This window comes from Limimaricola sp. G21655-S1 (assembly GCF_027213785.1).
In the GTDB taxonomy this organism is placed as follows: Bacteria; Pseudomonadota; Alphaproteobacteria; order Rhodobacterales; family Rhodobacteraceae; genus Limimaricola.
In genome coordinates this window covers 1-54,989 of sequence record NZ_JAPWGO010000001.1, presented here as the reverse complement: position 1 = coordinate 54,989, position 54,989 = coordinate 1, and the positions used below count along the sequence as shown (strand labels likewise).

Annotated in this window: 57 protein-coding genes and 1 tRNA gene (1 of these 58 running past the window's edge); 33 read left to right on the top strand and 25 right to left on the bottom strand. The window is 68.0% G+C overall.

Annotated features, from left to right (window positions below; all coding sequences use genetic code 11):
- Positions 1-1,165: the 5' portion of a DNA helicase RecQ gene (recQ, locus tag O4G76_RS00290; protein WP_269395468.1), read on the bottom strand. The gene continues 884 nt to the left of window position 1, outside the view; the window shows 1,165 of its 2,049 coding nt (coding positions 1-1,165); the start codon lies at positions 1,163-1,165; its stop codon lies off the left edge, out of view.
- Positions 1,166-1,272: 107 nt separating this feature from the next.
- Positions 1,273-1,560: a YggT family protein gene (locus O4G76_RS00285; RefSeq protein WP_269395467.1), complete on the bottom strand. Its 288-nt coding sequence runs from the start codon at positions 1,558-1,560 to the stop codon at positions 1,273-1,275.
- A gap of 166 nt (positions 1,561-1,726) precedes the next feature.
- Here O4G76_RS00285 and O4G76_RS00280 point away from each other — a divergent pair, with 166 nt between their 5' ends.
- The 5 genes from O4G76_RS00280 to arfB all read left to right on the top strand — a co-directional run bounded on the left by O4G76_RS00280 (position 1,727) and on the right by arfB (position 6,672).
- Entirely contained in the window at positions 1,727-2,299 is a 573-nt protein-coding gene (locus O4G76_RS00280; protein ID WP_269395466.1) for an acyl-CoA thioesterase, read from the top strand.
- A gap of 490 nt (positions 2,300-2,789) precedes the next feature.
- Complete coding sequence (locus O4G76_RS00275; protein WP_269395465.1) at positions 2,790-4,151, top strand: MFS transporter; 1,362 nt, start codon at positions 2,790-2,792, stop codon at positions 4,149-4,151.
- Positions 4,148-5,065, top strand: coding sequence for a penicillin-insensitive murein endopeptidase (gene mepA / locus O4G76_RS00270; RefSeq protein WP_269395464.1), 918 nt, complete (start codon positions 4,148-4,150; stop codon positions 5,063-5,065). The genes O4G76_RS00275 and mepA overlap by 4 nt, the downstream gene beginning before the upstream one ends.
- A 4-nt stretch (positions 5,066-5,069) precedes the next feature.
- Positions 5,070-5,918: an esterase-like activity of phytase family protein gene (locus O4G76_RS00265; RefSeq protein ID WP_269395463.1), complete on the top strand. Its 849-nt coding sequence runs from the start codon at positions 5,070-5,072 to the stop codon at positions 5,916-5,918.
- Between the two features lie 343 nt (positions 5,919-6,261).
- Positions 6,262-6,672: an alternative ribosome rescue aminoacyl-tRNA hydrolase ArfB gene (gene arfB / locus O4G76_RS00260; protein ID WP_269395462.1), complete on the top strand. Its 411-nt coding sequence runs from the start codon at positions 6,262-6,264 to the stop codon at positions 6,670-6,672.
- A 12-nt stretch (positions 6,673-6,684) separates the two neighbouring features.
- On the opposite strand, the gene O4G76_RS00255 is transcribed toward arfB, so the two are convergent.
- From O4G76_RS00255 to O4G76_RS00230, 6 genes are all read right to left on the bottom strand, one after another.
- Entirely contained in the window at positions 6,685-6,924 is a 240-nt protein-coding gene (locus O4G76_RS00255) for an Lrp/AsnC ligand binding domain-containing protein (protein ID WP_085895107.1), read from the bottom strand.
- An 8-nt stretch (positions 6,925-6,932) separates the two neighbouring features.
- Positions 6,933-8,222, bottom strand: coding sequence for a nicotinate phosphoribosyltransferase (gene pncB / locus O4G76_RS00250; protein ID WP_269395815.1), 1,290 nt, complete (start codon positions 8,220-8,222; stop codon positions 6,933-6,935).
- Positions 8,219-8,821 (bottom strand): bifunctional nicotinamidase/pyrazinamidase, encoded by a 603-nt coding sequence (pncA, locus tag O4G76_RS00245; RefSeq protein ID WP_269395461.1) that lies wholly within the window; start codon positions 8,819-8,821, stop codon positions 8,219-8,221. Before pncA ends, pncB begins: the two co-directional genes overlap by 4 nt.
- A gap of 50 nt (positions 8,822-8,871) precedes the next feature.
- Positions 8,872-9,924: a tRNA 2-selenouridine(34) synthase MnmH gene (gene mnmH, locus O4G76_RS00240; protein WP_269395460.1), complete on the bottom strand. Its 1,053-nt coding sequence runs from the start codon at positions 9,922-9,924 to the stop codon at positions 8,872-8,874.
- Between the two features lie 211 nt (positions 9,925-10,135).
- Complete coding sequence (gene serA / locus O4G76_RS00235; RefSeq protein ID WP_085895111.1) at positions 10,136-11,731, bottom strand: phosphoglycerate dehydrogenase; 1,596 nt, start codon at positions 11,729-11,731, stop codon at positions 10,136-10,138.
- 81 nt (positions 11,732-11,812) lie between these two features.
- Positions 11,813-12,967, bottom strand: coding sequence for a phosphoserine transaminase (locus O4G76_RS00230; RefSeq protein WP_269395459.1), 1,155 nt, complete (start codon positions 12,965-12,967; stop codon positions 11,813-11,815).
- A 159-nt stretch (positions 12,968-13,126) separates the two neighbouring features.
- Between O4G76_RS00230 and serB the strand changes: the two genes are divergently transcribed.
- The gene (gene serB, locus O4G76_RS00225) at positions 13,127-13,999 is read left to right on the top strand and encodes a phosphoserine phosphatase SerB (protein WP_269395458.1); all 873 of its coding nucleotides are present in this window, start codon (positions 13,127-13,129) and stop codon (positions 13,997-13,999) included.
- Positions 14,000-14,143: 144 nt separating this feature from the next.
- Complete coding sequence (locus O4G76_RS00220) at positions 14,144-14,470, top strand: YciI family protein (RefSeq protein ID WP_269395457.1); 327 nt, start codon at positions 14,144-14,146, stop codon at positions 14,468-14,470.
- A 122-nt stretch (positions 14,471-14,592) separates the two neighbouring features.
- On the opposite strand, the gene O4G76_RS00215 is transcribed toward O4G76_RS00220, so the two are convergent.
- Positions 14,593-15,630, bottom strand: a complete 1,038-nt coding sequence (locus O4G76_RS00215; protein ID WP_269395456.1) for an asparaginase — start codon at positions 15,628-15,630, stop codon at positions 14,593-14,595.
- A 224-nt stretch (positions 15,631-15,854) separates the two neighbouring features.
- On the opposite strand from O4G76_RS00215, the gene O4G76_RS00210 reads away from it, so the two are divergent.
- From O4G76_RS00210 to O4G76_RS00195, 4 genes are all read left to right on the top strand, one after another.
- Complete coding sequence (locus O4G76_RS00210; protein ID WP_269395455.1) at positions 15,855-16,394, top strand: invasion associated locus B family protein; 540 nt, start codon at positions 15,855-15,857, stop codon at positions 16,392-16,394.
- Between the two features lie 111 nt (positions 16,395-16,505).
- Positions 16,506-17,681, top strand: a complete 1,176-nt coding sequence (rlmN, locus tag O4G76_RS00205; protein WP_269395454.1) for a 23S rRNA (adenine(2503)-C(2))-methyltransferase RlmN — start codon at positions 16,506-16,508, stop codon at positions 17,679-17,681.
- A 36-nt stretch (positions 17,682-17,717) separates the two neighbouring features.
- Positions 17,718-18,518 carry a hypothetical protein gene (locus O4G76_RS00200; RefSeq protein WP_269395453.1) on the top strand — a complete coding sequence of 267 codons (801 nt, stop codon included), beginning with the start codon at positions 17,718-17,720 and terminating at the stop codon, positions 18,516-18,518.
- 59 nt (positions 18,519-18,577) lie between these two features.
- On the top strand, positions 18,578-18,790 hold the full coding sequence (locus tag O4G76_RS00195; RefSeq protein ID WP_269395452.1) for a DUF2945 domain-containing protein: 213 nt from the start codon (positions 18,578-18,580) through the stop codon (positions 18,788-18,790).
- Between the two features lie 128 nt (positions 18,791-18,918).
- Here the strand turns inward: O4G76_RS00195 and O4G76_RS00190 are convergent, their stop codons facing one another.
- A complete protein-coding gene (locus O4G76_RS00190; RefSeq protein ID WP_085895119.1) occupies positions 18,919-19,770 on the bottom strand; it encodes a TIGR00730 family Rossman fold protein in 852 nt (283 codons plus the stop codon).
- A gap of 90 nt (positions 19,771-19,860) precedes the next feature.
- Here O4G76_RS00190 and dapD point away from each other — a divergent pair, with 90 nt between their 5' ends.
- The 9 genes from dapD to O4G76_RS00145 all read left to right on the top strand — a co-directional run bounded on the left by dapD (position 19,861) and on the right by O4G76_RS00145 (position 29,496).
- Positions 19,861-20,694, top strand: a complete 834-nt coding sequence (gene dapD, locus O4G76_RS00185) for a 2,3,4,5-tetrahydropyridine-2,6-dicarboxylate N-succinyltransferase (protein WP_269395451.1) — start codon at positions 19,861-19,863, stop codon at positions 20,692-20,694.
- Positions 20,695-20,751: 57 nt separating this feature from the next.
- Positions 20,752-21,780, top strand: a complete 1,029-nt coding sequence (locus O4G76_RS00180) for a sodium:calcium antiporter (RefSeq protein ID WP_269395814.1) — start codon at positions 20,752-20,754, stop codon at positions 21,778-21,780.
- Positions 21,781-21,870: 90 nt separating this feature from the next.
- Positions 21,871-22,128, top strand: a complete 258-nt coding sequence (locus tag O4G76_RS00175) for a GlsB/YeaQ/YmgE family stress response membrane protein (protein WP_269395450.1) — start codon at positions 21,871-21,873, stop codon at positions 22,126-22,128.
- Between the two features lie 104 nt (positions 22,129-22,232).
- A complete protein-coding gene (locus O4G76_RS00170; protein ID WP_269395449.1) occupies positions 22,233-22,598 on the top strand; it encodes a hypothetical protein in 366 nt (121 codons plus the stop codon).
- A gap of 59 nt (positions 22,599-22,657) precedes the next feature.
- Positions 22,658-23,806 carry a succinyl-diaminopimelate desuccinylase gene (dapE, locus tag O4G76_RS00165; protein WP_269395448.1) on the top strand — a complete coding sequence of 383 codons (1,149 nt, stop codon included), beginning with the start codon at positions 22,658-22,660 and terminating at the stop codon, positions 23,804-23,806.
- Positions 23,803-24,231, top strand: coding sequence for a GNAT family N-acetyltransferase (locus O4G76_RS00160; protein ID WP_269395447.1), 429 nt, complete (start codon positions 23,803-23,805; stop codon positions 24,229-24,231). Before dapE ends, O4G76_RS00160 begins: the two co-directional genes overlap by 4 nt.
- Positions 24,232-24,284: 53 nt before the next feature.
- Positions 24,285-26,549, top strand: a complete 2,265-nt coding sequence (gene rnr / locus O4G76_RS00155; RefSeq protein WP_269395446.1) for a ribonuclease R — start codon at positions 24,285-24,287, stop codon at positions 26,547-26,549.
- A gap of 68 nt (positions 26,550-26,617) precedes the next feature.
- Positions 26,618-28,132 carry an FAD-dependent oxidoreductase gene (locus O4G76_RS00150; RefSeq protein ID WP_269395445.1) on the top strand — a complete coding sequence of 505 codons (1,515 nt, stop codon included), beginning with the start codon at positions 26,618-26,620 and terminating at the stop codon, positions 28,130-28,132.
- A 107-nt stretch (positions 28,133-28,239) separates the two neighbouring features.
- The gene (locus O4G76_RS00145; RefSeq protein WP_373568003.1) at positions 28,240-29,496 is read left to right on the top strand and encodes a lytic murein transglycosylase; all 1,257 of its coding nucleotides are present in this window, start codon (positions 28,240-28,242) and stop codon (positions 29,494-29,496) included.
- A gap of 13 nt (positions 29,497-29,509) precedes the next feature.
- On the opposite strand, the gene O4G76_RS00140 is transcribed toward O4G76_RS00145, so the two are convergent.
- The 9 genes from O4G76_RS00140 to O4G76_RS00100 form a co-directional block, all read right to left on the bottom strand.
- On the bottom strand, positions 29,510-30,022 hold the full coding sequence (locus O4G76_RS00140) for a GNAT family N-acetyltransferase (RefSeq protein WP_269395443.1): 513 nt from the start codon (positions 30,020-30,022) through the stop codon (positions 29,510-29,512).
- An 11-nt stretch (positions 30,023-30,033) separates the two neighbouring features.
- Positions 30,034-30,438, bottom strand: coding sequence for a hypothetical protein (locus tag O4G76_RS00135; RefSeq protein WP_269395442.1), 405 nt, complete (start codon positions 30,436-30,438; stop codon positions 30,034-30,036).
- A gap of 68 nt (positions 30,439-30,506) precedes the next feature.
- A complete protein-coding gene (locus O4G76_RS00130; protein WP_269395441.1) occupies positions 30,507-30,989 on the bottom strand; it encodes an RNA pyrophosphohydrolase in 483 nt (160 codons plus the stop codon).
- On the bottom strand, positions 30,986-32,371 hold the full coding sequence (locus O4G76_RS00125; RefSeq protein ID WP_269395440.1) for a S41 family peptidase: 1,386 nt from the start codon (positions 32,369-32,371) through the stop codon (positions 30,986-30,988). Before O4G76_RS00125 ends, O4G76_RS00130 begins: the two co-directional genes overlap by 4 nt.
- A 52-nt stretch (positions 32,372-32,423) precedes the next feature.
- Positions 32,424-33,542 (bottom strand): murein hydrolase activator EnvC, encoded by a 1,119-nt coding sequence (locus O4G76_RS00120; protein ID WP_269395439.1) that lies wholly within the window; start codon positions 33,540-33,542, stop codon positions 32,424-32,426.
- Positions 33,539-35,053 carry a 2,3-bisphosphoglycerate-independent phosphoglycerate mutase gene (gpmI, locus tag O4G76_RS00115; RefSeq protein ID WP_269395438.1) on the bottom strand — a complete coding sequence of 505 codons (1,515 nt, stop codon included), beginning with the start codon at positions 35,051-35,053 and terminating at the stop codon, positions 33,539-33,541. The genes O4G76_RS00120 and gpmI overlap by 4 nt, the downstream gene beginning before the upstream one ends.
- A gap of 97 nt (positions 35,054-35,150) precedes the next feature.
- Positions 35,151-35,621, bottom strand: a complete 471-nt coding sequence (gene rlmH, locus O4G76_RS00110; RefSeq protein WP_269395437.1) for a 23S rRNA (pseudouridine(1915)-N(3))-methyltransferase RlmH — start codon at positions 35,619-35,621, stop codon at positions 35,151-35,153.
- The gene (rsfS, locus tag O4G76_RS00105; RefSeq protein ID WP_085895134.1) at positions 35,621-35,986 is read right to left on the bottom strand and encodes a ribosome silencing factor; all 366 of its coding nucleotides are present in this window, start codon (positions 35,984-35,986) and stop codon (positions 35,621-35,623) included. Before rsfS ends, rlmH begins: the two co-directional genes overlap by 1 nt.
- Positions 35,987-36,144: 158 nt before the next feature.
- A complete protein-coding gene (locus O4G76_RS00100) occupies positions 36,145-37,569 on the bottom strand; it encodes a mechanosensitive ion channel family protein (protein ID WP_269395436.1) in 1,425 nt (474 codons plus the stop codon).
- Positions 37,570-37,852: 283 nt separating this feature from the next.
- On the opposite strand from O4G76_RS00100, the gene leuC reads away from it, so the two are divergent.
- From leuC to O4G76_RS00060, 8 genes are all read left to right on the top strand, one after another.
- Complete coding sequence (gene leuC, locus O4G76_RS00095) at positions 37,853-39,256, top strand: 3-isopropylmalate dehydratase large subunit (protein WP_269395435.1); 1,404 nt, start codon at positions 37,853-37,855, stop codon at positions 39,254-39,256.
- Positions 39,256-39,861 (top strand): 3-isopropylmalate dehydratase small subunit, encoded by a 606-nt coding sequence (leuD, locus tag O4G76_RS00090; protein ID WP_269395434.1) that lies wholly within the window; start codon positions 39,256-39,258, stop codon positions 39,859-39,861. Before leuC ends, leuD begins: the two co-directional genes overlap by 1 nt.
- Before the next feature lie 419 nt (positions 39,862-40,280).
- On the top strand, positions 40,281-41,072 hold the full coding sequence (locus O4G76_RS00085) for a hypothetical protein (RefSeq protein WP_269395433.1): 792 nt from the start codon (positions 40,281-40,283) through the stop codon (positions 41,070-41,072).
- Positions 41,069-42,181 (top strand): endonuclease/exonuclease/phosphatase family protein, encoded by a 1,113-nt coding sequence (locus O4G76_RS00080; RefSeq protein WP_269395432.1) that lies wholly within the window; start codon positions 41,069-41,071, stop codon positions 42,179-42,181. The genes O4G76_RS00085 and O4G76_RS00080 overlap by 4 nt, the downstream gene beginning before the upstream one ends.
- Before the next feature lie 204 nt (positions 42,182-42,385).
- On the top strand, positions 42,386-43,492 hold the full coding sequence (gene leuB / locus O4G76_RS00075) for a 3-isopropylmalate dehydrogenase (protein ID WP_269395431.1): 1,107 nt from the start codon (positions 42,386-42,388) through the stop codon (positions 43,490-43,492).
- Positions 43,493-43,603: 111 nt separating this feature from the next.
- Positions 43,604-44,569: a DMT family transporter gene (locus tag O4G76_RS00070; RefSeq protein WP_269395430.1), complete on the top strand. Its 966-nt coding sequence runs from the start codon at positions 43,604-43,606 to the stop codon at positions 44,567-44,569.
- Between the two features lie 52 nt (positions 44,570-44,621).
- Positions 44,622-44,698: transfer RNA gene (locus tag O4G76_RS00065), tRNA-Pro, on the top strand.
- Positions 44,699-44,796: 98 nt separating this feature from the next.
- Positions 44,797-45,819, top strand: coding sequence for an aspartate-semialdehyde dehydrogenase (locus O4G76_RS00060; RefSeq protein ID WP_269395429.1), 1,023 nt, complete (start codon positions 44,797-44,799; stop codon positions 45,817-45,819).
- Positions 45,820-45,872: 53 nt separating this feature from the next.
- Here O4G76_RS00060 and O4G76_RS00055 read toward each other — a convergent pair whose 3' ends face one another.
- The 5 genes from O4G76_RS00055 to O4G76_RS00035 all read right to left on the bottom strand — a co-directional run bounded on the left by O4G76_RS00055 (position 45,873) and on the right by O4G76_RS00035 (position 49,306).
- On the bottom strand, positions 45,873-46,133 hold the full coding sequence (locus O4G76_RS00055; RefSeq protein WP_269395428.1) for a hypothetical protein: 261 nt from the start codon (positions 46,131-46,133) through the stop codon (positions 45,873-45,875).
- 29 nt (positions 46,134-46,162) lie between these two features.
- Positions 46,163-46,438 (bottom strand): hypothetical protein, encoded by a 276-nt coding sequence (locus O4G76_RS00050; protein WP_269395427.1) that lies wholly within the window; start codon positions 46,436-46,438, stop codon positions 46,163-46,165.
- A gap of 387 nt (positions 46,439-46,825) precedes the next feature.
- Positions 46,826-47,215, bottom strand: coding sequence for a response regulator (locus O4G76_RS00045; RefSeq protein ID WP_269395426.1), 390 nt, complete (start codon positions 47,213-47,215; stop codon positions 46,826-46,828).
- A 16-nt stretch (positions 47,216-47,231) separates the two neighbouring features.
- Positions 47,232-48,317, bottom strand: a complete 1,086-nt coding sequence (locus O4G76_RS00040) for a PAS domain-containing protein (protein ID WP_269395425.1) — start codon at positions 48,315-48,317, stop codon at positions 47,232-47,234.
- A gap of 503 nt (positions 48,318-48,820) precedes the next feature.
- Positions 48,821-49,306 (bottom strand): DUF421 domain-containing protein, encoded by a 486-nt coding sequence (locus tag O4G76_RS00035; protein ID WP_269395424.1) that lies wholly within the window; start codon positions 49,304-49,306, stop codon positions 48,821-48,823.
- Positions 49,307-49,966: 660 nt separating this feature from the next.
- On the opposite strand from O4G76_RS00035, the gene O4G76_RS00030 reads away from it, so the two are divergent.
- The 5 genes from O4G76_RS00030 (at position 49,967) to O4G76_RS00010 (ending at position 54,579) form a co-directional block, all read left to right on the top strand.
- Positions 49,967-50,854, top strand: coding sequence for an acyl-CoA dehydrogenase (locus O4G76_RS00030; RefSeq protein ID WP_269395423.1), 888 nt, complete (start codon positions 49,967-49,969; stop codon positions 50,852-50,854).
- Between the two features lie 28 nt (positions 50,855-50,882).
- Positions 50,883-51,557: a PIG-L deacetylase family protein gene (locus O4G76_RS00025; protein WP_269395422.1), complete on the top strand. Its 675-nt coding sequence runs from the start codon at positions 50,883-50,885 to the stop codon at positions 51,555-51,557.
- Positions 51,554-52,111, top strand: coding sequence for a trans-aconitate 2-methyltransferase (locus tag O4G76_RS00020; protein WP_269395421.1), 558 nt, complete (start codon positions 51,554-51,556; stop codon positions 52,109-52,111). The genes O4G76_RS00025 and O4G76_RS00020 overlap by 4 nt, the downstream gene beginning before the upstream one ends.
- Positions 52,108-53,091 (top strand): glycosyltransferase family 2 protein, encoded by a 984-nt coding sequence (locus O4G76_RS00015; protein ID WP_269395420.1) that lies wholly within the window; start codon positions 52,108-52,110, stop codon positions 53,089-53,091. The genes O4G76_RS00020 and O4G76_RS00015 overlap by 4 nt, the downstream gene beginning before the upstream one ends.
- Before the next feature lie 402 nt (positions 53,092-53,493).
- The gene (locus O4G76_RS00010) at positions 53,494-54,579 is read left to right on the top strand and encodes a GAF domain-containing protein (protein WP_269395419.1); all 1,086 of its coding nucleotides are present in this window, start codon (positions 53,494-53,496) and stop codon (positions 54,577-54,579) included.
- A 17-nt stretch (positions 54,580-54,596) separates the two neighbouring features.
- Here the strand turns inward: O4G76_RS00010 and O4G76_RS00005 are convergent.
- The coding region (locus O4G76_RS00005; protein WP_269395418.1) for an integrase core domain-containing protein at positions 54,597-54,989 on the bottom strand (393 nt) is incomplete at its 5' end.

The following is a 54,989-nucleotide window of genomic DNA, read 5'->3' as shown; positions in this document are numbered from 1 at the left end:
CACAGGCCACCTCAGGCGCCTCGCCGAAATATCCCAAGAGCACGCGGCGCCGGCAATCGAGCGCCTCCGCCAGACCGAGAAGCGCGTTGAGCCGCCCGTGATCGGCGGCGCGGCGCTCCGGCGGGGCCAGCCCCTCGTCGATCTGCTGGCGCCGGTAGCGGATGTCGTCGGGGCCGTAGAGCGTCAGCGTCTCGGACGGCGCGCCGTCGCGCCCGGCGCGGCCGATCTCCTGATAATATGCCTCGATCGATTTCGGCAGGTCGGCATGCGCGACCCAGCGGATGTCGGGCTTGTCGATGCCCATGCCGAAGGCGACGGTGGCAGCGACGATCAGCCCGTCCTCGCGCTGGAACCGGGTCTCGGCCTCGCGCCGCGCCTCGGCCTCCATGCCGCCGTGATAGTGCAGCGCCGAATGCCCCGCCTCGCGCAGCGCCGCCGCCAGCGCCTCGGTCTTGGCCCGGGTGCCGCAATAGACAATGCCGGACTGTCCGCGCCTGCGATCGGCGAAATCGAGGATCTGCCGACGCGGGCTGTCCTTGACCGCAAAGGCGAGATGGATGTTGGGTCGGTCGAAGCCACGCAGGAAGGTCTCGGGCTGGCGTCCCTCGAACAGCTTGCGGACGATCTCCTCGCGAGTCTCGGCATCTGCCGTCGCGGTAAAGGCCGCGAGCGGCACGCCGAGCTGCCGCTTCAGATCGCCGATGCGCAGGTAGTCGGGGCGGAAATCATGGCCCCACTGGCTCACGCAATGCGCCTCGTCGACGGCGATGAGCGACGCCCCCGCCCGCTTCAGGAGCGGCACGGTGGCGCCGGAGGCCAGCCGCTCGGGCGCCATGTAGAGGAGCTTGAGCCGCCCCTCGCGCAGGCTCGCCAACACCGCGTCGGTCTCTTCGGGTGTATTGCCGGAGGTCAGCGCGCCCGCCTCGACACCGGCCTCGCGCAGACCGCGCACCTGATCGCGCATCAGTGCGATCAGCGGCGAGATCACCACCGTGACCCCCTCGCGCGCCAGCGCCGGCAGCTGGTAGCACAGCGATTTGCCGCCGCCCGTGGGCATGATCGCCAGCACGTCGTGCCCGGCGGCCACGGCGTCGACGATCTCTTCCTGGCCGGGACGAAAGGCGTCGAAGCCGAAGACCTCGCGCAGATGGGTCGCTGGGCTCATCGGGCATTACCTCGGCTCGGGCGAGACCACGCCTCCCATGAGGCGTGGCGTATGGTTACTTTGTTCTGAAAATACGCAATCTCGACGCTGAGGGCCGGGGCAGGCCTTCAATAGAACAGCGCCGCGTTGTTCCGCAGCACGATCTCGAGCGCGTAGATGCCGACCAGCACGACGAGCGGCGCGAGGTCGAGCCCGCCCATCTGCGGCAGCATCCGCCGGACCGGCGCGTAGAGCGGCTCCAGCAGGCGGGTCAGCCCGTCCCAGATCTGCGCCACCAGCGGCTGGCGCAGGTTCAGCACCTGGAAGCTGATCAGCCAGCTCATGATGAAATGCGCGAAGATGAAGAAGGTCGCGATGTCGAGAATCAACATCAGGATCTGGAAGAGCGAGGTCATGGGCGGTCCGTTCGGGCTGTCTCGGGTCGCCAAGACAGGTAAGGAGCGAAGCCCCCAAGAGCAATCCCGAAGGCCGTGGCTGCGTCGTCGTGACCCCCGCGTCACCCGTTGACCTTCGCGTCACCTCCAAGCAACCTGCGCGGCGATCCAGGTCCCGGAGTCCCGCATGTATCCCTTCGTCCGAATGTTCTGGCAGTTCTGGCGCCACCGCAACGACGCACCCCTGCCGATCACCGGCACTCATGAGAGCCGCCACGTCGTGATGCCGTGGGATCTCGACTTCTGGAACGAGCTGAACAACGGCCGCACGCTGTCGCTGTTCGATCTCGGCCGGATGCCGCTGTCGCAGCGGATCGGCGTGATCGGCGCGCTGAGACGGCAGGGCTGGGGCATGGCGGTGGCCGGCGTCTCGGTGCGCTACCGCCGCCGGGTCCAAGGCTTCGCGCGGCTCACGATGCGCTCGCGCGCCGTCTGCTGGGACGACCGCTACGTCTATACCGAGCAGGGCATGTTCCGCGGCGACGGCGAATGCACCAGCCACGCCTTGGTGCGCCTGGCGATCACCGACCGCAAGCGCGGCGGCGTGGTGAACCCGGCGCGGCTGATGGAGGCGCTGGGCCAGGATCCCGCCTCGCCGCCGATGCCCGACTGGATCGCCGACTGGGTGCGCGCAGAGGCAGAGCGGCCCTGGCCGCCGATGGCGGATGCCGATCCCGCGACCGAGGTCATGGCCGCCTGATCGGCCACGGGCGGGCGCGCCGCGCCCGCCCCGTCGGACCGCTCAGCGGCCCTTCTTCTCCCCGAGCGAAAGCGGCTTGACCGCGCCGGAATGCGCCGTGGCCGGCGCCTTCGGCTTGTCCTGCTTGGGTTTCTTCGCTTCGCGATTGCTGCGTCTGTGATCGCCTTTTCCCATGATGGTCTCGTAGGTTGAAAGGACCGTCCGGCGACAGGCCGGACGGATCGTCCCGATTCAAATCAAGGTTGCCTGACGAAACGGTCAGGGCGGTGATCCTGGCAGGGCGCGCGGGGGTCTTTCCGATCCTGTCGCGCGCGGTTCGAATCTACGCCCGCGCCTTGCCTCCGGCAAGCGGGCTCACGTGCATCCCCCCTGCCCCCGACGCGGCGTTCGGGCCGCGCTCGGACGGCGATGCGCCGCGTGGGGCCCGCCGCGCTTGCCCCCGCCCCCGCCGCCCTGTCAGATCCGCCGCGACAGGCGCAAGGGGACCGGCATGGCGACGAAGAAGCGGATCTGGGGCTGGATGATCTTCGACCTCGCGCAGCAGCCCTATGCGACGCTGGGCCTGACCTTCATCTTCGGTCCCTATTTCGCCGCCGTCGCCACCGCGCGCTTTGCCCGCGAGGGGATGGGCCCCGCCGAGGCCGATGCGGCGGCACAGTCGCTCTGGGGCATGGGCCAGACCCTTGCCGGCCTGTTCATCGCCTTCACCGCGCCGGTTCTGGGCGCCTTGGCCGATGCTTCGGGGCGGCGGATGCCATGGATCGCCGCCTTCTCGGTGATCACCGTGGCCTGCGCGGCGGGGCTTTGGGTGCTGACGCCGGACGGATCGATGCTGATCCCGGCTCTGGTGCTGTTCTTCGCGGGCTTCGTCGCCGCCGAATCGGCCACCAACGTCAACAACGCGCTGCTGCCTTCGCTCGCCACCGGGCCGACGATCGGCCGGATTTCGGGCTCGGGCGCGGCGCTGGGTTATTGGGGCGGGGTGGCATCGCTGATCCTGATGCTGCTGTTTCTGGCCGAGAACGACGCCGGCGTGACGCTCCTGGGCACGCCGCCCGTCTTCGGCCTCGACGCGGAGGCACGCGAGGGCACCCGCGCCGTCGGGCCGGTGATCGCGCTGTGGTACGCGGTGTTCATCATCCCCTTCTTCGCCTGGGTGCGCGACGCGGGCCCGGTGGCGCGCACCCGCGTGACCGCACGCAATGTCGCCGCGCGGCTGTGGGAGACGCTGCGCGACGTGGCCCGCAGACCCAGCCTCGCGGCGTTCCTCGGCGCCTCGATGCTCTACCGCGATGCGCTGGCCGCCGTGTACGCCTTCGGCGGGCTCTATGCGACGCTGGTGCTGGACTGGTCGGTGATCCAGATCGGCGTGTTCGGCATCATCGGCGCCATCTCGGCGGCGATCCTCACCTTCGCCGGCGGCCTGGCGGATGCCCGGCTCGGGCCCAAGCCGGTGATCCGGGCCGCGATCTGGATCCTGATCGCGGTTTCGGTGCTGGTCGTCTCGATGACCCGCGACAGCCTGTTCGGGCTTGCCCTGCCGCCCGGCTCGCGGCTTCCCGATATCCTGTTCTATGTCTGTGGCGCGCTGATCGGCGGTGCCGGCGGCGCGCTCTACTCGGCCTCGCGCAGCCTGATGGTGCGCCATGCCGACCCGGCGCGCGCCACCGAGGCCTTCGGGCTCTTCGCGCTGTCGGGCCGCGCCACCGCCTTTCTCGCGCCCATGGCGATCACCTTCGCCACCTGGATGAGCGGATCGGTGCGCGCCGGGCTTCTGCCGGTGATCGCCCTGTTCGCGCTGGGGCTGTTTCTGCTAGGATGGGTCAACAAGAACGGAGATCGAGCAGCATGATCCGCCCCCTCGCCGCCGCCCTGCTGGGTCTGGGCATTCTCGCCGCCTGCGAAAGCGAGCCCCCGGCACCCCGCGCCGTGGTGTCGTCGCAGAATTCCAACGACACCCGCGTCGCCAAGCAACTCTTCGGCCACGTCCCGACGGCCTCGGCGCAGCGGCCCGAATCGATCGGCTTCTATTCCAAGGGCTGTCAGGCCGGTGGCGCGCGGCTGGCCGAGACCGGCCCGACCTGGCAGGCGATGCGGCTGTCGCGCAACCGCAACTGGGCGCAGCCCGAAACCATCGATTTCGTGCAGGACCTGTCGCGCGCCGCCGCCGCCCTGCCGGGCTGGAAGGGCATCTATGTGGGCGACATGAGCCAGCCACGCGGCGGCCCGATGCTCACCGGCCATGCCAGCCACCAGACCGGGATCGACATCGACGTCTGGTTGCGCCGCGCCGACCGGTTGGACCTGTCGGTGGCCGAGCGCGAGGCGATCTCGTCCACCGACATGCAGGCGCGGGGCGGGGCCTATACCAACGCCAACTGGACGCCGCAGCACATGGCGCTCGTGAAGGCCGCGGCCTCGGACCCGCGCACCGCGCGGATCTTCATCTTTCCGGGTGCCAAGGTGGCGATGTGCGACGCCGAGACCGGCGACCGGGCCTGGCTCAACAAGGTCCGGCCCTGGTACGGGCACAACACTCATTTCCACATCCGGCTGGACTGTCTGCCCGGCGACACGGCCTGCGAAGCCCAAGACCCGCCGCCGCCGGGCGATGGCTGCGCCGAGGCGCGCGAATGGCAGGCCAACATCCTGAACCCCAAGCCGGCCCCGCCGGCAGATCCCGACGCGCCCGAGCCCGAGCCCAAGCGCGAGATCACCATGGCCGACCTGCCCGGCCAATGCGCCGCCGTGCTGGCGAGCGACTGAGCCGATGAAGGCGATGATCCTCGCGGCCCTGCTTTCCGGCGGGGCCCCGTCGCAGCAGCATGCCGACTACATCGGCAGCCATGTCTGGCCCGAGAGCGAGCACGAAGCCGGGGGCTTTTCCGCGATCGAGACCGACGGCACCGGCTTCGTCGCGATCAGCGACCGGGCCTGGATCGTCGACGGACGCTTCATCCGCGACGCGGAGGGCCGGATCACCGGCGTCGAGATCCTGCGCTCGGAGCCGCTGCGCTCGGGCCGCGAGGGGATCATGACCGGGCATCTGGCCGATAGCGAAGGGCTGGCGATCGGCGCCGACGGGCGGCGCTGGGTGTCGTTCGAGGCGCGGGCGCGGGTGCGCTCGGAAACCGGGCCCGACGGCCCCGAAGTGCTGCCGCGCCCCAAGGCGTTCCGCAAGATGCAGCTCAACAGCGCGCTCGAGGCGCTGGCGGTGGACGCCGCCGGCGCGCTCTACACGATCCCCGAACGCTCGGGCCGGCTCGACACGCCGTTCCCGGTCTATCGCTGGAAGAACGGGCGCTGGACGGTCCCCTTCACCCTGCCGCGCCGCGACAGTTTTCTGGTGACCGGCGCCGATTTCGGCCCGGACGGCAAGCTCTACGTTCTCGAACGCGATTTCGTCGGCATCGGCTTTCGCAGCCGGGTGAGCCGCTTCGAGGCCGACGGCACGGGCGAGGAGCTGCTGCTCGAGACCGCGGTCGGGGTGCATGACAATCTCGAGGGGATCTCGGTCTGGCGCGACGATCTGGGCCGGATCCGGCTCACCATGGTCTCCGATGACAATTTCCGCTTCTTCCAGACCACGGAGTTCGTGGAATACGCGCTGTCCGAATGACAATCGTCGCAGCTGTCGAAGATTGGCAACACACAAGCTTCCCCCGCGTAATGTCACATAAATTTCTGTTTGACGATCGCCGTTCCCATGCCAGCTTTGGATCAGGCGAAACCAACTGAAAGGAGGTGATCCAGTGTCGAGAAGGGTATTGGAGAAATGTGTCGGGACAGCTTGGGAGGCGCGCGGCTGAGGCAGCCCTCGGGCGCACACCCCCCAGGTGGATCACGGTCTAACCGACCCACCTCCTGATCTTCGAAGGGTCGTTCCCAGTTCGCCGGGGACGACCCTTTTTGTATGTCGCGCGGCCCCGCGCTATCTGGGGCGCAGGGCTTTGGAGGCAGGCATGCTGAGGATCGACGACCGCATCACGATCGAGGATTGGGAGCTGACCGAGCAGTTCACCCGTGCCTCCGGCCCCGGCGGCCAGAACGTCAACAAGGTCAGCACGGCCGTGGAGCTGCGCTTCGAGGCGGAACGCTCGCCCAACCTGCCCGACCCGGTCAAGCGGCGGCTGAAGCGGCTGGCGGGGCGGCGCTGGACCAATGACGGCGCGGTGGTGATTTTCGTGCAGGACACCCGCCACCAGCCCCGCAACCGCGAGATCGCCCGCGAGCGGCTGGCCGAGCTGATCGCCAAGGCGACCGAGGTCCCGAAGCGCCGGATACCAACCAAGCCGACCAAAGGCTCTGTGCGGCGGCGGCTGGAGGCAAAGAAGCAACGGGGGGAAGTGAAGGCGCTCAGGAAGGCCCCCTAGCTCGACCTTGGCCTAGAACACCCTGAACGTCTGCGTCGTCAGCGTCCGCTCGATGCCTTCGATGCCCATCAGGTGCTCGTTGAGATACATGCCGATATCCTCGCCCTCCGGCACGTAGATCTTCACCAGCAAATCGAACGCCCCCGAGGTCGAGTAGAGCTCGGAGTGGATCTCCTTGAGCGCGATGGCGTCGGCCACCTTGTAGGTGGTGCCGGGCTTGCAGCGGATCTGGACGAAAAGCGGGAGCGACATGGCGGACCTCAGACGGTGACGGGGATGGGGGATTGCGGGCCGACGCCGAAGACGCGCTTGTAGCGGGCGATCTCGTCCGCCGGGCCCATCGCCTTCTCGGGGTTGTCGGAGAGCTTCACGGTGGGCCGCCCCTCGGCGGCGACGGCCTTGCAGACGAGGGAGAAGGGCGCCAGCGCATCGCCGGCCAGCCCCTTGAAGTCGTTGGTCAGCATCGTGCCCCAGCCGAAGCTCACCTTCACGCGGCCCGAGAAGCGCGCGTGCAGTTCGAGGATCTTCTCGGCGTCGAGCCCGTCGGAGAAGATCACCAGCTTCTCGCGCGGGTCCTCGCCGCGCTCCTGCCACCAGCGGATCGCAGTCTCGGCGCCCGTGGCCGGGTCACCAGAGTCGATGCGGATGCCGGTCCAGCCGGCGAGCCAGTCGGGCGCGCGGCGCAGGAATCCTTCGGTGCCATAGGTGTCGGGCAGGATGATGCGCAGATTGCCCTCATGCTCCTCGTGCCAGTCGGCGAGCACCTTGTAGGGCGCCTCGGCCAGCTCGGCATCGCTGTCGGCCAGCGCGGCATAGACCATCGGCAACTCATGCGCGTTGGTGCCGATCGCCTCCAGATCGCGGTTCTTGGCGATCAGGCAGTTCGAGGTGCCGGCGAAACTGTCGCCCATGCCCTCGATCATCGCCTGCACGCACCAGTCCTGCCAGAGGAAGGAATGGCGGCGGCGGGTGCCGAAATCGGCGATCCTGAGGCCGGGCGTGCCGCGCAGACGCTCGACCTTTTCCCAGGTACGGGTCATGGCGCGGGCATAGAGCACCTGGAGCTCGAACCGGCCCATCCGCCCGAGCACTGCCCGCGAGCGCAGCTCCATGAGGACTGCGAGCGCCGGGATCTCCCACAGCATCACCTCGGGCCAGTCCCCCTCGAAGGTCAGCTCGTACTGCCCGTCGCGCTTCTCGAGATGGTAAGGCGGCAGGCGCAGCCCCTCGAACCACTCCATGAAGTCGGGCCGGAACATCTGCCGCTTGCCGTAGAAGGTGTTGCCGCGCAGCCAGGTGCTCTCGCCCCGGGTGAGCGAGAGCGAGCGGATGTGGTCGAGCTGCTCGCGCAGCTCCCCCTCGTCGATCAGCTCGGCGAGGCGGATCGACTTGGTGCGGTTGATCAGGGAGAAGGTGACCTGCGTGTCGCGGTGGTTGCGAAACACCGACTGGCACATCAGCAGCTTGTAGAAATCGGTGTCGATCAGTGAGCGGACGATCGGGTCGATCTTCCACTTGTGGTTCCAGACGCGGGTGGCGATATCCATCAGCCCAGCACCACGCCGGCGTCGCGCATCGCCTGCCGCGCCGCCCCGAGGCTGCCGTCGAGGTCGATGCCGCGCGAGAGGTGCTCGATCACCGTGACATCGTAGCCGAGCTTGGCGCCGTCGAGCGCCGAGTAGTTCACGCAGAAATCCGTGGCGAGGCCGGCCAGCGTGATCGCGGTGATGCCGCGCTCGGACAGGTAGCCGTGCAGGCCGGTCGGCGTGGCATGGTCGTTCTCGAAGAAGGCCGAGTAGCTGTCGATCTCGCGCCGGAACCCCTTGCGGATGATCAGGTCTGCGTCGGTCCGCAGGTCGGGGTGAAAGAGCGCGCCGGGGCTGCCCTGCACGCAGTGGTCGGGCCAGAGAACCTGTGGCCCGTAGGGCATCTCGGTCATCGACATCGGCGCCGCGCCCTCGTGCTGGCTCGCGAATGAGAGGTGATCGGCCGGGTGCCAGTCCTGCGTCAGCACCACGGCGCGGAATTCCTCCATCAGCGCGTTGATGCCGAGGACGATGGTGTCGCCCTCGGCCACGGCCAGCGCGCCGCCGGGGCAGAAGTCGTTCTGCATGTCGATGACGATCAATGCCTCGTTGGCGGGGCGCATGGGCTTTTCCTCCGGTCTTTCATCCGAGGTAAGCCCCCCGCCGCCCAGCGTCAAATGTCGCGCATCGCCGCCGCGATCGCGTCGGCCGCGCGTGTCAGCCCCTCGGCGTCGAGCGTCCCGGCCTCGACATGGGCGGCGAAGACCGGCGCATGCGCGGCGCGCGAGCGGGCATAGGCGGGGTCGTAATGCTCGACCATCAGCGCCGCCGACAGCTCGACCATGCGGCCCTCGGCCAGAAGCTTCTGCCAGCCATCGACCACCGCGTGACCGCGATGCGCGCGCAGCTGGTCGAGGAGATGCGACAGCCGCGCGGGATCGGCGCTGACATCCTCGTATTGCCGCGCGAGGAACTCGGCGCGTGCCCCGATCGGCGCGGTGATCTCGATGCGCGGCGCGCGGGTCATCAGCGCCCAGAGCGACGGCGGCAGGGTGATGCGGCCGATCTTGGAGCTTTCGGCCTCGACCAGCACCGGGCGTTCGGGGTCGAGCCGGGCCAGACGCGCCGCCAGCGCGCTCTCGAAACCCTTCTGCGCGGGCTGCTCGTCCGGATCGCCCCCGAGGAGCGAGCCGCGATGGTTGGCCAGCCCCTCGAGGTCGAGCACCTGCCCGCCCCGCGCCTCGACCAGCGGCAGCAACGCCGTCTTGGCGGTGCCGGTGAAGCCGTCGAGCAGCACGAGACGATGCGGCAACGCCGTCTCGTAGAGCGCATCATGCACCAGCCTGCGCCATGTCTGGTAGCCGCCCTCGACCACCTCGGCGCGCCAGCCGATCTGGGTCAGGATCGAGGCGAAGGAGTTCGACCGCTGCCCGCCGCGCCAGCAATAGACCAGGGGCTTCCAGCGATATTCCCGGTCCGCCAGCGGCCCCGCGATATGCGCGGCGGCGTTGCGCGCCACGATCGCCGCGCCGATCTTGCGCGCGTCGAAGGGCGAGACCTGCTTGTAGATCGTGCCGACCTCGGCGCGCTCGGCGTTGGACAGCACCGGCAGGCTGATCGCGCCGGGCACGTGGTCCTCGGCGAATTCGGCGGGGCTGCGCACGTCGATCACGTCGTCGAAGCCGTGATCGAGAAAGGCGGGGATGGTGTCGAAGCGGGTGCTCATGCGGGTCTCTCTACAGCCCTCGCGTTCAGGCGGGAAGCGGCGCGCCGACCGCGAGGGCGGGATCTGCGTATCTGGAGACAGATGAACCGAGAAGCGCGCCTCCCCTTTCATCTTTCTTCAAATACGCAATCCGGAACACAGGGGTCGGGAACGACGAAGGGGCCGCGGCGTGCAACCGCGGCCCCCCCTGCCCCCGTCCCTCGCGGGCGGATTATTCCTCGACGTCGAAGGTCAGCGCCTTTACCTGCTGGAACTTGCCGGTGTCGCGCAGCTTCTGCAGCACCTCCTCGGAGACCGCCTCGTCGGCGTAGAGGATGGCGATGGCCTCGCCCGCGCGCTGGTTCCGGCCGAGGGTGAAGTTGGCGATGTTGACGCCGTTCTCGCCCATCATGGTGCCCAGCACGCCGATGATGCCCGGCACGTCCTGATTGGTGGTGTAGACCATGTGGCGGCCGATCTCGGCGTCGATGTTGATGCCCTTGATCTGGATGAAGCGCGGCTTGCCGTCCGAGAACACCGTGCCCGCGACCGAGCGCTCGCGCTTTTCGGTGACGACCGTGACCTTGACGTAGCCTTCGAAGGTGCCGGACTGGTCCTGCTTGGTGGTCGAGATCTGGATGCCGCGTTCCTTGGCGATCACCGGGGCGGAGACCATGTTCACGTCCGGATTCACCTTGCGCATGATGCCCGCGACCAGCGCCGAGTTCAGCGCCGCGAGGTTCATCTCCGAGACGACGCCGTCATAGAGGATGTTGATCGCCTTGATCGGCTCATCGGTCATCTGGCCGATGAAGTTGCCCAGATGGCCCGACAGGCCGATCCACGGGCCCATGATCTTCGCTTCCTCGGCGGTGATCGAGGGCATGTTGATCGCGTTGGTGACGGCACCGGTCAGCAAATAGTCCGACATCTGCTCGGCCACTTGCAGCGCCACGTTCTCCTGCGCCTCGGTGGTGGCGGCACCCAGATGCGGGGTAACGACGACGTTGGGCAGGTTGAACAGCGGCGAGTTCGTCGCCGGCTCCTCGGCGAAGACGTCGAAGGCAGCGCCGGCGACGCGGCCTTCGGTGATCGCCTCGGCCAGAGCCGCCTCGTCGACGAGACCGCCGCGGGCGCAGTTGACGATGCGCACGCCGGGCTTGAGCTTGGCGATGTTTTCCTTGGACAGGATGTTCTTCGTCTGATCGGTCAGCGGCACATGCAGCGTGATGAAGTCGGCGCGCTTGAGCAGCTCGTCCAGTTCCAGCTTCTCGACGCCGATCTCGGTGGCGCGCTCTTCCGACAGGAAGGGGTCATAGGCCACGACCTTCATCTTGAGGCCATGCGCGCGGTCGATCACGATCGAGCCGATATTGCCGGCGCCGATCACGCCCAGCGTCTTGCCGGTGACCTCGACGCCCATGAAGCGCGACTTTTCCCACTTGCCCGCATGGGTCGAGGCGTTGGCCTCGGGGATCTGGCGGGCGACGGCCATCAGCATCGAGATCGCGTGCTCGGCGGTGGTGATCGAGTTGCCGAAGGGCGTGTTCATCACGATGATGCCCTTCTTCGACGCCGCCGGGATGTCGACGTTGTCGACGCCGATGCCGGCGCGGCCGATCACCTTGAGGTTGGTCGCGGCCTCGATCAGCTTCTCGGTGGCCTTGGTGGCCGAACGGATCGCGAGGCCGTCGTAGTTGCCGATGATCTCGGCCAGCTTTTCCTTGTCCTTGCCGAGCTTCGGCTGGAAATCGACCTCGATGCCGCGATCGCGGAAAATCTGCACGGCGGCGTCGGAGAGGGCGTCGGAGATGAGAACCTTGGGCATGGAATGCTCCTGTGGCGGTCGGACGGCTGGCGTCCGGGGAATAGGGAAGAAGGGGGCGCGTCAGCACGCCCCCGAAGGGGATCAGGCGGCTTCGGCCTGCGCCGCGATCTCGGCCTCGAAGGCCCAGTCGAGCCAGGGCATCAACGCCTCGAGATCGGCGGTCTCGACCGTGGCGCCGCACCAGATGCGCAGGCCCGCGGGCGCGTCGCGATAGGCGCCGATGTCGAGGGCCACGCCCTCCTTCTCGAGCCGCTTGGCGACGGCCTTGGCAAAAGCGGCCCCGTCCTTGATGCGCTCATCGGTGAATTTCAGGCAGACCGAGGTATTCGAGCGGGTCGCCTCGTCCTCGGCGAGGTTGGCGATCCACGGCCGCGCGTCGCAGAAATCCCAGATCACCTTGGCGTTGGCGTCGGCGCGGGCCTTCAGCCCCTCCAGCCCGCCGACCTCACGACCCCAGGCCAGCGCCACGAGGTAATCCTCGACGCAGAGCATCGACGGCGTGTTGATGGTTTCGCCCTTGAAGATGCCCTCGATCAGCTTGCCGGCCTTGGTCATGCGGAAGATCTTCGGCAGCGGCCAAGCGGGGGTGTAGCTCTCCAGCCGCTCGACGGCGCGGGGGCTCAGGATCAGCATGCCATGCGCCGCTTCGCCGCCCATGACCTTCTGCCAGGAGAAGGTGGTGACGTCGAGCTTGTCCCAGGGCAGGTCCTGCGCGAAGGCGGCCGAGGTGGCGTCGCAGATGGTCAGGCCCGCGCGATCCGCCGGGATCGCGTCGCCGTTCGGTACCCGCACGCCCGAGGTGGTGCCGTTCCAGGTGAAGACGACGTCGGTGTCGTAATCGAGCGCGGCCATGTCGACGATCCGGCCGTAATCGGCGGTCTTCACCTCGGCGTCGATCTTGAGCTGCTTCACGACGTCGGTGACCCATCCCGCGCCGAAGCTTTCCCAGGCGACCATCGTGGCCTTGCGGGCGCCGAGCAACGACCACATCGCCATTTCGACGGCGCCGGTGTCCGAGGCGGGCACGATGCCGATGCGGTAATCGGCGGGCACGCCGAGGATCTCGCGCGTTTCCTCGATCGCGGCGGCGAGCTTAGACTTGCCGATGGCGGCGCGGTGCGAACGGCCGAGCGGTGCGTCGGAGAGCTTGTCGAGGCTCCAATGAGGGGGTTTGGCGCAGGGGCCGGAGGAAAAACGCGGATTCGACGGACGGGCGTCCGGAGTCGTTTTGACCATTGCTGGTATCCTTGCAGATAAGCGCCTCTCGTTGGGGAGAGGTGTCCCGCCGCCGCAGATACGCCCCCTCATGCGCTTTCACAACGGGGAAATTGCCGTTAAGGCAGCGCCAAACGTCGCAAGCGGGCCGTCCCGCGCCACTATCGGAAACTTTTCCCCATGTTCACCGCGCTCCTCCTCTCCGCCCCCGGCACCCGGCTCGACCCGATTCTCGCCGAGAACCTGCGCAGCGCCTGGGGCGGCAGCGCGCTCGACTGGCTGTCGCCCGGCGAAGCGGTGGAGTTCGGCCTCCCGGCGATGCCGGACAATCGCTGGGACGTCTGGGCCGATCTGCAGCAGGCGCGCGTCGATCTGGTGATCCAGAAGACCGAGGGCCGCCGCAAGAAGATGCTGCTCGCCGACATGGACAGCACGATGATCCAGCAGGAATGCATCGACGAGCTGGCCGCCGAGGCCGGCGTCGGCGAGCGCGTGGCCGAGATCACCAAGCGGGCGATGAATGGCGAGCTCGATTTCGAGGGCGCGCTGATCGAGCGCGTGGGCCTGCTCAAGGATCTCGACGAGGCGGTGATCGCCCGGGTGCTGGAAAGCCGCATCACCCACATGCCCGGCGGCCGCGAGCTGATCGCGACGATGAAGGCCCATGGCGGCTACGCGGCGCTGGTCTCCGGTGGCTTCACGGCCTTTACCGAGGTGGTGGCCGAGGCGCTGGGCTTTCACGAGCATCGCGCCAACACGCTGCTTGCCGCGGGCGGCAAGCTCACCGGCGACGTGGCCCGTCCGATTCTCGGCCGCGAAGCCAAGGTACAGGCGCTGCACGAGATCACGGAACGGCTCGGGATCACCCCCGAGGACGTGATCGCCGTGGGCGACGGGGCCAACGATCTCGGCATGCTCGGCCTTGCCGGGACCGGGGTGGCGCTGCACGCCAAGCCGGTGGTGGCCGAGCAATGCGAGGTCCGGGTGAACCACGGCGACCTGACGGCGCTGCTTTATATCCAGGGTTATCGCCGCGCCGAGTTCTCTGCCTGAGGGCACGGTTCTCCGCTCGGGCGCACAACCAAAGTTCACGTTTTGATCTTGCTCGAATCGCCGTCTCGTCGGAGACTGGGGGGCGAGGCAGGATCGGGCGTCGAAACCGGCGGGCAGCAGCCACCACAAGGGGGGAAGATGGCCATGGCCGACAAGCGTTTCATGTATATCTATCACGGCGGCGGCGACATGCGGCAGCCGGAGACGGAAGAGGCCCGCAACGCCGAGATGGCACGCTGGCAAAGCTGGATGGACGGCATCCGCGACCATATCGCCGACGAGGGCGCGCCGGCCGGGAAATCGCACACGGTCAGCCGTGACGGCGTCGCCCATGACGGCGGACCGAACCCGGTCTTCGGCTACACGCTGGTCAATGCCACCGATATCGACGAGGCGATCGCGATGGCAAAGGATTGCCCGATGGTGCTCGACGGCGGCAGCATCGAGGTCTGCGAGGCGATGCAGATGTGAGCCTTGCGGCCGGCCCGGCGCTGTACGGGGCCGGCCGCGCGCGGTACGACCGCCGGGATTTGCGTATTTCCGGAACAAAGTTGCCGGCGGTGGCCCTTCGGGCTGTCGCCGGGCGCTCTGGTTCAGCCAAGCAGCGCGGGCGCCGGGCGGATCGCGCCGACCTCGGTGCCGCGCCAGTTCCTGAGCATCGGCCGCATCCGCCTGACCGTGGCCGGATGCGCGGGATCGAGCACGCCGAGGCGCACCAGCAGCGCCGCGATGGCGCATTCGCTGGCCCGTGTGGTGCCGTCGGTGATCTTCACCGCGACCCCAAGCCGCTGCGCCGGGAGAATCGCCACGAAGACCCCCTCGGCCCCGGTCTTGATCGCCACGCCGTCCATCGCGCGCATCAGCTCGGTGCAGGCGCGGCCCTCGCCCGCCACCAGTTCGGGATGCGCGACCATCGCATCGCGCAGCCGCACCATCGCGCGCTCGCGGGCATCGCCATCGGGCCGCGCGGCGGCAAATCGCGCCATGGCACGTGCCAGCCCGGTCATCGACGTGGCGAAGTTCGGCGCCGAGCAGCCATCGATGCCGTAGAACGGGCTCGGTTCGCCGGTCACCTCCTCGAAGGCGGCGCGCACCGCCTGCTGCACCGGGTGATCGGGCCGCTCGTAATCCGGGCCGCCCCGGAGATGGCGGTTCAGAGTGAGAAATCCCGCATGCTTGCCGGAGCAGTTGTTGTGAATCTGCCGAGGCGCGCCATGGGCGCGGATCAGCGCCTCGCGGGTCGGCTTGTCGCGCGGCGTCTCGGCGCCGCAGCGGTAATCCTCGTCCGCGAATCCCTGACGCGCCAGCCATTCCGAGATCGGCCCGGAATGGATCGCCGCGCCCTGATGGCTGGCGCAGGCCAGCGCCAGTTCGTGCGGACCCAGCCCCGCCGCATCCGCCGCGCCACTTTCGATCAGCGGCAGCGCCTGGATCATCTTGCACGACGAGCGCGGATAGATGATCGCCTGCGGATCGCCCAGCGACCACGACACCCGGCCGTCGGCGTCGCAGATCACCGCATGCCCGCGATGCACGCTTTCGACGCGGTCGCCGCGCGTGACCTCCACCAGGACCGCGTCGTTCCGTGCAGGGCTTTCGATTTCGTTGTCGATCAGTTCCGTACCAAGCATCTGGTCCTCCGGCCATGAGCCACCCCGTGACAAATGCGCCACGGTTCCGGTCACGGAGGATCGCGCCCCTGTTTGGGCGGAGATCCGCGCAGACATGTGACCGCGCGGGGCTTTCCCACGGGACGGGAATCTTGATAAGCCTCTGGCTATCGAGTTGAACCCGCCCCTTCCAGTCGAAAAGGCGCCGGGGGCATCCACGAGGCCAGACAGCTGGAGGCTGCTAAATGATGTCACGACTTTTCCGCGCGTTCGGGTCCCTGACGGCAGGTGCGCTCATCGCCGCCGCCGCCACGAGCGCCGTCGCGCAGGAGGCGTCGAACCGCGTCGCCGCGGAAACCGATTGGAGCGTGTTTCAGGAAACCGATCCGGTCGAGTGCTTCGGCGTCTCGGCCCCCAAGAGCCAGCTCAATACCAAGGATGGCCAGCCGGTCACCGTCAATCGCGGCGAGACGCTGCTCTTCGTGTTCTACCGTCCGGCGCAGGGCGTGAACGGGCAGGTGACCTTCACCGGTGGTTACCCCTTCGCCTCCGGCTCCACCGTGACGCTCGAGGTGGGTGGGCAGGACTTCCAGCTCTTCACCGAGGGCGACTGGGCCTGGCCCGCGACGCCGCAGGACGACGCGGCCATCGTCGCGGCGATGAAGCGCGGCGCCGAGGCGACGCTGACCGGCATGTCGGGCCGCGGCACCCAGACCAAGGACACCTTCTCGCTCCTGGGCTTCACCGCCGCGGTGGACGAGGCGGCGAAACGCTGCACCAGCTGATTCCACGCCCTCCGGGGCATGGCATGTTATACAGAAGCGGGGCCGGTTTTCCTTGATGACCGGGCCCGCTTTCCCATATGAGCCGGGCACCCCCGGCCCCGAGGTACCCCGATGACCGCAACCGCCCCGATCACCCAGGACGTGATGACCATCCCGCGCAAGGCCGCCGAAGGGCTGCCGAACCTCGTCGGCATGCGCCGCGAGGCGATGCGCGACGCGCTGATCGCGGCCGGCACGCCCGAGAAACAGGCGAAGATGCGGGTGAACCAGATCTGGCAGTGGATCTATCACTGGGGCGTGCGCAGCTTCGACGAGATGACCAATCTCGCCAAGCCCTATCGCGAGCTTCTGGCCGCCAACTTCACCATCGGCCTGCCCGAGATCGTCTCGAAGCAGGTTTCGACCGACGGCACCCGCAAATACCTCGTCCGGATCGCCGGGGGGCACGAGGTCGAGACCGTCTACATCCCCGAGGACGAGCGCGGCACGCTGTGCATCTCGTCCCAGGTGGGCTGCACCCTGACCTGCTCGTTCTGCCACACCGGCACCCAGAAGCTGGTGCGCAACCTGACGCCCGGCGAGATCATCGGCCAGGTGATGCTGGTGCGCGACGACCTCGCCGAGTGGCCGCGCCCCGGCGTGCCCAAGGAGGAGCGGCGGCTGCTGTCGAACATCGTGCTGATGGGCATGGGCGAGCCGCTCTACAATTTCGAAGGCGTGCGCGACGCGATGAAGATCGCCATGGATGGCGAGGGCATCGCCCTGTCGCGCCGCCGGATCACGCTGTCGACCTCCGGCGTCGTGCCCGAGATCGCCCGTACCGCCGAAGAGATCGGCTGCATGCTCGCGGTCAGCTTCCACGCCACCACCGACGAGGTGCGCGATAAGCTGGTGCCAATCAACAAGAAGTGGAACATCGAGAAGCTTCTGGAGGCGCTCAAGGCCTATCCCAAGCTGTCGAACTCCGAGCGCATCACCTTCGAATACGTGATGCTCAAGGACGTGAACGACAGTGACGAGGATGCCCGGCGGCTGGTGAAGCTGATCGAGGGCATCCCGGCCAAGATCAACCTGATCCCCTTCAACGAATGGCCCGGCTCGCCCTATGAGCGGTCGTCCAACAACCGGATCCGCGCCTTCGCCGACATCATCTACAAGGCGGGCTATGCCAGCCCGATCCGCACGCCGCGCGGCGAGGACATCATGGCCGCCTGCGGCCAGCTCAAATCCGCGACCGAGCGCGCCCGCAAGAGCCGCGCCGAGATCGCGGCCGAAGTTCAGGGATAAGGCGCCGGACACACCGCGCCACGAGGGGAGAGAGCAGTGCAGATCAAGCTCAACGGGATCGAGTTCGAGGTGGCGGCGGCGGAGGGGAGCCTGCGGGAGGCGATCCTTTCCGACCCGGTGATCGCCAAGGCGGTCTGGCGCGACGTCTATGCCTGGGACGCAGGGGCGCAGGAGGGCAGGTTCACCGGCCCGGTGACCCAGACCGGAGCGATCCCGCTTGCCAACGGCATCTCCTTCTACGTGGCCCGGGGCGACGGGCTCGAGAAGAACGAGAGCGCGTCGAAAACCTCCGGCGAGCGTTTCCTGAAGGCGCTTGGCGTGAAATCGACCCTCGACGTGCTCAAGGCGATGGCGCGACTTCTGGGAATGCCGCAAAAGACCCTGCCCAAGGAGTTCGATCCGCTCAAGCCGGTGGCCTCCTACGCGCTCAAGATGCATGTGGAGCATTCGGTGCTGCGGCTGCGCAATGCCAGCCGCAACCTGCAGGCCTATCTGCTGCTGCCCGGCCAGGTCGGTTTTCACCACGAGATCACGGCGATCAAGGACCAAGAGGGCTATGACGCGCTGGTGGCCGAAAAGCCCGAATTGAAGACGCTGACGCCGCTGTTCCTCGTTCCTGCCCGCTCCAAGGCCAACCGCGAGATGCGCGCCACGGCACTGATGGCGCAGACCCGCGAACTGGCCGCGCAGGCGCAGGGCAAGACACCCGAAGAGTTGCCAGAGGCGCTGCGCATGCGGATCGGCCGCAATCAGGCCGAATTGCGCATGCTGTCGCAGGCAGCGGCGCAGGCGCGGGCCCAAGGCGGGCAGCAACCGGTGCGCCGCGCGACCGCCTGAGGCGGGAACATCCCTATCGCCGAGCCGTTGGCCGTGCATCCGTAGCAGGAGGCACGGCCATGAGCTATTCCGAGGGCGACAAGGTGAAGTGGAACTGGGGCAACGGCACCGGGATCGGCAAGATCACCAAGGTCTATCACCAGAAGATCACCAAAACGATCTCGGGGGCCGAGATCACCCGGAACGCCAGCGAAGACGATCCCGCCTACCTGATCGAGCAGGAGGATGGCGACGAGGTGCTCAAGGGCCACTCCGAGGTTTCCAAGGCCTGAGGGGCGCGCGCATGGCCAATGCGACGCCATGCGTATTCTTGGAAAGATGAGTTTGGGCGGCGCGCCCTATCCCGGGAGCGCCGCACCCTTTCATCTTTCTTCAAATACGCAAATCCTGCGGCTGGCCCCTACTCGTCCCGGCCCGGGATATGTTCGCGACGCTCGCCTGCATGGGTCCATGTGCGCATCGCCTCGAAGGCCTCCTCGGCGGTCTCCACGAACTTGAACAGCTGCAGGTCCTCGTCGGCGATGGTGCCGGCATCGGCCAGCGCCTGCCAGTCGACGATCTTCTCCCAGAAGGCACGGCCGAACAGCAGGAACGGCACCCGCTTCATCCGCCCGGTCTGGATCAGCGTCAGCGCCTCGAACAGCTCGTCGAGCGTGCCGAAGCCACCGGGGAACACGCACACCGCCTTGGCGCGCATCAGGAAATGCATCTTGCGGATCGCGAAGTAGTGGAAGTTGAACGCCAGCTCCGGCGTCACATAGGGGTTCGGCGCCTGCTCGTGCGGCAGCACGATGTTGAGGCCGACCGAACGGCCCCCCGCCTCCTGCGCGCCGCGATTGCCCGCCTCCATCACGCCGGGACCGCCGCCCGTGACGATGACGTTCTCGGTGCCGCCCGATTGCAAGGACCACTCGGTGACCCGGCGCGCGAACAGCCGCGCCTCCTCGTAGAAGGCCGACAGCTCCGCCAGTGTCTCGGTGCGGGCGGTGTGCTTCTTCGCAGGCTCGGGAATGCGGGCGCCGCCGAACAGCACCACGGTGGAGTTCACCCCGGCCTCGTTCATCAGCAGTTCGGGCTTGAGAAGCTCGAGCTGCCAGCGCACCGGGCGCAGATCGTCGCGCAGCAGGAACTGCTCGTCGGCAAAGGCCAGACGGTAGGAGGGCGACATGGTCTGCGGCGTCTGGGGCACCTGCCCTGCGGTGCGCTGGTCCTCTTGGCTGTCGCGCATCAGGTGTCGTCTGTCCTTGGTCATGCCGTTCCCTTACCCTGGGGCGCGTTGCGCCGATTGCCGCATCCGGTCTATAGCCGCCCCCGAGCCGCATCACAAACCGGAGCCCGTCCCATGGCCGATACGAACACTGCCCAGCTCGAAACCGCGATCGAGGCCGCCTGGGAGGCGCGCGACACGATCACCCCCGCGACCGGCGGCGAAACCCGCGAAGCCATCCTCGACACGCTCGACGCGCTGGATTCGGGCACGCTGCGGGTCGCCGAAAAGCGCGGCGACGACTGGCACGTGAACCAGTGGGCCAAGAAGGCGGTGCTCCTGGGCTTCCGCATCAAGGACATGGAAATGCAGCCCGGCGGCCCGCAGGGCGGCGGCTGGTGGGACAAGGTCGACAGCAAGTTCGCCGGCTGGGGCGAGAACCGTTGGCGCGATGCGGGCTTTCGCGCCGTGCCCAACGCCGTTGTCCGTAAATCGGCCTATATCGCGCCGGGCGTGGTGCTGATGCCCTCCTTCGTGAACCTCGGCGCCTATGTCGATTCGGGCACGATGGTCGACACCTGGGCCACGGTCGGCTCCTGCGCCCAGATCGGCAAGAACGTGCACCTGTCCGGCGGCGTCGGCATCGGCGGCGTGCTCGAGCCGCTGCAGGCCGACCCGACCATCATCGAGGACAACTGCTTCATCGGCGCCCGTTCCGAGGTGGTCGAGGGCTGCATCGTGCGCGAGGGCTCGGTGCTTGGCATGGGCGTCTATATCGGCAAGTCGACCAAGATCTTCGACCGCGAGACCGGCGAAGTGAGCTATGGCGAGATCCCGCCCTATTCGGTCGTGGTCTCGGGCTCGCTGCCCTCGAAGGGCGGCGTGAACCTCTACTGCGCCGTGATCGTCAAGAAGGTCGATGCCCAGACCCGCTCCAAGACCGGCATCAACGAACTGCTGCGCGACTGATCCCGTGATCGCGGTGGCGGGGTGGAACCGCGCCGCCGCCGCGACCCTTGGGAGGGCATGATCCAGAACCTGCCCCTGCCCTATCTGCTGGCCGTCTTCGCACTCGCGGGGGCGGCCGTCATCTATTCTTCGATCCGCGCCACGCGGCTCGCCGACATCATCGCCGACCGTACCTCCATGGGCGAGGCGATGGCCGGCGGCATCATTCTCGGCGGCGCGACCTCGCTGGCGGGGGTGGTGGTCTCGGTCAACGCCGCGCTGGACGGCGACGCCTCCTTCGCCTTCTCGAACGCGGTCGGGGGGATCGCGGCGCAGACCCTGTTTCTCGCCATCGCCGACCTGATCTATCGCCGCGCCAATCTCGAGCATGCGGCGGCCGAGCCCGCCAACCTGATCCAGGCGGTGATGCTGATGGTCCTGCTCAGCCTGCCGCTTTGCGCCATCGCCGGGCCGAACATCTCCTATCTCGGGGTGCACCCGGTCTCGGTGGCGCTGTTCCTCGCCTATCTCTACGGGGTGCGGCTCTCGGCCCAGGTGTCGGAGCACCCGATGTGGCGCCCGGTGATGACCTCCGAGACCCGCACCGACGAGCCCGAGGACGAGGACGAGGCGAACCGCTCCGTCACCGGCCCGGCGCTGCGCTTTGCGGCGCTGGTGGCGGTGATGGGTCTTGGCGGCTGGGTCATCAGCCAGGTCGGCGGCGCCTTCATCGAGCGCTTCGGCCTGCGCTCCAGCCTGGTCGGGTCGCTGATCACCGCCGTCGTCACCTCGCTGCCCGAGTTCGTCACCACGATCGTCGCGGTGCGGCGCGGCGCCTTGCAGCTCGCGGTGGGCGGCATCATCGGCGGCAACACCTTCGACACGCTGTTCCTCGTGGCCTCCGACCTGAGTTTCCGCGAGGGGTCGCTCTACCACGCGGTGGGCACCACCGACCTTTACTGGCTCGGCACCGGCTTGCTGATGACCGGGATCCTGCTGGCCGGCCTGATCGCCCGACAGCGCGAGGGCCCGGCCCGGATCGGCTTCGAGAGCGTCGCCATGCTGGGGGTCTACGCGATAGCCGCGACGATCGAAGTGATTGGTTGAGGTCGAGCGGGGCGCGGAACGCATCCTCACCTTCGCGTGTTCAGACCCTGAAGGGCCGGGGGGACCGGTCGGAATACTGGAGTGGACGACATGAGCGGTGTGGGTTGGTTCACGGCGATCATCATCGGCGCGATCGCCGGGTGGTTGGCCGAAAAATTCATGAAGGCCGATATGGGCCTGCTGATGAACATCATCCTCGGCATTCTCGGGGCGATGCTGTTCAATTTCCTCCTCGGTCTCGTGGGCGCCGGGCTCACAGGATTCTGGGGTTCGCTGATCGCCGGCTTCATCGGCGCCTGCATCCTGATCGGCATCGCGCGGATGATCCGCGGCAGGAAGCACGGCTGATCCGCAGTCTCGACGAGACCTTCTGGACCCCGCGCCGGTGGCGCGGGGTCTTGCGCATCGCGCGCATGGGTGCCACCTGCGTCGGGACGGGAACGGAGACGATCATGGCCCAGAAGCAGGACAAGCCCAGGCGCACCCAGCAGGTCTACACGCTGCTGGTCGAGGTCGGCCGCAGGACCGGCGACGGTCTGCCCGAAGGCGCCACCGGCGCTGCGCTGATGTGCTACGCCTCGGGCGTCGACGAGGCCGAGGCGGTGCGCGAGACCGTCGCCATCCTCAAGCAGGCCGATCTCGCGCCGCTCGACGTCACCGGCTACGGCACGCTCGACGAGCGGCTGGCCGAGGGGCACGACATCGACGATGACGAGCGGGCGCTGATGGGCCGCGCGCTCGAGGAGAACTCGGTGATCGTGGCGCAGATGACGCCGTTCTTCGAGGACGCCAAGGGCGGCACGGACACGCTGCACTAGCCCCGATTGAAACCGCCCTTCCCCCGCGCTACCCCTTCCTCAACCGAAGGAGTGACCGGATGTCCCAGACCACAGACCCCGCCGATCTGACCGCGCGGCTGATCCGCTGCGCCTCCGTCACCCCGGAGGAGGGCGGCGCGCTGGTGCTGCTGCAGGGGATGCTGGAGGCGGCCGGTTTCGACTGTACCCGCGTCGATCGCGGCGGCATCGCCAACCTCTTCGCCCGCTGGGGTGACAAGGGCGCGGCGCGGAGCTTCGGCTTCAACGGCCATACCGACGTGGTGCCGGTGGGCAATCGCGACGACTGGTCGGTCGATCCCTTCGGTGCCGAGGAGAAGGACGGCCAGCTCTACGGGCGCGGCGCCTGCGACATGAAATCCGGCGTCGCGGCCTTTGTCGCGGCCGCCATCGACTTCGTGCGGGACACGCCCCCCGACGGCGCGGTGATCCTCGCCATCACCGGCGACGAGGAGGGCGAGGGCGTCGACGGCACCCGGGCGCTGCTCGACTGGATGGCCGAGACCGGCGAGAGGATGGATCTGTGCCTCGTTGGCGAGCCCACCTGCCCCGAGCGTTTCGGCGACATGATCAAGATCGGTCGGCGCGGCTCGCTCAACGCCTTCCTGACGGTGACCGGCACGCAGGGGCATTCCGCCTATCCGCACCGGGCGAACAACCCGATCCCGGCGATGGCGCGGCTGGTGGACCGGCTGTCGAGCCACCCGCTCGATCAGGGCACCGACCATTTCGACGCCTCGACGCTGGCGGTGGTGACGATGGACACCGGCAACCCCGCCACCAACGTGATCCCGCGCCAGACCCGCGCCACGCTCAACATCCGCTTCAACGACCTGCACTCGGGCGCCAAGCTGACCGAGTGGCTGCGCGCCGAGGCCGATTGGGTGGCCGAGGAGTTCGGCGTCGAGATCGGCGTCGAGGTGAAGATCTCGGGCGAATCCTTCCTGACGCCGCCGGGACCGCTGTCGGATCTGGTGGCGGCCGCGGTCGAGGCCGAGACCGGGCTGCGCCCGGAACTCTCGACCACGGGCGGCACCTCGGATGCGCGCTTCGTCAAGGATCACTGCCCGGTGGTCGAGTTCGGGCTGGTCGGCCAGACCATGCACCAGGTCGACGAGCGGGTGGAGATCGCCCAGATCCACCGGCTGAAATCCGTCTATGCCCGGATCCTCAAGGACTACTTCACGTGAAACACGAGATCACCGAGACCACCGACCTCACCCATTGCCACGCGCTGCGCCGTACCGTTTTCATCGAGGAGCAGAACGTCTCCGAGGCGGACGAGATGGACGGGCTCGACGCCGAGGCGATCCATCTCATCGCCACCTGCGACGGCAAGCCCGCCGGCACCGCGCGGCTGCTGATCCGCGGCGAGACCGGCAAGATCGGTCGCGTCGCGGTGCTGCGCGAGCATCGCGGCACGGGCTTGGGCGCGGCGATCATGCGGCAGGCCGAAGAGGCGCTGCGCTCGCGCCCGGGCGTGACGCGGCTCTATCTCTCGGCCCAGACTCACGCCCTGCCCTTCTACGAAAAGCTCGGCTATGTCGCCTACGGCCCGGAATACGACGACGCCGGCATTCCGCATCGCGACATGGAGAAGCGGCTGGACCGCTAGGGCGGGCCACCTGATCGCGTGACGACCCCCCATGCGCGTGCTACCTGCTGCGCATGAACAGATTGCCCTCCCGCGAGGAGGTCCTGCAATGGATCTCCGACAACCCGACCCAGACCGCGAAACGCGACATCGCCCGTGCCTTCGGCATCAAAGGCGCGGCGCGGATCGACCTCAAGCGCCTGCTGCGCGAGCTCGAGGACGAAGGGCACCTGCAGAAGAAGCGCAAGACCTACCGCGACCCGGACCGGCTGCCCCCGGTCTCGGTGCTCTCGGTGCTGCCGCCCGATGCAGATGGCGATCTCTGGGCCCGACCGCTTGAATGGCATGGCGATGGCGAGGAGCCCAAGGTACTGATCCTGACACGCGAGAGCGACGCGGGCCTGGGTGCGGGCGACCGCATCCTCGCCAAGCTCACCGCCACGCCGGGCGAGGAGCACGACTATACCGCGCGGTTGATCCGCAAGATCGGCACCAACCCGCTGCGCATCCTCGGCATCTTCAAGAAGGCCAGCGAGGGCGGGCGCATCGTGCCGATCGACAAGGGCGTCGACAAGCAGTGGATCGTTCCCGAAGGCGCCGAGCACGGCGCCAAGGACGGCGAGCTGGTCGAGGCCGAGCAGTCGGGACCCAAGGGCCGCCTCGGCCTGCCCAAGGCGCGCGTGATGTCGCGGCTGGGCGATCCCACCGCGCCGCGCGCCGTCTCGCTCATCGCGATCCACCAGCACGGCATCCCGGACCACTTCCCCGACGCGGTGCTGGCCGAGGCCGATGGCAAGAAGCCCGCCGGGCTCAAGGGGCGCGCCGATCTGCGCGAGCTGCCGCTGATCACCATCGACCCCAGCGACGCGCGCGACCATGACGACGCGGTGCTGGCGCAACCCGACGACGCGCCCGACAACGAGGGCGGCCATATCCTCTGGGTCGCCATCGCCGACGTCGCCCATTACGTGACGCCGGGCTCCGAGCTCGACCGCGAGGCGCGCAAGCGCGGCAACTCCACCTATTTCCCCGACCGGGTCGTGCCGATGCTGCCCGATCGGCTCTCGGGCGACCTGTGCTCGCTGCACGAAGGCGTGCCGCGCGCGGTGATCGCGGTGCGCATCCGCATCGACGCGAATGGCGAGAAGATCGGCCACCGCTTCGAGCGGGCGCTGATGCGCTCGGCCGCCTCGATGTCCTACGAAGAGGCGCAGAGCGCGATTGACGGCCAGCCCACCGACCGCGCCGCCACCATGCTGGACGAGGTGCTGCGCCCGCTCTGGGCCGCCTATGGCGCGCTCAAGAAGGCACGCGAGCGGCGCCAGCCCCTGGAACTCGACCTGCCCGAGCGGCGGATCGAGCTGAACGAGATGGGGCAGGTCACCTCGATCTCCTTCAAGGACCGGCTCGACGCGCACCGGCTGATCGAGGAATTCATGGTGCTGGCCAATGTCTGCGCCGCCGAGACGCTGATCGCCAAGCGCCAGCCGCTGCTGTTCCGGGTCCACGAGGAGCCCAACCCCGACAAGCTCGACGCGCTGCGCGAGGTGGTGAAGGGCTCGGGTCTGACGCTGGCCAAGGGTCAGGTGCTCAAGACCGCGCATCTCAACCAGCTTCTGGCGCAGGCCGAGGGCACCGAGCAGGACGAGTTGATCAACCTCGCGACGCTGCGCTCGATGACGCAGGCCTATTACAACGCCGAGAATTTCGGCCATTTCGGCCTCGCGCTCAGGGACTACGCGCATTTCACCTCGCCGATCCGGCGCTATTCCGACCTGATCGTGCATCGCGGCCTGATCTCGGCGCATGGCTGGGGCAAGGACGGTCTCAGCGACACCGATCTCGAACGGCTCGACGAGACCGCCAAGCAGATCTCCGACACCGAGCGCCGCTCAATGCTGGCCGAGCGCGACACCACCGACCGCTACCTCGCGGCCTTCATGTCCGAACGGATCGGCGCCGAGCTTCCGGGAAGGATCAGCGGCATTGCCCGCTTCGGCGTCTTCGTGAAGCTCGACGAGACCGGCGCCGACGCTCTGGTGCCGATCCGCTCGCTCGGGAACGAGTTCTTCCACTTCGATGCCGAAAGCCAGACGCTGATGGGCTCGGATAGCGGCCGGGTGATCGGGCTGGGGCAGCGCGTCACCGCCCGGCTGGTGGAGGCGGCGCCGATCTCCGGCGGGCTGATCGCCGAGCTGGTCGAAATCGATGGCGCGACGATGCCGCGCGGCCCCTCGCGCCGCCCCGGCAAGCCGCCGCGCCGCAAGGCGGGCGTCGCCAAGAAGAAGGCGGCCGTGCGCGCCAAGAAGGAAAAGCGCAAGGTCACGCGCAAGCGCTGATCCGTTCCGCGTGGAACTCTCCCACCCTTCGCCGGTTCGCCCAGTGGGAAACCGGCGGAGGGACGATCATGGCACGGCACGATATCGGCGCGCTCGAGGATCTCGAGGAGAACCGCCCGCTCAAGGTCATGGCCGGCGAGACCGCGATCCTCGTGATCCGGCGCGGATCGGAGGTCACCGCGCTGGCCCATGCCTGCCCGCATTTCGGCCTGCCGCTCTCCAAGGGTCATCTCGATGGCGACCGGCTGATCTGCGCCTTTCACCACGCCTGTTTCGACGTTTCCTCGGGCAAGCAGACCCAGCCGCCGGGCCATGGCGACCTGCGCCGCTATGCGGTGGAGCAGCGCGATGGCCACGTCTTTGTGGAGGTGCCGGAGGCGGCCGACCCCCACCCCGCCCCGGCGCATGTCCGGCGCGGCAAGGAAACGCGCCGCATCGTCATCGCCGGCACCGGAGCGGCGGCCGATGCCTGTGCCTTGACGCTGCGCGAAGAAGGCTTCGAGGGATCGATCTCGATGATCTCGCCGGAAGGGCAGCCCCCCTATGACCGGACCCTGCTCAGCAAGGGAGTGCTGGCGAGCGGCGAGTTGCCGCGCCACCTTACCCTCACCCCGCCCGAGGCGCTGGCCGAGCGCGATATCGACCTCGTCGAAGGACGCGTGGCAGCGATCGACGCCGCCGCGAAGGAGGTCCGCACCGAGACCGGCGCGACCCATGGCTATGATGCGTTGCTGATCGCCACCGGCGGCACCGCCAACCTGCTCGACCTGCCCGGCGCCGATCTCGGCGGGCTGTACCACCTGCGCTCGCGGCAGGAGGCCGAGATCCTCACTCGCGCCGCCGGCGAGGCCAAGCGCGCGGTGGTGGTCGGCGGTGGCTTCACCGGGCTGGAAGCGGCGCTGAGCTTCGCCAAGCGCGGGCTGGAGGTGACGGTGGCGCTGCGCGAGGAGACGCCTCTCGCGAAGATCGTCGGCGAGGAGGTCGGCCGCGCGATCCGGGCCGAGCACGAGGCCAAGGGCGTGCGCTTCGTCACCGGCGCCAATGTCGCGGGCTTCGAGGGCGAGGGGCGCGTCTCGGCGGTGCGGCTCGAAAGCGGCGAGCGGTTGGAGAGCGATCTGGTATTGCTCGCGATCGGCGTCCGCCCGGCCACCGCGATCGAGGGGCTGTCGCCCGATGAGGATGGCGGGCTGCGCACCGGGCCGGACCTCGCCATCGAGGCTCTCGATGGCGTCTGGGCCGCCGGCGACGTGGCGCGCGTACCGACGCCATGGGGCCGGGTCCGGATCGAGCATTGGCGGGTCGCGCGTCAGCACGGCGCCCGCGCGGCCCGCGCCATGCTCGGCAAGCCCGCGAGCGAGATCGACGTCCCCTTCTTCTGGACCGCTCTGGGGCGGCAATACCGCTATCTCGGCCATGCCCAGGACTGGGACGAGATCCGTATCGACGGCGACCCCACCGCCGATTTCACCGCCCGCTACGTCAAGGACGGCCGGGTGATGGCGCTGCTCGGTGCCGGGCGCGACGCCGAGATCGCGCGCGCCCATGCCGAGATGATCCGGGCCGCCGGTCCGCTGCCCGGTTGAGCCGCGCGACTGAGCGGTTTCCCGCCGCCCCGCCCGTCCCCCCTGTGGCGACTCACCCGCATCGCGGTAGTGCTGCCACAAACGAAAAGGAGCAGTCGGTGCGGATCTTGACGACACTTCCACGGGCGGGCCTTCTGGGCCTCGCACTCGCGGCCTTGGCATCATGCGGGGCGGTCTCGGGCCCTCTCGACAGTTCGCCTCGCCCTCCGGCCCGTGCGGAACAGATGGACGAGAACATGCGCCCCCGCCCCAATTCCGGCTTTTCCAACTGGGTCGCGGGCTATCGCCCTCGCGCGCTCTCGGCCGGCGTCTCCGGCGCCACCTTCGACCGCGCCTTCGCCTCCGCCGGCTACATCCCCGGCGTGATCGAGAAGGATCGCAACCAGGCCGAATTCACCAAGACGCTCGGCGAATACCTCTCTACCGCCGCCTCCGACACGCGCGTCGAGACGGGCCGCGCGATGCTGTCGCAATATGCGAGCCTGCTGTCGGAGATCGAGGCTCGTTACGGCGTCGACCGGCAGACCGTGCTCGCGGTCTGGGGCATGGAGAGCAATTTCGGCAAGCGACGCGGCGACGTGCCGGTGGTCTCGGCTCTGGCGACGCTGGCCTATGAGGGGCGGCGCGGCCGCTTCTTCGAGCAGCAGCTCACCTCGGCGCTGAAGATCCTGCAGAACGGCGATGTCAGCCCAGAGAACATGAAGGGTAGCTGGGCCGGGGCGATGGGCCACACCCAGTTCATCCCGACGAGCTACGAGGCCTATGCCGCCGATTTCCGGGGCGACGGCCGCCGCGACATCTGGTCCGACGACCCGACCGACGGGCTCGCCTCGACGGCCAAGTACCTGTCGAATTTCGGCTGGCGCAAGGGCCAGCCCTGGGGAGTCGAGGTGGTGCTGCCGCAAGGCTTCAACTACGGCCTCGCGGGCGGCACCAAGAAGAGCGCGGCCGAGTGGCAGAGCCTGGGCGTGCAGGCCGCCAGCGGCGGTCGGATCGGCGATTTCGGCGCGGCCGAGATCCTCGTGCCCGAGGGCGCGCAGGGCGCGGCCTTCATGACCTTCCGCAATTTCGACGTGATCAAGCGCTACAACGCCGCCGACGCCTACGCGATCGGCGTGGGCCATCTGGGCGACCGGATCGCCGGTGCCGGGCCGCTCAGGACCAAGATGGCAACGGGCCGGGCGCTCAAGCGCGCCGAGCGGGCCGAGATCCAGAGTCGGCTTACGGCACTGGGCTATAACACTGGCGGCGCCGACGGCATCATCGGCCCGAACTCGATCGAGGCGATCCGCGCCTACCAGCGGGCCAACGGCCTGCCGGTTGACGGCTTCGCCTCCGAGAGCCTGCTCAAGCGGCTGCGCTGAGCGCGCGGCGGGCTCAGCCCGCCGCCCCCTCCTCGGGCCAGACCAGCCCCATGATCAGCAGGTCGTCGAACGCGCCATCGACATGATAGGCCGCGACCTTCCGGCCCTCGTGGCGAAACCCCATGCGCTCGTAGAGGGCGATCGCGGATCCGTTGGAGGCCCGCACGTCGAGCTCCACCCGGCGCAGCCCCGCCGCGCGCGCCGCCGCGAGCGTCGCGTGCAGCAGCGCCCGGCCAATCCCGGCGCCGCGGCGATCGGCGACGACGCCCATGCCCAGGACGCCGCAATGCGTGTGGACCGGCCGGCCCGACCTCTTGATGTCGCACCATCCGACGATGCGGTCGCCCTCATGCGCCACGAATTGCGGGTTGCCCTCGTGCAGGTTCGCCTCGACGAAGGCCCGCGCGGCGTCGAGGGGCGGGGCCTCGAAGGAGGCGAGGAAGCGCCGCTCGCGCGCCACCCCGTCGAGCGCGGCGTGGAAGCCCTCGACGTCGTCGAGGGTGATCGGCGCGATCCGTGCCGCCATGGGCTCATCCTTCATTCGACCGCCCTGCAGTCTTCGCCGCGCATGCAGGCGGCGAGCCTCTCGCGCATCGCCGTGTCGGGCGCGGCCTGCACCTTGCCCGGGCAGGGGTCGAGATCGACGATGAGCCGCCCGTCCTCGACCCGCGCGAAGACCAGCACCTCGTCGCCGGGCGCGAGGCTGCCGCACCACGGGCCCGCGCAGGAGGGTTGCAGCACCATCGCCGTCCCGACCGGCGTGTCGAAACCGGTGGGGCCCAGCTGGTGGCCCGTGAAATCGGCGGGCACCGGGTTCGGCGTCGCGCTCACCGGTTGGGAGAGGTCCTGCATGGGCGGCAGCTTCGATGCGTCGAACGCGAACCGTCCGACATAGGCGCGGTAGGTCTCGGGCGCGGCGTGGATCTCCGAAAAGCTCCGCACCGGGTCGGGCACGAGGCAGGAGAGCGCCGAGGCCGGGCCGGCGGCGAGGATCGCCAGCCCGGCGGCGATCAGATGAGCGGCCCGAGCCGCTCCAGCACCTGCTCGTAGACGTGGCGCTTGAACGGCACGATGGCCTCGGGCAGCTCGGCGGGGTCGATCCATTTCCATGCGCTGAACTCCGGGTGCTTGGTGGCGATGTCGATGTCGCGCGCCTCGCCCCTAAAGCGGGCGAGGACCCAGGTCTGGGCCTGGCCGCGATAGCGCCCGCCCCAGATATGCGGCACCACCTCCATCGGCAGGTCGTAGCGCAACGGCTCCTCGGTCTGGGCCACGATGTCGACCTTGTCGGCGGTGATGCCGGTCTCCTCCTCGAGCTCGCGCAGCGCCGCGGCGCGGGCGTCCTCGCCCGCGTCGATGCCGCCCTGCGGCATCTGCCAGGCCTCCTGGTCGCGGTCGATCCGCTGGCCGACGAAGACCCGGCCCTCTTCGTTGACCAGCATGACGCCCACGCAGGGGCGGAACGGCAGTGCGGCGATGCTGGCAGGCCTCACTGAGCCGCCTCCCCCGCCGCCTCGGCGCGCTTCTCGGGATCGGCCAGCGCGCGGGGACCGAGCGCCGAGAGCCCCTTGAGGATGTCGATCGCATAGGCGAGTTGGTAGTCCTGCTCGCGCAGCTCGGCGGCCTTCTCGGCGCGCTCGCGATCCGCCTCGAGCTGCTTCAGCTCGTCCTCCGAGAGGCTGTCATTGTCGAGACTGCCGCGCAGGTCGGCCTCCGAACGCAGCGGCCGCGCCGTCGTGTCCTCCTCGGTCTCCTCCACGGGCGCGGGGCGCGGCTGCTCGACGATGATGTCGGGCGAGATGCCCAGCGCCTGGATCGAGCGCCCCGAGGGCGTGTAGTAGCGCGCCGTGGTCAGGCGCATCGCGCCCTCGCCCCTGAGCGGCATCACCGTCTGCACCGAGCCCTTGCCGAAGCTCTGGGTGCCCACGACGATCGCCCGGCGATGATCCTGCAGCGCGCCGGCGACGATCTCCGAGGCCGATGCCGAGCCGCTGTTGATCAGCACCACCATCGGCTTGCCCTCGATCAGGTCGCCGGGCGTGGCGTTGTTGCGGTCCGATTGCTCGACGTCGCGGCCACGGGTCGAGACGATCTCGCCCGCCTCGAGGAAGGCGTCGGAGACGTAGATCGCCTGGTTCAGCAGACCGCCGGGGTTGTTGCGCAGATCGAGCACCACGCCGTTGACGTTCTCGAGCCCGCCGGCCTTCTCGATCTCCTCGGCCAGACCCTTCTTCAGGTCCGGGAAGGTCTGGTCGTTGAAGGTGGTGACGCGCATCACGATGGTGTCGCCCTCGGTGCGCGCGCGCACCGCGTTGAGCTTGATCGTGTCGCGGATGATCGAGACGTCGAAGGGCTCGTCCTCGCCGTCGCGCACCACGGTGATGACGATCTCCGAGCCGACCGGCCCGCGCATCAGGTCCACCGCCTCGTCGAGGGTCAGGCCCAGAACGCTCTCGCCGTCGACGGCGGTGATGAAATCGCCCGCGAGGATGCCCGCCGCATCGGCCGGGGTGCCATCCATCGGCGAGACGACCTTGACGATCCCCTCTTCCTGCGTGACCTCGATGCCAAGCCCGCCGAACTCGCCGCGAGTCTGGGTACGCATGTCAGCCGCGTCCTCGGGCGACAGGTAGCTCGAATGCGGGTCGAGCGAGGTCAACATGCCGTTGATGGCAGCCTCGATCAGGTCGCCCTCATCGACCTCCTCGACATATTCGGCGCGAATCCGCTCGAAGATGTCGCCGAACAGATCGAGCTGCTCATAGACGCTGGCATTGCGCTCGGCCTCCTGAGCGACGAGCGGTCCGGCCACCTGCGTCGTGACGATCAGTCCGAGCGCGGTTCCGCCAAGCGCCGCCAGTACCAGTTTCCTCATGCGCAACATTCCCTCTGCCTGCGGCCCGGGCCGCCTTTCGGGCGCGCGCCGGTCAGGCCGGCGCGAACCATGTTTCGGGGTCGACGGGGGCATCCCCCTCCCGTACTTCCAGATAAAGCGTTTCCGACCGCGGCGCGCCACCGCCCTGCGCCGTTTCGGTCAAGATTTCGTGCGGTGCGGGCGGGTCTCCGCCCATCAGGCCCAGCGCCGCGCCCGCCGGCAGGATCTCTCCGGTACGGCCATAGACCTCGGCCAGCCCGGCCAGGATCACCAGGACGCCCGCCGCCGGTTCGAGGATCGCGACATTGCCGTAATCGAGCAACTCGCCGCGAAACCGCAGCGTCGCCGCCACCGGGGTGGTGACGAGGCTGCGCGGCGCGGTGGCGATCACCAGACCCGGCCGGGTGACGCCTGCCGCATCCGCCTCGCCGAAACCGCGCAGCACCTGCCCCTGCACAGGGAGCGGGATCCGTCCCTTGAGACCGGTGGCGTCCGGCACCGTGCTCGACAGCTCGGCATCGATGGTCTGCGCCAAGCCTGACGCAAAGCCGTCCAGCGTGTCGGTCGAGGCGATCAGCAGCGCCGTCGCCACCGGATTCTCGGTAAAGCGCATCGGCAGGTCGGTGCGCTCGGAAATCGCCTCGGACAATGCGCTGCGCGCGCTTTGGGCCCCCGAAAGCCCCTCCTCCAGCGTGGAGATCGCGCTTTGCTGCAGCGCCGCGAGGTCGGCGGCCTCCTGCAGGTCGGCCCGCAGCCGCTCGGCTTCGGCCTGCAGCGCCGGCGTGACCTCCGAGGCGATTAGCCCGGCACGCGCGGTGCCCAGCGGTCCGGCCGGGTGCAGCAGCAAGAGCGGTGCCGGGGCACGCGACATGGATTGCAGCGCGCCCAGCAGCTCCGCGATCTCGTCGCGTCGCGCCTCCAGTTCCACCGCGATGGCCCGCTCGCGGATCGCGGCGCGGCGCAGCCCGTCGCGCAGCGCCGTCAGACCCGCCTCGTAGGCCCGCACCGTTTCGGTCAGCGCCGAGACCCGGTCGCGCGCGCCCTGCGCCGCGTCGAGCTGCTGCGAGGCGGCGGCGAGACGCTCGGCGGCGGCCCGCGCCGCCGCCGCCGTCTCCTGCGCGGTGGCCGGCGCGGCCATCAGCGCCAAGGCGAGGAAAAGCGCCGCCCTCATCCGATGAGGCTGCGCCCGGTCATCTCGGGCGGCAGGTCGAGGCCCATCAGGTCCAGAAGCGTCGGTGCCAGATCGGCAAGCCGACCGTCGCGCAAGCGTGCCCCCTCGGGGCCGCCGAACAGCGCGACGGGAACCGGGTTCAGCGTATGCGAGGTGTGCGGCCCGCCGGTTTCGGGGTCGATCATCATCTCGCAATTGCCGTGATCGGCGGTCACGATCATCGCGCCGCCCGCCTGTTCAAGCGCCGCGCAGACCTTGGCCAGGCCCTGATCCACCGCCTCGCAGGCACGGATCGCGGCATCGAGATCGCCGGTATGGCCGACCATGTCGGGGTTGGCGAAGTTGGTGACGATCAGGTCGTAGCCCTTGCCGATGGCCGCCACGAAGGCCTCGGTCACCTCGTCGGCCGACATCTCGGGCAGCATGTCATAGGTGGCGACATTGGGCGATTTCGGCATGAACCGGTCCTCGCCTTCCTCCGGCTCCTCCTTGCCGCCATTGAGAAAAAAGGTGACATGCGGGTACTTCTCGGTCTCGGCGAGACGGAACTGCGTCAGCCCCTTGGAAGCGACCCAGGCGCCCAGCGTGTTGACGATGTCGCGCTTGGGGAACACCGTCTCGTACCAGGCGACATGCTTGTCGGAATATTCGACCATGCCGAGCCTCGCGGCCAGTGCCGGGGCGTCACCGCGCTCGAAGCCGTCGAACGCCGGATCGGCGATGGCCGCGAGGATCTCCCGCGCCCGGTCGGCCCGGAAATTGAGGCAGAACAGCCCGTCCTGCGGCTGCATGCCGGCATAGTCGCCGATCACCGTGGCGGGGATGAACTCGTCGGTTTGGCCCGCGTCCCAGGCGGCCTTCACCGCCGCCAGCGGATCGGCGGCCGCGCGGCCCTCGCCCTTGACGATGGCGTCATAGGCGGTCTTCACCCGGTCCCAGCGATTGTCGCGGTCCATGGCGAAGTAGCGGCCGATCACGGTCGCGATGCGAGTGCCCTCGGGCAGCTTCTCGATCAGGTCCTCGAGATAGGCATCCGCCGATTTCGGGGCGACGTCGCGCCCGTCGGTGATGGCGTGCACCGTCACCGCCACGTCGCGGTCGCGCAGTGCCCGGGCCGCGGCGACGATATGGTCGAGGTGACCATGCACGCCGCCATCCGAGACGACGCCGAACAGATGCGCGGTGCCGCCCGAATCCTGCAACGTCTTGGCGAAATCTGCGATCGCCTCGGCCTCGAAGAAGCTCCCGTCCTCGATCGCGAGATCGATCTGGCCGAGATCCATGGCGACGACCCGGCCCGCGCCGATATTAGTGTGACCGACCTCGGAATTGCCCATCTGCCCCGAGGGCAGGCCCACATCCGGCCCATGCGTGGTCAAGGTCGCGTTGGGGCCTTGCATGATCCGGTCGAAGGCCGGGGTGCGGGCCAGCGCCGGCGCGTTGCCTTCCGTTTCGGCGCGTAGCCCCCAGCCGTCGAGAATGCACAGGACCACGGGTTTGGGTGTCGCCATCGGGAAAGCCTCCTCGGGAACGTTTCGCGCCAGTCCTGAGCCAAAGCGTTCCGATTGTCCACTGACGCGGGGTCAGAGCATGCCGTCGGGCCCCATCTCAGACCCGGTGATAGGGCGCTCCGGCGAGGATCGAGGCGGCGCGGTAGAGCTGTTCGCTCAGCATCGCGCGCACCAGCATGTGCGGCCAGACCATCGGGCCGAAGGACAGCATGGCATCGGCGCGGGAACGCAGCGCCGGGTCGATGCCGTCGGCGCCGCCGATCACGAAGGCCACTTCCGCCCGGCCCTGGTCGCGCCAGCCCGCCAGCATGTTCGCGAAATCGGGCGAGCTCATCTCGCGGCCGTGCTCGTCCATGGCGCAGATCACCGCGCCGCCGGGAATGGCGCGGTCGAGCAGCGCCGCCTCGGCGGCCATGCCGCCGCCCTTGCGGTCGTCGACCTCGGTGATCGTGAGCGGCCCGAGGCCCAGCGCCCGCCCGGTCCGGTCGAACCGGGTGGTGTAGTCCTCGACCAAGGCGCGCTCGGGGCCGGATTTCATCCGGCCCACCGCGCAGATCCTGACGCGCATCAGCGGAAGGCGTCGGCGGCCGCCCCCTGGGGCGCCCACATCTTCTCCAGCTGGTAGAACTCGCGCACCTCGGGTCGGAACACGTGCACGATCACGTCGCCGGTATCGATCAGCACCCAGTCGCCGGTCTCCTTGCCCTCGGTCTTCGAGAGCACGCCGTAATCCTGCTTGAGCTTGTCCGTCAGGTGTTCGGCGATGGCGGCGACCTGACGCGAGGAGCGGCCCGATGCGATCACCATGTAATCGCCCATCTCGGAGCGCCCGCGCAGATCGATCTGCACGACGTCTTCGGCCTTGTCGTCATCGAGGGAGACGAGGATCGCTGCCAGCAGCTTTTCGCTCGTCGCGGAGGGCGCCCCGGCCATCAGGCCCGCGCCCTGGGGAGCAGCTTGCGCCGCTTGGGTGGAAAGGGACAGGTCATCATCCTCCGGTTTCACGCCGCCGACTTTGCCCCGGCGCCGGGCATGTTTCAAATGTAGCAAGGGGGGGGGTCGTTTTCAACGATCCCGCACCTCGCATCCGATCACTCGGCGGTGGGTCGCGCGACACGCAGGGCGGAGCCGTCGAGCACCCGGACCTCGCGCTGCGGGAAGGGAATCGAGATGCCCTCGGCCTTGAACGCGTCCCACAGAGCGAGAAACACGTCGCCGCGGATATTGGTGAGCCCCGCCGTCGCGTCGTCGATCCAGAAGCGCAGCAGGTAGTTCACGCTCGAATCGCCGAAGGCGGTGATATGGCAGACCGGTGCCGGCTTTTCCAGAACCCGCTCGCAGCCCGCCGCCGCCGCGATCGCGACCCGGCGCACCAGATGCGGATCGTCGCCATAGGAGGTGCCGAAATCCAGATCGATCCGCACCGAGTTGTCGGAATGGGTCCAGTTCACCACCTGGGTGGTGATCAGGTCCTCGTTCGGGATCAGGTATTCCTTGCCATCGCGGGTGACGACGGAGGCGTAGCGCGCGCCCAGCGTCGAGATCCAGCCGAAGGTCTGGCCGACCGAGATCACGTCGCCGGGCTTGATCGACTTGTCCATCAGGATGATCAGCCCCGAGACCAGGTTCGACACCACCTTCTGCAGTCCGAAGCCGAGGCCGACGCCGATCGCGCCCGACAACACCGCGAGGCCGGTGAGGTCCACCCCCACCGCGCGCAACCCGACGAAGACCGCGATGCCGTAGAACAGCAGCTGGCTGAGCTTGACCGCCAGCACCTGCATCGAAGGGCTGATCTCCCGGTTGCTCTCGATCCGGTGCGCCGAGCTGCGCGCCAGCAGCCGCGCCACGAAGAAGGCGACGCCCAGCACCAGCGCCGCCTTCAGCACCAGAAGCACCGAGATCCGCAGATCGCCGGCCTGGATCGCGAGCCCGTCGAGCAGCCGCGCCGTCTCGGTGGTCAGGTCGAGGATGCGCAGGGTGATCCAGGCCCATGCGCCGTAGCGCACGATGCCGCGCAAGAGCGGATTGACGATCAGCCGCGACACCAGCGCCACGAAGAGCCAGCCGGTGGCAAGGTTGGCGGCGATCCGCAGCACCGCCGCGCCGGCTGGCGGGTCGAGCTGCCGCACCACCGCCACGGCGATCCACAGCAGCGTCACGAACAGCACCGCGCGCAGACGCCGGTGCAGCGTCACCGCATAGCGCATCCGCCAGCGCGGCCAGCCCTCGCGGTGCCGCATCCAGTCATGCAGTTTCGGCCCGAGCCAGGCGCGGCCCAGATGCGCCAGCGCGAAGGCCCCGAAGAGGATCAGCAACTGCCACGCGTTCCAGGGCTGCATCACGCCCTGCAACACCCGCTCGGCATCGCTCAGCAGCCGATGGCCCAGATCCTCGGCCGCCTCGGCCAGAACCTCCGGCGCCTCGGCCGCCTGCTCCGCCATTTCGGCGGCGGCCGCCTCGGCCTCCGCCGTGGCGGTCTCCGCCACCTCCTCCACCCCGGTTTCCGGCTCCATCGCGCGCTCTGCCCTCTCTTTTACGTGCAGAGCATGTAGCGCCGCCGCCCCCCGGTCCAGCCGCCGCAGGCTCTTGTGCCGCAGGGTCCGAGGGAGTATCTGAACGCCATGACTCGGGTCTTCGACATGGATGATCGCGCGCGCCTGCCCTGGCGGTTCTTCGGCGCAACCTGCACGATCCTCGCGCGGCTTTGACGCGGCGGGGCGCTCTGGCGCCCGCTCGACCCTTCGGCGCGCAGCCGCGCGCCCTGTCAGACATATCCAGCCGCAAGAGGACCACTCCATGACCGGCAAGACACTCTACGACAAGATCTGGGACGCGCATCTCGTCCATCAGGCCGAGGACGGCACCGGCCTGCTCTATATCGACCGCCACCTCGTGCACGAGGTCACCAGCCCGCAGGCCTTCGAGGGGCTGCGCATGGCCGGCCGCCAGGTGCGCGCGCCCGAAAAGACCATCGCCGTGCCGGACCACAACGTCCCCACCACCGAGGGCCGCGACAAGGTCATCGAGAACGAGGACAGCCGGATCCAGGTCGAGGCGCTCGACAAGAACGCCCGCGACTTCGGCATCAACTACTACCCGGTCTCGGACGTGCGTCAGGGCATCGTCCACATCGTCGGCCCCGAGCAGGGCTGGACCCTGCCCGGCATGACCGTGGTCTGCGGCGACAGCCACACCGCGACGCATGGCGCCTTCGGGGCGCTGGCGCATGGCATCGGCACCTCGGAGGTCGAGCACGTGCTCGCCACGCAGACGCTGATCCAGTCGAAGTCCAAGAACATGAAGGTGGAGATCACCGGCCAGCTGGCGCCGGGCGTCACCGCCAAGGACATCACCCTCTCGGTGATCGGCAAGACCGGCACCGCCGGCGGCACCGGCTACGTCATCGAGTATTGCGGCGAGGCGATCCGCTCGCTGTCGATGGAAGGCCGGATGACGGTCTGCAACATGGCGATCGAAGGCGGCGCCCGCGCCGGTCTGATCGCCCCCGACGAGACCACCTTCGCCTATGTGAAGGGCCGCCCGCACGCGCCGAAGGGTGCGCAGTGGGAAGCCGCCATGGAGTGGTGGAAGACGCTCTATTCCGATGACGACGCGCATTGGGACAAGGTCGTCACGATCCGTGGCGAGGACATCGCCCCGGTCGTCACCTGGGGCACCTCGCCCGAGGATGTGCTGCCGATCACCGATGTCGTGCCCGACCCGACCGCCTTCAAGGGCGGCAAGGTCGAGGCGGCCAAGCGCGCGCTCGACTACATGGGGCTGACCGCCGGCACGCCGCTCAAGGAGATCAAGATCGACACGGTCTTCATCGGGTCCTGCACCAATGGCCGGATCGAGGATCTGCGCGCCGCCGCGGCGATCCTCAAGGGCAAGAAGATCAAGGACGGCATGCGTGCCATGGTCGTGCCGGGCTCGGGCCTCGTGCGCGCCCAGGCCGAGGAAGAGGGGCTCGCCGACATCTTCAAGGAGGCAGGCTTCGAGTGGCGCCTCGCCGGCTGCTCGATGTGCCTGGCGATGAACCCCGACCAGCTGGCCCCGGGCGAGCGCTGCGCCGCGACCTCGAACCGCAATTTCGAGGGGCGCCAGGGCAAGGGCGGGCGCACCCACCTGATGAGCCCGGCAATGGCGGCGGCCGCCGCGATCACCGGACACCTGACCGACGTGCGGGAGATGATGTGATGGACAAGTTCGAAAGCTTCTCGGGCGTCGCCGCCCCCATGCCGCTGGTCAACATCGACACGGACATGATCATCCCCAAGCAGTTCCTGAAGACCATCAAGCGGTCCGGGCTGGGCGTGAACCTGTTCGCCGAGATGCGTTATCTCGACGACGGGTCGGAGAACCCCGATTTCGTGCTCAACAACCCGGCCTACCGCAACGCCGAGATCATCGTCGCCGGCGACAATTTCGGCTGCGGCTCGTCGCGTGAGCACGCGCCTTGGGCGATCAAGGATTTCGGGATCAAATGCGTGATCTCGACGAGCTTCGCCGACATCTTCTTCAACAACTGCTTCAAGAACGGCATCCTGCCGATCGTGCTGCCCCAGGAGCAGGTCGACGTGCTGATGAAGGACGCCGAAAAGGGCTCGAACGCGCGGCTCGACATCGACCTCGAGAACCAGACCGTGACCACCTCCGAGGGCGAGAGCTTCCACTTCGAGGTCGACCCCTTCCGCAAGCACTGCCTGCTCGAGGGGCTCGACGACATCGGCCTGACGCTGGAGAAGGCAAGCGCCATCGACAGCTTCGAAAGCCAGGCGAGCCAGGCCCGCCCCTGGGTCTGAGATCGAAGATTCGGACAGGAAAAGGGCGGCCCGGCGGGCCGCCCTTTTCGCATTGTGACGATGGGGTGTTGCTCGTGCCGTAAGGTCACGCCTGCCCTACCCTGTCTGGTAGGACCTGCCCGAACAGCCACTATATACCCTCTCCAAAAGGCATAAGTTGCTGATCGAAGGCCCCATTATCGGTCCATTGCAGTGCCGACTCCGTCGCAAAAGCGCCGCAGTTCAAGCGCTTCTTGAGAACTATGCGTTGCCGCCTGAACTGGGAAAGGGCACAAATAGTGGCAGGATTGAGGCATGACGGCCCGCTTGGGCCGAAATTCGCCGGTAAAGAGCCGCGATATCAAAACGTGGCCGCCCGGCGCAGGAATGGGCAGACTATGGTCGCGCGACTGACAGGTGGACTCCTGCGGGCGGTGCTGATGATGTTGCTGATCGCAACACCATCGATGCTGCTGCAGACGGGCGGTTCCGGCACCCCGGAGATCGTGGCGCTGGTGGCGATCGCCGCGGGGCTGTTCACCGCGGTCGAATACACCTCGCTGTCGCCGAGCTTGGTCGAATTCCGCGATGCGCCGCCCTTCAACCGCATCCGTTTCGCCACGGCGGCGCTCTCGGTGTTCCTGCTGTCGCTGCTGGCGGGTCATGCCGACGACGCCTCCACCTTCACGGCGCTTGTCGCGGCGCTGACGGCGCCGCTGGGCCATGCGCTCGACATGCCCTATTCCCCGGTGCGGCTGGTGATGCTGACACTGCCGGAAGGCACCTCCGGCGCGCTGGCCGACCAGGTCCGGGTCGGCGCCGCGCTGAGCTACCTGCTGTCGCTGGCGTCGCTGCTGATCTTCGTGGCACTGCTGCGCTTTCGGGGCTGGCCGATGCGCTCGGGCAATTTCAACGTCTGGATCAACCTACCGACCTTCGATCCGACCTCGGGCCCGGACGTGATCTGGCGCCTGCGCCGCGACGGGCAGGTCAACCTCGTGCTGGGCTTCCTGCTGCCCTTCATCGTGCCGGCCCTGTTCAACATCGGCGCGCCGATCTTCGGGCCGATCGACCTGTCGAACCCGCATACGCTGATCTGGACCATGACCGGCTGGGCCTTCCTGCCCGCGAGCCTGTTGATGCGCGGCGTGGCGCTGCAGCGCGTCGCCGACATGATCGGCGCCCAGCGCGAGCGGGCCTCGGCGCGCGAAGCCGGGCTGATGCCCGCGTGAGCCTTGGGGCGCGCCTCGGTCGCGCCCTTCTCGCCGTCCTTCTTGCCGCCCCGCTCGCGCCTCTGGCGCCCCCCCTCTCGGCCGAACCCCTGCGGCTCGCCACCTACGCCCCGGCGCTGAGCCGCGACGGCCCCGGACTGCTGCTGCGTGACATCCGCCGGGGCGAGGCGCAGGTCACGGCCGTTGCCCGCGTCATTACCGACACCGCCCCCGACATGCTGCTGCTCACCGGTTTCGACCGCGATGCCCGAGGTGTCGCGCTTGCGGCCTTCGCGGCGCTGCTGCGCGAGACGGGCGGACCGGATTACCCCTATCTCCTCGCCCCGTCCTCGAATGCCGGGCTGGCCTCCGGGCTGGATCTGGACGGCGATGGCCGCCGCGACCGGGCGCGCGACGCCCATGGCTATGGCCGCTTCACCGGCGACGGCGCGATGGCGCTGCTGTCGCGTTTTCCGATCTCCCTCGTGCATGACTTCACCGGGTTGCTCTGGCGCGACCTGCCCGGCGCGGCGCAGCCCAAAACGGACGACGCCCCCTTTCCATCGGCCGAGGCGCAGGCTGCGCGACGCCTGTCGAGCACCGGGCACTGGGTGGTGCGGGCCGAGACGCCGCAGGGGCCGCTCACCCTCATGGCCTTCGCCGCCACGCCGCCGGTCTTCGACGGGCCCGAGGATCTCAACGGCTTGCGCAATCTAGACGAGATCCGGCTCTGGCTGCGGTTTCTGGACGGCGATCTCGGCCCACCACCGGCGCCGCCCTTCGCGATCATCGGCCTCGCCAATCTCGACCCGGCCGATGGCGAGGGCCGTCGCGCCGCGATGCGCGCCCTGCTCGCCGATCCGCGCCTCGTCGACCCCCAGCCCCGCAGCCCCGGCGGCCGCGCGAACGCGACACCGGGCCAGGCGGGCGATCCGGCGCTCGATACCGCCGATTGGGAAGACCCGCCAATGGGTCCGGGCAACCTGCGGGTCGATTACGTTCTGCCCTCGCGCGCAGGGCTGCGGGTCACCGGCGCCGGCGTGACCTGGCCCATCACGGGCCCGCTGGCCGAAGCCGCGGCAAAGGCCTCGGCGCACCGGCTGGTCTGGGTCGACCTCGAACTGGAGTGAGCGCATCGGGTCGGCGGCGGGATCTGCGTATTTCAGGAAAGATCGACCAAGGGGGCGCGCCGCCTCGTCTGCCCTTTTCAGGTTCACATGGCACCCGGTTTCGGGTTGGCGCGCGGCATCGGAGGGCGGGGCGCGAACTTGACCCTGCGACGGCCACAGGCTACCGCATCGCCATTCCATTCGTTTCAATCCGGAGCCCGCAACGTGTCCAATCCTTCCCTTCTGATCCTCGCCGGCGACGGCATCGGTCCCGAAGTCATGAACGAGGTGAAGAAGATCATCGGCTGGTACGGCGAGAAGCGCGACCTCGCCTTCGACGTCGAAGAGGATCTCGTCGGCGGCGCCGCCTATGACGCGCATGGCACGCCGCTCACCGACGCGACGATGGAACGCGCCCAGAACGCCGACGCCGTGCTGCTCGGTGCCGTGGGCGGGCCGAAATACGACACGCTCGACTTCTCGGTGAAGCCCGAGCGCGGCCTGCTGCGCCTGCGCAAGGAAATGGACCTGTTCTCGAACCTGCGCCCGGCGCAGTGCTTCGACGCGCTGGCCGACTTCTCCTCGCTCAAGCGCGACGTGGTCGCCGGGCTCGACATCATGATCGTGCGCGAGCTGACCTCGGGCGTCTATTTCGGCGAGCCGCGCGGCATCCACAAGGAAGGCAACGAGCGCGTCGGCATCAACACCCAGCGCTATACCGAGAGCGAGATCGCCCGCGTCGCGCGCTCGGCCTTCGAGCTGGCCCGCCGCCGCGGCAACAAGGTCTGCTCGATGGAGAAGGCCAACGTCATGGAATCGGGCGTGCTCTGGCGCCAGGTGGTGACCGAGATCCACGAGGCCGAGTACCCGGATGTCGAGCTGAGCCACATGTATGCCGATGCCGGCGCCATGCAGCTCTGCCGCTGGCCCAAGCAGTTCGACGTGATCGTCACCGACAACCTGTTCGGCGACCTCCTTTCGGACGCCGCCGCGATGCTCACCGGTAGCTTGGGCATGCTGCCCTCCGCGAGCCTGGGCGCGCCGATGGCCAATGGTCGCCCCAAGGCGCTCTACGAGCCGGTGCACGGCTCGGCCCCCGACATCGCCGGTCAGGGCAAGGCGAACCCGATCGCCTGCATCCTGAGCTTCGCCATGGCGCTGCGCTACAGCTTCGACAAGGGCGACGAGGCGACCCGCCTCGAACAGGCCGTCGAGAAGGTGCTGGCCGATGGCAAGCGCACCGCCGACCTGCTCGGCCCCGAGGGCGGCACGCCGATCTCCACCGCCGAGATGGGCGACGCGATCATCGCCGCGCTCGACGCTTCGCTCTGATCCGCTTGCGGGCGGGGAAACCTGCCCGCAACGCTTGACCCCGGGTTGCATCGCACCCCGGGCTCGGCCATTGCTGGCGCTAACACCACCAGCCTGACCGGGAGAACGCGCATGGGCGACAATGCGAAAGGCGCGCTGCTGGCGCTTGTGTCCTTCGGCGTCTTCGCCACGCATGACGTGGTCATCAAGGTGCTGGGCAGCGGCTACTCGCCGGTGCAGCTGATCTTCTTCTCGGTGACGCTGGCCTTCCCGCTGGCGCTTGTGATGATTATCGGCGACCCCGAACCCGGCACGCTGCGCCCGCGCCACCCATGGTGGGTCGCGCTGCGCACCTGCGCCGGTTTCCTGACGGCGATCTGCGCCTTCTACGCCTTTTCGGTGCTGCCGCTGGCGCAGGTCTACGCGTTGATCTTCGCGACGCCGCTGCTGATCACCGTGCTGGCGATCCCGGTGCTGGGCGAAACCGTCGGCGCCCGCCGCTGGGCGGCGGTGCTGGTCGGCCTCGCCGGCGTGCTGATCGTGCTGCGCCCCGGCCAGACCGAGCTGTCGCTGGGCCATCTCGCGGCGCTTGGCGTCGCGGTCGGCGGCTCGACCGCCTCGATCGTGGTGCGCAAGATCGGCCATGACGAACGGCCGGTGGTGCTGCTTCTCTACCCGATGGTCGCCAACTTCGTGCTGATGGGCGCGGCGCTGAGCTTCGTCTACAAGCCGATGCCGCTCGAGGATTTCGGGCTGATGGCGCTGATCGCCGTACTGGGCTGGACCGGCGGCCGCATCATGGTCGCGGCCTACTCCACCGGCGAGGCGGTGGTGGTCGCGCCGATGCAGTACAGCCAGATCATCTGGGCCACCGGCTACGGCGCGCTGTTCTTCGACGAATTGCCCGACGGGCCCACGGCGCTGGGCGCCGGCATCATCATCGCCTCGGGCATCTACATCGTGGCGCGCGAGGGCCGCGGCGGCAACTCGGCGCACCGTCCCGTCTCGCAGACCCGGCTGCGCTACGAGACCGGATCGGCGCCGCGCGCCAGCGTGCTCAAGCGGTTCCTGCGGCCCGGGCGTTTCCGCGCGGAATGAACGCGGCCCCTCTTGCAAAGCCGCAAACAAGGCGTTAGGTCGGCGCCACGGTCGGAGTGTAGCGCAGCCTGGTAGCGCACCTGCTTCGGGAGCAGGGGGTCGGAGGTTCGAATCCTCTCACTCCGACCAGTTTTTCCCCGCATGACAGCTTTGAACCGCCTGCGGGCGCTTTCCCTTCCGTCGCGAAACGTGTAGGGACCGCTCGAACTTTCAGGAGGCTCCAGAACATGGGCTACAAGGTCGTCGTCGTCGGCGCCACGGGCAACGTGGGTCGCGAAATGCTCAACATCCTGGACGAGCGCGCGTTTCCGATCGAGGAAATCGCCGTTCTCGCCAGCCGCCGCTCGCTCGGCACCGAGGTGAGCTTCGGCGATCGAACTTTGAAAACTCAGGACCTCGCCGCCTTCGACTTCACCGGCTGGGACATCGCGCTCTTCGCCGTGGGCTCCGAGGCCACCAAGGAATACGCTCCCAAGGCCGCCTCGCAGGGCTGCGTGGTGATCGACAACTCGTCGCTCTACCGCATGGACCCCGACGTGCCGCTGGTGGTGCCCGAGGTCAATGCCGACGCGGTGATGGGCTACACCAAGAAGAACATCATCGCGAACCCGAACTGCTCGACCGCGCAGATGGTCGTGGCGCTCAAGCCGCTGCATGACCGCGCCAAGATCAAGCGCGTCGTCGTCTCGACCTACCAGTCGGTCTCGGGCACCGGCAAGGACGCGATCGATGAGCTGTGGAACCAGACCAAGGGCATGTACGTGCCCGGCCAGGAGGTCGAGCCCTCGGTCTATCCGCGCCAGATCGCCTTCAACGTGATCCCGCATATCGACGTCTTCATGGAGGACGGCGGCACCAAGGAAGAGTGGAAGATGGTCGTCGAGACCAAGAAGATCCTCGACCCCGCCATCAAGCTCACCGCCACCTGCGTGCGGGTCCCGGTCTTCGTCGGCCATTCCGAGGCGCTCAACATCGAGTTCGAGGAGTTCCTCGACGAGGACGAGGCCCGTGACATCCTGCGCGAGGCCCCGGGCATCATGGTGATCGACAAGCGCGAGCCGGGTGGCTACGTGACGCCGGTCGAATGCGTCGGCGATTTCGCCACCTTCATCTCGCGCATTCGCCAGGACAGCACCGTCGAGAACGGCCTGAACCTGTGGTGCGTCTCCGACAACCTGCGCAAGGGCGCGGCGCTCAACGCGGTGCAGATCGCCGAAGTGCTGGGCCAGAAGGCCCTGAAGAAGGGCTGAGACGTCCCGAGGGGCGGCCCTCCCGGCCGCCCCTCTTTCGCTGCGGGACCGGTTCAGCGTTCCGCCGGATGCGGCAGTTTCTCGAAGGTGACGAGACCCGAATAGGAGTGCAGCACCGCGACCCGTTCCTGCCCTTCGGAATCGCGGACCAGCATCCGTTCCTGCCCCTCCGACTGCCCCAGATGACCCGTTATCGTCCAGCCGAGGCTCGCGAAGTCCTGAACGCGCTGCGGCACCCGCGCCGCCTGCGCGCTGGCGATCGAGCCCGCGACCAGCAGGCCGATCACGATGGTGATGCGAATGGTCGATTTCATATTAGTTTCCTCCCTTGCGCCTTGATCGATCAACGGTCGAGCAGCCTGACGTAGTCCCAGGTCTCGATGCTCCCATCGCGCGGATGAATGGTCAGTGATACCTCGCTGCCCGTGGCGTCGAAGGCGACGATCCGGCGCGCCTCCGCATCGACGAGCCGGGCGTCGCGATAGCCATTTTCCGTGAGCTTGGAGAGGACGCCGTCGAAATAGGTCGGAGTTTTCTGCGCTGCCATTTGGCCCGAGGATAAAGATGGAATTATCAGAGCGGCACAAAACAGACCGCTCGCCAGAAGCAACGTTTTCATGGCGTTTCCAATCATTTATTAAAGGACGACTTCCCCGTTCCGACGCGTGACCGGGGGAAAGCCATCTAACGGTGAATGAACCGAAGGCAACGCCGCTTAAATAGGCTTACGCTGCGTCATCGGTAGGCTCAAACTACTATTTTTTGGCGAATTTCGCAACAATGCGACCATTCGAGGCTGAATTTCCGTAACATTGTTATGCCCGGTCCGCAGGACGCTGCACTCTAAGTTTTTGTCAGCAGGTTGGTTTTCGCGGAGCGATTGCAATGACATTTGCCGGCGAATGCCGCGAAATGAAAACGGGCAACTCAACCATAAGGAATTTCGTTTCGCTGATCGGGATAACCGCGAGTTGCAGCTGAGCGAAAGCGCGATTCGTCCGAACGCTCAGACGGTCGCGAGCGCCTCGACCAAGGCGCGCCGGATCACGGCGAGGTCGCAGGGTTTTTCCAGTACCGGCGCGCCGATATTGGTGATCGTCTCGCCGAGGCGCTGCACATCGCCCGAATGCAGCACGAAGGGCACGCCCCGCGCCCGCAACCTCTCGACGATCGGAAGGCAGGTCTCCGAATGCCCGAGCGAGACGTCGAGCAGGGCGACGTCGATCGGCTGTTCCACCCGCTCGAGCCCCTGTCGCAGGTTGCGGCCATAGACCACCCGCGCGCCCGCCTCTTCTAGGCTCTCGTTGATGTCCATCGCGATCAGCACCTCGTCCTCGACCACGAGGATGGTCTTGCCCGAAAGGCTGGCGCGGCCGGCATCGGTCGAGCGGTCCATCATGTTCATTACGGCCTCAGATACTGGTCGGGAATTGGATGTCGACGCGCAACCCCTCGGCGCGCCAGTCGTAGCGGATCTCGCCCTCGCCCATGGCGAGCATTCGACCGATGATCGTCATGCCGACACCGTAGCGCTCCGGCCCGGGGCCCGGATCGGCACCGCCGGTCTCGGTCCAGAGCAGCCGCAGCCGCCCGTCCCCATCGGAACCGTCGATCACCTGCCATTCCAGCGACACGTGCCCCTCCTGCGCGGCGAAGGCCCCATGCTTGACCGCGTTGATCGCCAGCTCGTGCAGCGTCAGCGCCAGCACCGAGACCACGTTGCTGTCGAGCGGCACCTTGCCCCCGCTCAGCGTCAGGCTGTCCCGCCCCTGCGGCGCATAGGGGGTCAGGAGATCCTCGAACAGCTTGCGCGGATCGGTCGGCCCTTCGGTGAAGGAGACCTCGAGCATCGCCTCGTGCGCGCGGCCCAGCGACCTGATCCGCGCGTTGATCTTCTCGGCCAGCCCCTCGGCCCCGTCGAGCTTGCCGGTCATGGTGACGATCGAGGAGATCACCGCGAACATGTTCTTCATGCGGTGGCTGATCTCGCGCTCCATCATCCGCGCGTGCTTCTCGTCGGCCCGCGCCGCATGGACATCGGTCACGTCCCATTGCGAGCCGAAGAGATAGCGGACCGAGCCGTCCTCGTTGTAGATCGGCCCCAGATGCAGCGCGTTCCAGAAGGTGCTGCCATCCTTGCGGTAGTTCAGCAGCTCCACCACCACCACGTCCTCGGAGGCGATCGCCTCGCGCAGCTTGCGCACCTGCGCCGGGTCGGTCCCGGGGCCCTGCAGGAACCGGCAGTTGCGGCCGACGATCTCGTCCTCCTCATAGCCGGTCAGCTCGCGGAAGGCGCGGTTGACGAAGACGATCGGCTGATCTTCCTGGTTGGGGTCGGCCAGGCAGATCGCCATGCGCGTCTGCGCCATCGCCTGCTCGAACAGCACCCCGGATTCGGCGTGGATCTGCATGCGCTGCGCCTGCTCGCGGGCCCGATCGAAGTCGTTCCCGCGCTCGGTTTCCCGATCACTTGCCGTCCGATGCGCCTGATCGCTCATCTCTCACCCATCCGTCTCGGTCGCATACGCCATGGCCAATCGCTGAGATCGAAAATTAGTTCACTTGAAGGGCCGATCCAGAGCCATGGCCCCGAACCTTACGGAACCGGCCCCGGCCCGCCGGGCAGAAATCGGTAGCGATGCCCAGCATCGACCCTACGACACTGCGGGTCGATGCGATGGCACCTTCGGCCTCGGTTGGGACATTCGCTCCAGACGCGTGATGCCTCCCGCGGCCGTGGTCTAGAGCATTCCCGCATCCCCCAACCGGCACGAAAGCCTATTTCCGGAAAGACCAGGATGCTTCAACCGGAGCACGGCTCGGGCTTGAAGGCGCCCCGCATCCATTATCCCGTCTCCAATCCGTATATGACCCAAGGCCCCTTGCCCGTGCCAGCATGGACGAAGTGACAGGCTTCCAACTTCGATCATTCGGCACTGCCTGCCTTCGATCCGCTTCCAGATTTCAGGCGGCGGTGAAGGGCTTGGTTGGATGCCTGCAGTCAATCTTCGGATACCACCGAGACCGAGCCGTTTCTCTCGATATAGGCCAGCGGCACATCTTCGATACGGGCATATCCCTGACCACGGATCTTCTGCTCAAGGTCACGCCGTCCCATCTGGGCATGACGTAGCACGGCTTCGTCCACTGCCCCGTTTCGGATCACTTCGAGAGGCCTTCCCTTCAACAGCCGCGAGAACACCTCGCTGTGGATCGCGAGCCAGCCCATCGCGACCCAAAGCCCCCCAAGGACAATGCAGGCCACCATCACGGGCCCAAGCGGAGCATTGCCCGTCAAAGCGCGGCTCAAGCTGGAGCCGATCAGCACGGTCAGCACCACGTCGATGACCGAGGTGTTGGCAAGCGACTTCCGGGGCAGGAGGCGGAACAGGGCGACGGCGAAAACGAAGACCACAATGGCTCGCAGGCCCAGTTGAAAGGCCGTCAGGTCCGATGAGGCGTCGCCGAGAAGGTTCGTGAGATCCATGGCAGGAAGATAGTGCCTGCCGTGGGCGCGTCTATCAGGCCCGGTTCCCCGCAGGGGGGCATATTTCCGTCCACGCATCTCCAGCCGAGCCCGAGGCGGCTTTCAAGGCCCCGGAGCGGCGCTCGCCTCCTCATCTTCCTGCGGCTTGTTCGCCATCACGGGTCGAACGCATGGGGAGCGGTTCCTGACCATCCCGCAGGGGGGGGTGCCTTCCTCTCCAATGCGGTGGCCCCTCGGCAGAAACGCCAAGCCGTTCCGCTTCGTCCTGTCCAAGCAGAGCGGCGGTCGGCTCTCGCGATCCAACGAGAGCGGGTAAGGGTGGCGCCCGGCGATGGTCCCGAGCGCGGGAACTCAGCCCGCCGGCAGGGCTTTCGCCCACGGCCATTCATCTCCTGCGGCCCAGCGTTTCCCGCGTCATTCGGGCTTAGGAACTGGTGGCTCCCCCCGCAGGTTGTTGCGGCAAAGGAAGCATCGGAACCTGCCATGCCTCGACAATTCGAAAAAGAGCCGAGACGAGGCGCGCCCGATGAGGGCGGTGTTGACCGGTCCTTTCGGTCGCGTCTGGAGCAGGCGGCGCAGCGGGATTTCGATGAAGCGGTACATCTTCTGCGATGTGCCGGCCTTCTTGAGGCAGCGGACTGGAGAGCCGCGGCGCGGGCCATGCGCCGGATCGGTGAGGCCGACCTGTCGCTCGGCCGGCTCTACGAGGGCCATGTGAATGCCCGCCATCTCATCGAAACCTATGCCGACCCGGAGCTACGGTCGGAATGCCAGGCACAGATGGAGGCGGGATGGCTGTTCGGGGTGTGGGGCGCCGACGGTGCCAAACCCGTCAGCGCAACCGGCGATCGGCTCTCGGGTGCCAAGCGCTTTGCCTCCGGGCTGGGCCATGTCGACCGCGCCATCGTGAGTGCGGCATCACCGGAAGGGCAACGGCTGTTCATTGTCGATGCCCGGGATGCGACGCGCCACGATCCGGGCGCGTGGCGCATGTCCGGCATGCAGGACAGCCGCTCCGGAGGCTTCGATTGCGAAGGTCTGCCGGGGCGGCCGCTCGGCGGGCCGGATGTCTACACGCGTGAGCCGCATTTCCTTGGCGGCACCTGGCGTATCGCCGCCGTGACGCTGGGCGGGATCGTGGGGCTGCTGGAACGGGCGTCCGATGCGTTGCGGGCTCGCGGTCAGGAGGAAGCCGAAGCGCATCTGTTGCGGCTGGCGCCGATCGCCGGCCGCGTGGTCTCGGCCTGGCCCGCCATCCTGCGCGCCGGCGAGATCGCCAGTGGGGAGGACGGGATGGCTGCACCGGAGGCCGCCGCGACGCGTTCGCTGTCGGTGCGGCTTCTCGGCGAGGAGATCGGCCAGGACGCGATCGCTGCGGTCGAGCGCTCGGTGGGCCTGTCGATGTTCGACGAAGCGGACCGGGTCGGACGCATGGCCCGCGACCTCGCCTGCTACATGCGCCAGGCGGCGCGAGACGCCTTCTCGGTGACGGTCGGTCGCGCATTTCTGATGGGGGACAGGCCGTTGGGAGACTGGCTCGATGGCTGATCTCATGCGCAAGGCGAGCCTCCATGACTTGACCAAGGGCCGCCCTCCGGTCGTGCTCGCGCCGCATCCCGATGACGAGTCGCTGGGCTGCGGCGCGCTGCTGGCCAAGGCCTTCGCGGGACCGGGCGCGCGTGTGATCTGCATGACAGATGGCGGTGCCTCGCATCCGGGGTCGCTCGAATGGCCCCGGGCGCGGCTGGCCGGGCTGCGGGCGCGCGAACTCGATGCGGCGATCGCGGCGCTTGGCGGCGATCCGGCCTGCGTTACCCGGCTCGGGCTGCCCGATGCGGGCATGCCCGGGCTTGCACACCGCTTCGACGAAATCGCCGAAGCGGTAGTGGAAATCATCCATGCGGCGGGTGCCCAGGTTCTCATCGCGCCCGCCCCGACCGACCCGCATTGCGATCACGAGGCCACGGCCGAGATTGCCCGCATCGCCGCCCTGCGCGCGGGCACGCGGCTGCTGTTCTATCCCGTCTGGTCGGGCTGGCACGATCCCTCCTACCGGGTACGTCTGCCGCATCGCATCGAGCATCGCTTCGACATCTCCGCATCGCGCGAGGCAAAGGCCGCGGCCATCACCGCGCATCGCAGCCAACTCGGGCAGGTGGTGCAGGACGATCCCGACGGCTTCGTCCTGCCCGAATCCTTCCGCACGCAGTTCGAAACCGGCGACGAGATCTACTTCGAGGGGGCGGCATGACCGCGGTGTCATGCGATCAACTGGAACGGATCTACGCTGTAGGCGACGATCCGTGGTCGTTTCGCACCAGCGCCTACGAGCAGGCCAAGTTCCGTGCCACCTGCGCAGCCTTGCCGCGACGCACCTACCGTTCCGCGCTGGAACTGGGTTGCGGCAATGGCGAGCTGGCGCGTCATGTCGCACCACACTGCGCGGCCTATACCGGTGTCGACGCGGTGCAGACGGCGCTCGACGCCGCCAGGCGGGCCATCCCGAAAGGGCGTTTTCACCGGCTCTTCCTGCCGGCCCCGCTGCCGGGAGGAGACCATGACCTGCTGCTGCTGTCAGAAGTGCTCTACTTCCTCGACCCTCCGGGACTTGCCGCCCTCGCGCAGCAGATCGACCGGCGCTGGCCTGCCGCCGATCTGGTCTGCGTGACCTGGCTGGGGCCGAGCGGCAATGCGCTTCAGGGAGAGGAGGCGCTCGAGATTTTCCGCGCCAGTAGCCGCAGGGCTTTGCGGTGCGTGACCTCGACCGACCGCTACCGCATCGACGTGGCGGAGGAAGGGCGATGAAACCGGTCTGCGAGGTCTTTGGCCACGACGCGGTCGCGACCGCCGGTGCGGTGGTGGTCATCCCCGCCTGCAACGAGGCCGAGCGCATCGGCGCCTGTCTCGATGCGCTGGCGGCACAGGAGGGGCGGCGGGATTGCGCCCTCCATGTCTGCGTGAACAACACCGAGGACGACACGGCGGCGATCGTTCGCGACCGCGCCCGTCGGCATAAGCTGGCCCTGGTGCTGAGCGAAATTTGGTTACCGCGCGGCGGCGTCGGGCGGGCGCGTCGGCTCGGGCATCTCCTGGCGATGCGGTTCAGCCCGCAAGCCACGGCCTTTCTATCCACCGATGCCGATTGCCAGGCGGAGCCGGGCTGGATCGGCGCCATGAGAGCCGCTCTCGAGACGCATCCGGCGGTGCTGGGCCGCATCGAGGGGCTCGACGACCTGCCTCCGGAGATGCTCGAGAAGGTGCGGCGCGGCGGCCAGATCGAGGACGACTACATGCGGCTCTCGATGGAGTTCGCGCGCCTCGTCTCAGAGGACGAAGCGACCTCGATCGGGCTCAACACCGCCGGCGGGGCCAATCTCGGAATACGCCGGGCGGTCTATCGCGCGGTCGGTGGTTTCCGCGCTCTGCCAAGCCGCGAGGACCGCGACCTGATCGACCGGGTGATGGCGGCGGGCTATCGGCCTGCCCGTGCCGAGGTGGCCGTGGTTCGGGCGTCGATGCGCCCGGAGGGGCGGGCCCCCGGTGGCATGGCGGACAAGATCGCCGAACGCCTTACCGGTGCCGCGACATCGCTCGACACGGCCCTGGCTCCGATCAGCGCCATGCTGGCAAGGCTTTCATGCGGCGGCAGGCAGCCATTCGAGTTCTCCCTGTCCCGGGCGGCAGAGGATCTGCCGATCCTCGCGGCGCATGTGGAGCAGCTTCGGCACAAGAATGGCCCCGACGAGCGGTACCGATATCTGCGATCGGTCGGAAGCCTGGAGTGAACCTGCCTATCGGACGCGCGGATCGGCCCGTCGCGCGTGATGCTGATGATCCGGAGGGTCACGCGGGAAGCCGAACACCGCAGCATTCGGGATAAATGCCCGCTTCTTGGGTATGACCGCGTGAAAGGCGGCCGAGGCGGGGTCGGCAGTCGGGTCGCCCGGGCGCGTCTCCTATCAAGCAGTTCCTTGCCGCGCCCGGCGCCCATAGTAGTTTGTACGTTTGCGGCGTGCTACATCGCCCGAACAGGAGGGACGTGCATGCTTTCAGGTGCCGACGAACGACTGATGTTCCTCGAGGGCGGGGGCGAAGTCGGGGCGATGATCGAGGCATGGGGGTGGCATGGGCATCCCCTCGGGTCTCCGTGTGACTGGCCGCAAAGCCTCAAGACGGCACTACAGATCATGCTGGCATCTCCCCTGCCGAGCTGGATGTGCTGGGGCCCCGAGCAGCACCTGTTCTACAATGACGCCTACCGCCCACTGCTTGGCACGGCGCATCCCGAGGCTCTCGGACAGCCGGCGGCGCAGGGCCTCGCGGCGTTCTGGAGCGAAATAGAGCCGGTTCTGGCCGGGGTCACGGAAGGGGGAAAAGCGGCCCGGCTGAAGTTGTCATCTCCCCCGATCCACGGCAGTCCCGCCCTGACGAACGCAATGTCGCTCGCACCTGTTGCGGACGATCACGGCCGACCGGCGGGGGTGCTCTGCACGATCCTTGATGCGTCGGTCACGGAACCCGCCGAAGAGAAAACCGACGAGCTGCAGGTTCTCCAGCACAAGCTTCTGGAATTGACGCTGCAGGAGCGGCCCCTCGAACTGATCCTCGACGAGCTGATGCGGGCGGTTCAGAACTTCGTTGGCCGGGAGGCCGCCTGCTCGATCCTTCTGACCGACAAGGAGGGCGGCAGACTCTACCACGGCGCCGCAATCGGCTTGGCCAAGTCCTATACCGACGCCATCGACGGTGTCGCGATCGGGCCGGCGGTCGGGTCCTGCGGCACCGCCGCCTATGAAGGTGCTCCGGTCCACGTCGCCGACATCGCGACCGACCCGCTCTGGAAGGATTTCCGCGATCTGGCCCTGCCGCATGGCCTGCGCGCCTGCTGGTCGCATCCGGTCGTGGGCGCCAAGGGCAAGGTGCTGGGCACCTTCGCGATCTACAGCCCCAAACCCGGCCTGCCGACGAGGCGAGAGGATGATTTTCTCGATCTGGTGGCCCGGATCACGGCCCTGATCCTGGAGAGATACTCGGTCCAGGAAGCGCTGAACGATCAGGCACGGCTCTTGGAAACCTTGAACCGGACCGGAGCGGGAGTGGCGGCCGAGCTGGATCACGAGGCGCTGGTGCAGATGGTCACCGATGCCGGGGTCGAGCTCACCGGTGCCCAGTTCGGCGCGTTCTTCTACAACGTCGTCGGGGCCTCCGGCGAAAGCTACATGCTTTATACGCTGTCAGGTGTCGACCGCATGGCGTTGAGCTGCCCCGTCTGAGTGCTCCAGGTTAATTGTTAGTGCATGGTCGGCCTCCGGTCGACGGGCACGATGCTTTCTGGTGCAGGTGGCCGATAGCCCAAGGCGCTGTGGGGCCTGACGGTGTTGTAATGCCTCCGCCATCGCTCGATCAGGATCTGTGCCTCACGCAGCGTGTAGAAGATCTCTGCGTCGAGCAGCTCGTTGCGGAAGCGGGCATTGAAACTCTCGCAGTAGCCGTTCTCCCAGGGCGATCCCGGTTCGATGAAGGCGGTCTTGGCGCCGACAGCTTCGATCCAGTCGCGGACCTTCGTGGCCACGAATTCGGGGCCATTGTCGGAACGGATGAACTCAGGCGGCCCGCGCAGGATGAACAGGTCCGTCAAAGCGTCCACCACGTCGGTGGAGTTGAGCTTCCGATCGACGCGGAT

Bases quoted from the DNA above. Each gene is read 5' to 3' on its own strand.
- O4G76_RS00285 (WP_269395467.1), bottom strand. From the start codon at position 1,560: ATGACCTCGCTCTTCCAGATCCTGATGTTGATTCTCGACATCGCGACC.
- O4G76_RS00280 (WP_269395466.1), top strand. From the start codon at position 1,727: ATGTATCCCTTCGTCCGAATGTTCTGGCAGTTCTGGCGCCACCGCAAC.
- O4G76_RS00275 (WP_269395465.1), top strand. From the start codon at position 2,790: ATGGCGACGAAGAAGCGGATCTGGGGCTGGATGATCTTCGACCTCGCG.
- mepA (WP_269395464.1), top strand. From the start codon at position 4,148: ATGATCCGCCCCCTCGCCGCCGCCCTGCTGGGTCTGGGCATTCTCGCC.
- O4G76_RS00265 (WP_269395463.1), top strand. From the start codon at position 5,070: ATGAAGGCGATGATCCTCGCGGCCCTGCTTTCCGGCGGGGCCCCGTCG.
- arfB (WP_269395462.1), top strand. From the start codon at position 6,262: ATGCTGAGGATCGACGACCGCATCACGATCGAGGATTGGGAGCTGACC.
- O4G76_RS00255 (WP_085895107.1), bottom strand. From the start codon at position 6,924: ATGTCGCTCCCGCTTTTCGTCCAGATCCGCTGCAAGCCCGGCACCACC.
- pncA (WP_269395461.1), bottom strand. From the start codon at position 8,821: ATGCGCCCCGCCAACGAGGCATTGATCGTCATCGACATGCAGAACGAC.
- mnmH (WP_269395460.1), bottom strand. From the start codon at position 9,924: ATGAGCACCCGCTTCGACACCATCCCCGCCTTTCTCGATCACGGCTTC.
- serA (WP_085895111.1), bottom strand. From the start codon at position 11,731: ATGCCCAAGGTTCTCATCTCCGACGCCCTCTCCGACGCCGCCGTGCAG.
- O4G76_RS00230 (WP_269395459.1), bottom strand. From the start codon at position 12,967: ATGGTCAAAACGACTCCGGACGCCCGTCCGTCGAATCCGCGTTTTTCC.
- serB (WP_269395458.1), top strand. From the start codon at position 13,127: ATGTTCACCGCGCTCCTCCTCTCCGCCCCCGGCACCCGGCTCGACCCG.
- O4G76_RS00220 (WP_269395457.1), top strand. From the start codon at position 14,144: ATGGCCGACAAGCGTTTCATGTATATCTATCACGGCGGCGGCGACATG.
- O4G76_RS00215 (WP_269395456.1), bottom strand. From the start codon at position 15,630: ATGCTTGGTACGGAACTGATCGACAACGAAATCGAAAGCCCTGCACGG.
- O4G76_RS00210 (WP_269395455.1), top strand. From the start codon at position 15,855: ATGATGTCACGACTTTTCCGCGCGTTCGGGTCCCTGACGGCAGGTGCG.
- rlmN (WP_269395454.1), top strand. From the start codon at position 16,506: ATGACCGCAACCGCCCCGATCACCCAGGACGTGATGACCATCCCGCGC.
- O4G76_RS00195 (WP_269395452.1), top strand. From the start codon at position 18,578: ATGAGCTATTCCGAGGGCGACAAGGTGAAGTGGAACTGGGGCAACGGC.
- O4G76_RS00190 (WP_085895119.1), bottom strand. From the start codon at position 19,770: ATGACCAAGGACAGACGACACCTGATGCGCGACAGCCAAGAGGACCAG.
- dapD (WP_269395451.1), top strand. From the start codon at position 19,861: ATGGCCGATACGAACACTGCCCAGCTCGAAACCGCGATCGAGGCCGCC.
- O4G76_RS00180 (WP_269395814.1), top strand. From the start codon at position 20,752: ATGATCCAGAACCTGCCCCTGCCCTATCTGCTGGCCGTCTTCGCACTC.
- O4G76_RS00175 (WP_269395450.1), top strand. From the start codon at position 21,871: ATGAGCGGTGTGGGTTGGTTCACGGCGATCATCATCGGCGCGATCGCC.
- O4G76_RS00170 (WP_269395449.1), top strand. From the start codon at position 22,233: ATGGCCCAGAAGCAGGACAAGCCCAGGCGCACCCAGCAGGTCTACACG.
- dapE (WP_269395448.1), top strand. From the start codon at position 22,658: ATGTCCCAGACCACAGACCCCGCCGATCTGACCGCGCGGCTGATCCGC.
- rnr (WP_269395446.1), top strand. From the start codon at position 24,285: ATGAACAGATTGCCCTCCCGCGAGGAGGTCCTGCAATGGATCTCCGAC.
- O4G76_RS00150 (WP_269395445.1), top strand. From the start codon at position 26,618: ATGGCACGGCACGATATCGGCGCGCTCGAGGATCTCGAGGAGAACCGC.
- O4G76_RS00140 (WP_269395443.1), bottom strand. From the start codon at position 30,022: ATGGCGGCACGGATCGCGCCGATCACCCTCGACGACGTCGAGGGCTTC.
- O4G76_RS00125 (WP_269395440.1), bottom strand. From the start codon at position 32,371: ATGAGGAAACTGGTACTGGCGGCGCTTGGCGGAACCGCGCTCGGACTG.
- O4G76_RS00120 (WP_269395439.1), bottom strand. From the start codon at position 33,542: ATGAGGGCGGCGCTTTTCCTCGCCTTGGCGCTGATGGCCGCGCCGGCC.
- gpmI (WP_269395438.1), bottom strand. From the start codon at position 35,053: ATGGCGACACCCAAACCCGTGGTCCTGTGCATTCTCGACGGCTGGGGG.
- rlmH (WP_269395437.1), bottom strand. From the start codon at position 35,621: ATGCGCGTCAGGATCTGCGCGGTGGGCCGGATGAAATCCGGCCCCGAG.
- rsfS (WP_085895134.1), bottom strand. From the start codon at position 35,986: ATGGCCGGGGCGCCCTCCGCGACGAGCGAAAAGCTGCTGGCAGCGATC.
- O4G76_RS00100 (WP_269395436.1), bottom strand. From the start codon at position 37,569: ATGGAGCCGGAAACCGGGGTGGAGGAGGTGGCGGAGACCGCCACGGCG.
- leuC (WP_269395435.1), top strand. From the start codon at position 37,853: ATGACCGGCAAGACACTCTACGACAAGATCTGGGACGCGCATCTCGTC.
- leuD (WP_269395434.1), top strand. From the start codon at position 39,256: ATGGACAAGTTCGAAAGCTTCTCGGGCGTCGCCGCCCCCATGCCGCTG.
- O4G76_RS00085 (WP_269395433.1), top strand. From the start codon at position 40,281: ATGATGTTGCTGATCGCAACACCATCGATGCTGCTGCAGACGGGCGGT.
- O4G76_RS00070 (WP_269395430.1), top strand. From the start codon at position 43,604: ATGGGCGACAATGCGAAAGGCGCGCTGCTGGCGCTTGTGTCCTTCGGC.
- O4G76_RS00060 (WP_269395429.1), top strand. From the start codon at position 44,797: ATGGGCTACAAGGTCGTCGTCGTCGGCGCCACGGGCAACGTGGGTCGC.
- O4G76_RS00055 (WP_269395428.1), bottom strand. From the start codon at position 46,133: ATGAAATCGACCATTCGCATCACCATCGTGATCGGCCTGCTGGTCGCG.
- O4G76_RS00050 (WP_269395427.1), bottom strand. From the start codon at position 46,438: ATGAAAACGTTGCTTCTGGCGAGCGGTCTGTTTTGTGCCGCTCTGATA.
- O4G76_RS00045 (WP_269395426.1), bottom strand. From the start codon at position 47,215: ATGGACCGCTCGACCGATGCCGGCCGCGCCAGCCTTTCGGGCAAGACC.
- O4G76_RS00040 (WP_269395425.1), bottom strand. From the start codon at position 48,317: ATGAGCGATCAGGCGCATCGGACGGCAAGTGATCGGGAAACCGAGCGC.
- O4G76_RS00035 (WP_269395424.1), bottom strand. From the start codon at position 49,306: ATGGATCTCACGAACCTTCTCGGCGACGCCTCATCGGACCTGACGGCC.
- O4G76_RS00030 (WP_269395423.1), top strand. From the start codon at position 49,967: ATGCGCCGGATCGGTGAGGCCGACCTGTCGCTCGGCCGGCTCTACGAG.
- O4G76_RS00020 (WP_269395421.1), top strand. From the start codon at position 51,554: ATGACCGCGGTGTCATGCGATCAACTGGAACGGATCTACGCTGTAGGC.
- O4G76_RS00015 (WP_269395420.1), top strand. From the start codon at position 52,108: ATGAAACCGGTCTGCGAGGTCTTTGGCCACGACGCGGTCGCGACCGCC.
- O4G76_RS00010 (WP_269395419.1), top strand. From the start codon at position 53,494: ATGCTGGCATCTCCCCTGCCGAGCTGGATGTGCTGGGGCCCCGAGCAG.